Here is a 57,384-nt window from a genome sequence, read left to right on the forward strand (position 1 = left end):
CTCACCGAGGGCGAGGCCGTCGAGGTGACGGCCGTCCACTCGGTGGCCGGGGTGTTCGACCCGGGAGCCGGTCTCGTGCGTCGTCCGCCGTACGAGGACCCCCACCACACGGCCACGCCGGCGGCGATCGTCGGGGGCGGCAGCGGCCTGCCCCGGCCGGGTGCCGCGTCGCGCGCCCACCGCGGGGTCCTCTTCCTGGACGAGGCCCCCGAGTTCGGGGCGCGCGTGCTGCAGACCCTGCGCCAGCCGCTCGAGCACGGTGAGCTCGTGATCCACCGAGCCGGCGGGACGGCACGCTATCCCGCGCGCTTCCAGCTCGTCCTCGCAGCGAACCCGTGCCCGTGCGGCAAGGGCGTCGGCAAGGGGCTCGAGTGCACGTGCTCGCCCGTCGCGCAGCGCCGCTACTTCGGCCGGCTGTCCGGTCCGCTCCTCGACCGGGTCGACGTCCAGGTCGAGGTCCGTCCCGTCACCCGGGTCGAGCGCGCGAGCATCGCGCGGCCGGAGTCGAGCGCGGCGGTCGCCCGACGGGTGGCCGCCGCGCGGGAGACGGCGTCCGCGCGCCTGGCGGGGACACCATGGCGGACGAACGCCGAGGTGCCCGGTACCTGGTTGCGCGACCGGCTCGGGCCCGACCCCGGCCTGCTGACCGACGTCGACACCGCGCTCGACCGCGGCACGCTGAGCCTGCGCGGCGCGGACCGCGTGCTGCGCCTCGCCTGGACGGTCGCCGACCTCGCCGGGCACGCCGCACCCACGCGCGCCGACGTCGGCGTGGGGCTCGCGCTCCGGACCCGGGGCTACCGTGGCTGAGCGCCGGGCGAGCCCGTCGACGCCCGTGCGCCCGGCGTTCGACGTCACCGACGACCGGCTCGCCCGAGCGGCGTGGTCGCGTCTGGCCGAGCCGGGGGACGAGGTCGCGGTCGCGCTCGTCGAGCAGCTCGGGGCCTCGGCCGCGCTCGCCTGGCTCGTCGAGGCGGTGAACGACCCGGCCGGGGCCCGCCGCGAGCTCGTCGGGCTCGCCGCGGGTGACGGTGACGACCGGGAGGGGCTGAACGGGCTGCTCGGGGTCGCCGGGGTCGGCGCGGGGACGCCGACCGACGACCCGTGCGCGCGCGGTCGCGACCCGCGGAGCGGGCCCGTCGCGCGGCTCCTGCGCGCCGTCGCGCGGTGGGCGCCGCGGCTCGACGGGCTCGACCCGCGCCGCGAGCTCCGCGTGCTGGACCGTCTCGACGGCTCGCTCGTGGTCCCGGGCGACCCGGGGTGGCCGACGGTCCTCGACGACCTCGGGGCAGTCCGTCCGCTCGCGCTGTGGGTCCGCGGGTCGGACCGCCTGGCATCTCTGGCCGCGCGCTCGGTGGCCGTGGTCGGAGCGCGGGCGTGCACGGACTACGGACGCCACGTGACGGGCGAGATCGCGTCGGGACTCGTGACGCGCGGGTTCACCGTCGTCTCAGGCGGCGCGTACGGCATCGACGCCGCGGCGCACCGTGCCGCGCTCGTCTCCGGCGGTCCGACCGTCGCTTTCCTCGCCGGCGGGGTGGACCGGCTCTACCCGGTCGGCAACACGGAGCTGCTCCGGGCCGTCGTGGGGTCTGGTGGGGCCGTGGTGTCGGAGGTGCCGCCGGGCTCCGTGCCCAGCCGGGTCCGGTTCCTGCTGCGCAACCGGCTCATCGCGGCGTTCGCGGGCGCGACCGTGGTCGTGGAGGCGGCCTGGCGCTCCGGGTCGCTGAGCACGGCGGTCCGCGCCGCCGAGCTCTCGCGACCGGTCGGCGCCGTCCCCGGGCCCGTGACGTCCATGGCGTCGACCGGCTGCCACCGGCTCCTGCGCGACGGCGCCGCCGTGTGCGTCACCGACGCCGACGAGGTGGCAGAGCTGGCCGGCGCGCTGGCCCGCGACGCGGCACCGGCGGCCCCGGCCGCGGGGACGCGCAGGACACCCCGCGACGCCGTGTACGACGGTCTCGACGCCGTCGAGACCCGGGCGTGGGACGCGCTGCCGCTCCGGTCGGGTGCACCGACGGACGCGGTCGCCCGGACGGCGGGGCTCGCGGTCCCGGAGGCCGTCGGTGCCCTCGGTCGGCTCGAGATCCGCGGCCTGGCCGAGCGGACGCCGGGCGGCTGGCGGCGCGTGCGCGCGGGGTGAGGAGGCCTGCCGGGCGGGGTCACGGTGCCGGCGGAGACGACGAGGACCCGCCGGGGAGGAGCCCGGAGGAGCGCGCGAGGAGCCGTCGCGTCGCGTGGAGCAGGGGTGGCGACGAGTCGGCGCGGAGGAGGGGCCGTGCAGGCCGCCGGGCGGAGACGCGGAGCGCCTCCCGCGGACGTGCGGTGCCGCGCGCGAGACTGGGGGAGTGACCCGCTCGACCCGTCCCGACGACGCCGGCGCACCCGACGAGCGCCAGGCCGGCGCCCTGCCGCCCGCACCCGACGAGCGCCGGTCCGGCGCCCTGCCGCCCGCGCTCGACGCGGCGCTCGCGGACTTCGGGACGTATCTCGAGGTCGCTCAGGGCTCGTCCGCCCACACGGTGCGCGCGTACACGGGCGACGTCGAGTCGCTCCTGGGCCACGCCGTGCGGAACGGGGCGTCGTCGCCGGAGGACGTCGACCTCGCGGCCCTGCGCGCGTGGCTGACCGAGCAGTCCGAGCGCGGGCTCGCCCGGGCGACGCTCGCGCGCCGAGGTGCGGCCGCGCGGGCGTTCTTCGACTGGGCGCGGCGGACCGGGCGCGTGGTAGCGGACCCGGCGGCCCGGCTCGCGAGCCCGCGCGTCCCGCGCACCCTGCCGACCGTGCTCACGGCCGACGCGGCGGGCAGGTTGCTCGACGCCGCGCGGGAGGCGGCGGCCGCGGGCGACCCGGCCCGGTTGCGCGAGTGGGCCGCCGCCGAGCTGCTGTACGGGGCCGGGATCCGCGTGGGCGAGCTCGCGGGTATCGACGTGGACGACGTGGACCTGTCGCAGCGGGTCGTCCGGGTGCTCGGCAAGGGGGACAAGGAGCGCGTCGTGCCGTTCGGCGTCCCGGCGGCACGGGCCGTGACGCGCTGGCTGGACTCGGGGCGGCCGGCGCTCGTGACGGAGCGGTCGGGCGCGGCGCTCCTCGTCGGGGACCGGGGCGGTCGGTGGGGGCAGCGGCAGGTGCGCGACGTCGTGCACCGGCTCGCGCTCGCGGCCGGGGTCGACGACGTCGCCCCGCACGACCTGCGGCACAGCGCCGCGACGCACCTCCTCGCCGGCGGCTCCGACCTGCGCAGCGTGCAGGAGATCCTCGGGCACTCCTCGCTCGCGACGACGCAGCGCTACACCCACGTGACGGCAGAGCGGCTCCGCAGCTCGTTCGAGCAGGCCTTCCCGCGGGCCTGAGGCTCCGGGCGCGGGCCCTCCGGTCACGGCTCCCCGAGCGGGAGGAGCACGATCGGCGGTCGCTCGCCGAGCAGCGCGAGCGGGTCGACGTACCGCTCGCCCCGCCGCACGCCCCAGTGCACGCAGGTGCCCGCGCAGTGGCTCGCGACGGCCCCGCCGTCCGCGGGCCCTTGCACGGTCCCGACGACGCTCCCCGCGGCGACGCGCGTCCCCCGCGGCGCCACGGCGGTGACCGGCTCGAGCGACGTGCGCAGGCCGTCGTCGTGCGTGACGACCACCACGTCGCGGCCCGCGACGGGGCCGGCGAACGTGACGACTCCCGGTGCCGGGGCCAGGACGTTCTCCCCGGTGCCCGCGGCGAGGTCGACGCCCCGGTGGCCGGGCAGCCAGTCGTGCAGCGGCGGGTCGAACGGTGCGAGCACGCCGAGCGCGTCGGGCGCGCGGTCGAGCGGCGGCACCCAGCCGGGGGAGGTGCCAGAGGGGGCGTCCAGGGGCCCGCCCGGCGCGGCGGGCGCCGCCGGGGCCAGGACGAGCAGGAGCGCGGACAGCGCGAGGGCGACCGCACGGCGTCGGGTGGTCACAGGAGCACGGTCGAGAGCCATCGCGCCAGGGTGCCCGACGCGGTCCGCGGCCGAGCGGCGGGAGTCGGTGGCCTGTGGACGACGGGTCTCGGCCGCACCGGGGACCGGCGGCTGTGGTCGGCCCTGCCGTCGGGTAGACTTGCCGCTGCGACCGGCGCGTTCGCCGTGCCCGGCCCGAGGTGCTCACCTCGGCCGAGGACGGAGCCGGTCGACTTCGCGCGTCACGTCCTCGCCCATCCTCCCGGCTCCGCCGGACGGGCGGGGCCGCGTCCGGCGTCGGTCCTGCTCGCACCGCTCGAACGGTGCGTCGCAGGCGTCGGCACGGGTGACGCCAGGGGTGCGACCACCAGGGTCGTCACCGACAACCGCACCGCGGCCCGTCCTCCGGGAGGGCCGCCAGAAGCGTGCGCGCACCGGGTGGATCCCGGGCCGCACGGCGAAAGGACGTGTCATGGCCGTCGTGACCATGCGCCAGCTCCTCGAGAGCGGTGTCCACTTCGGGCACCAGACCCGCCGTTGGAACCCGAAGATGAAGCGTTTCATCTTCACGGAGCGCAACGGCATCTACATCGTCGACCTCCAGCAGTCGCTGTCGTACATCGACCGCGCCTACGAGTTCGTCAAGGAGACCGTCGCGCACGGCGGCTCCATCCTCTTCGTCGGCACCAAGAAGCAGGCCCAGGAGCCCGTGGCCGAGCAGGCCGCGCGCGTCGGGATGCCCTACGTGAACCACCGCTGGCTCGGCGGCATGCTCACCAACTTCACCACGGTGCACAAGCGTCTCCAGCGCCTCAAGGAGCTCGAGGAGATCGACTTCGACGACGTCGCCGGCTCGTCGCTCACCAAGAAGGAGCTCCTCGTCCTGCGTCGCGAGAAGGACAAGCTCGCCCGCACGCTCGGCGGCATCCGCGACATGGCGAAGGTCCCCTCCGCCGTGTGGATCGTCGACACGAACAAGGAGCACCTCGCGGTCGACGAGGCGCGCAAGCTCCACATCCCGATCGTCGCGATCCTGGACACCAACTGCGACCCCGACGTCGTGGACTACAAGATCCCGGGCAACGACGACGCGATCCGCTCGGTGACGCTGCTCACGCGGGTCATCGCGGACGCCGTCGCCGAGGGTCTGCTCCAGCGCCACTCCGGCCGTTCGGGCGCCGAGGCCGAGGCGGGCGCCGAGGCCGAGCCGCTGGCCGAGTGGGAGCGCGAGCTCCTCGCCGGTGCCGAGAAGCAGCTCGAGGCCGACGAGACCGCCGCCGAGGCGAACGTCGAGGCCGCCGCGGCCGAGGAGGTCGCCGAGGCTGCTGCCGAGGTCGCCGCCGAGGAGCCGGGCGACGCTGCCGCCGAGGTCGTGGCCGAGGCTGCCGCCGAGGTCGCCGTGGTCGCCGACGCGGAGGCCGTGGTCGCCGACGCCGAGGCCGACGAGACCAAGTGACGTCCCGGGGTGCGCGGCGGGCGACCGCCGCGCACCCCGTGCCGTCCCACCGGCGCACCGCGCACCGGCACGGTGCCCCCAGCACGTACCCGTGACGAAGAACCCGTGACGAACCACGAGTGAGGAACCACCATGGCGAACTACACCGCCGCTGACATCAAGGCGCTGCGCGAGCGCACCGGCGCCGGCATGCTCGACGTCAAGAAGGCTCTGGACGAGGCGGACGGCGACGCGGAGAAGGCGCTCGAGATCATCCGCGTCAAGGGTCTGAAGGGCGTCGCCAAGCGCGAGGGCCGCTCGACCTCCGAGGGCCTCGTCGCCGTCGACATCCGCGACACCGAGGGTGGCCAGGTCGCGACGCTCATCGAGCTCAACTCCGAGACGGACTTCGTCGCCAAGAACGACACGTTCATCTCCCTCGCGGACCGCGTCCTCAAGGCAGCGGCCGAGGCCGGCGCGCGCGACGCCGACGCCGCGCTCGCCGCGGACGCCGACGGCGAGACCGTCCAGCAGGTCATCGACAACCAGGCCGCCACGCTCGGCGAGAAGATCGTCCTGCGCCGCGTGACCCGCGTCGCGGGCGAGCGCGTCACCGCGTACCTGCACCGCACCGCGCGCGACCTGCCGCCGTCGATCGGCGTCGTCGTCGCCACGGACGCCGCGGGCGAGGCCGTCGCGAAGGACGTCGCGCAGCACGTCGCCGCGATGTCCCCGACGTACCTGTCGCGCGACGAGGTCCCGGCCGACACGGTCGAGAACGAGCGCCGCATCGCCGAGGAGACCTCGCGCAACGAGGGCAAGCCCGAGGCCGCGCTGCCGAAGATCATCGAGGGTCGCCTGAACGGCTTCTTCAAGGACGTCGTCCTCGTCGACCAGCCGCTCGCGAAGGACCCGAAGAAGACGGTCGGCCAGGTCGTCTCCGAGGCCGGTGGCACCATCACCGAGTTCGTGCGGTACCGCGTCGGCGCCTGACGCCCCCGTCGGCCCGGTCCCGTCGCCCCCGAGGCGACGGGCCCGGGCCGACCGCGCACCCGGCTCCGGGCGCGCGACGACCGGCGTCGTGCCGCACCATCGGGTGGGACGACGGCGGAGCAGGACCACCCCGCCCCACCGGGCCAGGACGAAGGACAGGTGTCGACAGTGACGGCAGGCGAGCAGACCACGCCCCGCGAGGGGACCGAGCACCGGCGGGTGCTCCTCAAGCTGTCGGGCGAGACGTTCGGCGGCGGGCAGATCGGTCTGGCGCCCGACGTCGTCCAGCGTGTCGCCCAGGAGATCGCGGACGCGGTCGCCCAGGGCGTGCAGGTCGCCATCGTCGTCGGCGGCGGGAACTTCTTCCGCGGCGCCGAGCTCTCGCAGCGCGGGCTCGACCGTGCGCGCGCCGACTACATGGGCATGCTCGGGACCGTCATGAACTGCCTCGCGCTCCAGGACTTCCTCGAGCAGGCGGGGGTGAAGACGCGCGTGCAGACCGCCATCACCATGGGCCAGGTCGCCGAGCCGTACATCCCGCTGCGGGCGATCCGCCACCTCGAGAAGGGCCGCGTCGTCATCTTCGGCGCCGGCGCGGGCATGCCGTACTTCTCCACCGACACGGTCTCCGTGCAGCGCGCCCTCGAGACGCACTGCCAGGAGGTCCTCATGGGCAAGAACGGCGTGGACGGCGTCTACACGGCCGACCCGCGCAAGGACCCGTCGGCGACGAAGCTCGACCACCTCACGTACACCGACGCGCTCGTCAACGACCTCGGGGTCATGGACGCGACGGCGCTGAGCCTGTGCCGGGACAACGACGTGCGGATGCGCGTGTTCGGCATGAGCGAGCCGGGGAACGTCACGCGTGCCCTGGTCGGCGAGAATATTGGCACACTGGTCACGACCGACTGACGCCGGCGCCGTCACACACCGGCGGTTCACGACGGCTCGTGCCGGACACGTACGACCCCACCGACGAACGACGAAGGAGCACTGGTGATCGACGAGACCCTCCTCGAGGCCGAGGAGAAGATGGACAAGGCCGTCGAGGTGGCCAAGGAGGACTTCGCCGCGATCCGCACGGGCCGTGCGAACGCCGCGATGTTCAACAAGATCACGGTCGACTACTACGGTGCGCCGACCCCGCTGCAGCAGCTCGCGTCGTTCACGGTGACCGAGGCGCGCACGATCCTCGTCTCCCCGTTCGACAAGAGCTCGATCACCGCGGTCGAGAAGTCGCTGCGCGACTCCGACCTCGGCGTGAACCCCTCGAACGACGGCAACGTCGTCCGCGTCGTGCTGCCCGCCCTCACGGAGGAGCGTCGCCGCGACTTCGTGAAGCTCGCGAAGTCGAAGGCCGAGGACTCGCGCGTCTCGATCCGCAACGTGCGTCGTCGTGCCAAGGAGGAGCTGGACCGCATCGCGCGTGACGGCGAGGCCGGCGAGGACGAGGTCGGGCGCGCCGAGAAGGAGCTCGAGGCCCTCACCAAGGCGCACGTGGACCAGGTCGACGCGCTGCTCGCGGGCAAGGAGAGCGAGCTGCTCGAGGTCTGAGCACCTCGTCCGGCGAGCTCCGCCACGCACCGATGACCGACACCTCCTCGACGGCCGCCGGCGACAGCACCTCCGCGGCGCGCGCCCCCAAGGCGGGCCGCAACCTCCCCGCGGCGATCGCGGTGGGCCTCGGCCTGCTCGCGCTCGTCGCGGCGAGCCTCGCCTTCCGGCCCGAGTTCTTCGTGCTGCTCGCGACCGTCGCGGTGGGCGCCGCGCTGTGGGAGCTCGCCCAGGCGTTCAAGCGCCGCGAGCTGCACCTCCCGCTCCTCCCGCTCCTCGTGGGCACGGTGGGCATCCTCGTGTCCTCGTACTACTCGGGTCCCGAGGCGCTGCTCGTCTCCTTCATGCTCACGGTCGCGGGCACGGTCGTGTGGCGGGTCATCGACGGGTCCGGGACCGCGGCGGTGCGCGACGCCGCGGCGGCGACGTTCGCGGCGGCCTACCTGCCGTTCATGGCGGGCTTCGTCATGCTCATGCTCGCCGCCCCTGACGGGCGCATCCGGGTCCTGATCTTCATCCTGCTCGCCGTCGCGAACGACGTGGGCGGGTACGTCGCAGGTGTCCTGTTCGGGCGCCACCCGCTGGCTCCCTCCGTGAGCCCCAAGAAGTCCTGGGAAGGGCTCGCGGGCTCGTTCGTGCTCGCGACGGCGATCGGCGTGGTCGGGGCCGTGGTGGGCCTCGGAGCGAGCCCCCTTGTGGGCGTCGCGCTGGGCGTCCTCGCCCCGCTCACGGCCACGATCGGCGACCTCGCCGAGTCGATGATCAAGCGCGACCTAGAATTGAAGGACATGGGGTCGCTGCTGCCCGGTCACGGAGGCATCCTGGACCGGCTCGACTCCATGCTCCTCACCGCCCCGTTCGTGTACGTGCTCCTCGCGCTGGCCGTCTGACAGCCGTCCGACAGCCCGCTCGCACCGCGGTGCGAACCGTCCGCACGACCCCCCACGCTTGGACCTCCTCATGACCGTCCGTTCCGTCCGCCCCTCCGCGGAGTCGAAGCCGCTCCCGCTCGTCATGACCGCGCCGCGGCGCGGCAAGCCGCCGCGCCACTTCGCCGACCTCGCACCCGAGGAGGTGCGCGACGTCGTCGTCGAGCTGGGGGAGAAGCCGTTCCGGGCCAAGCAGCTCGCGACGCACTACTACGCGCACCTCACGCGCGACCCCGAGGCGATGACGGACCTGCCGAAGGCGACGCGCGACGTGCTCACGGACGCGCTGTTCCCGCCGCTGCTCACCGCGGCGCGCCGCATGGAGGCCGACGGCGGGACGACCGTCAAGACGCTCTGGCACCTCTTCGACGGCGCCAAGGTCGAGTCGGTGCTCATGCGGTACCCGCAGCGCTCGACGTTGTGCGTGTCGAGCCAGGCGGGCTGCGGCATGGCGTGCCCGTTCTGCGCGACCGGACAGCTGGGCCTCACGCGCAACCTGTCCGTCGCGGAGATCGTCGAGCAGGTGCGTTCCGCGGCCCGGTCGCTCGCCGACGGGGAGATCCCCGGCGGCCCGACGCGGCTCAACAACCTCGTGTTCATGGGCATGGGCGAGCCGCTCGCCAACTACAAGGCCGTCATGGGCACCGTGCGCCGCCTCGTCGCGCCGGCCCCGGACGGGCTCGGCATGTCGGCGCGCAACATCACGGTGTCGACGGTCGGTCTCGTCCCGGCGATGCGCAAGCTCGCCGACGAGGGGATCCCGGTGACGCTCGCGCTGTCGCTGCACGCCCCCGACGACGACCTGCGCAGCGAGCTCGTGCCGATCAACACGCGGTGGAGCGTCGACGAGACGCTCGACGCGGCGCGGCACTACTTCGAGGTCACCGGCCGGCGCGTGAGCATCGAGTACGCGCTCATCAAGGACATGAACGACCACGCGTGGCGCGCCGACCTGCTCGGCGAGAAGCTCAACGCGCGGGGCCGCGGCTGGGTGCACGTCAACCCGATCCCGCTCAACCCGACGCCGGGGTCGATCTGGACGGCCAGCGACCCTGCCGTCGAGGCGGAGTTCGTGGCACGATTGCGCGGGCACGGGATCCCGACGACGATCCGTGACACCCGCGGCAGCGACATCGACGGTGCCTGCGGGCAGCTCGCTGCAGAGGAGGACGAGTGAGTTCGCTGTTCACCACGGTCGGCAAGACCCGGAACGGGTACGACCCCGAGGAGGTCGACGACTTCTTCGAGCACGCCCGCGACGTGTACGAGGGCCGGGTGCAGGAGCGGCTGACCAGCACCGAGATCCAGGCCTCGGTCTTCGACCTGGTCCGTGGTGGGTACGACACGCACGAGGTCGACGCCGCGCTGGACCGCCTCGAGGGCGCCTTCATCGCGCGCCAGCGTGCGGAGTACGTCGCGGCGCACGGCCAGCAGGCCTGGATGAACGCGCTCGCGGAGCGCGCCCGGTCGCTCTACGGCCGCCTGGGCCGCCCGGACGGCGAGAAGTTCGCGCTCGCGGAGCGTGGCAAGCCCGCGTACGACGTCGACGACGTGGACGACCTGTGCGACCGCCTCGTCGCCTACTTCGACCGTCAGGTGCCGATCACCGCGGCGGAGATCCGCTCCGCGACCTTCGGCCGTGCGCGCGGGCGCGACGGTTACGCGGAGGGCCCGGTCGACGCGTTCTTCGCCCGTGCCATCGAGGTCCTGCTCGGCGTCGAGTGACGACGCGCCGCACGTCCCGACGCGCGTGAGCCTCGATCCGCGGACGTCCTCGAACCCGCTGGTCCGGGCGACGGCGTCGTGGCTGAGCGACGTCAACGCCCGGCACCCCTGGAACCACAACGAGCACTACCACGGCTGGGTGGGGCGGCGCGTGCCTCGCGACGCCCGGGTCGTGCTCGACGTGGGCTGCGGTGCGGGCGTCCTCGTCGACAGGCTCCGTCGTCGGGCGGGCGAGGTCCACGGGATCGACGCCGACGCGGGCATGGTCGCCCAGGCTCGCGCGCGGCACGCCGCGGACCCCGCCGTGACCGTGCGGCTGCTGAGGTTCGACGACGTCCGTACGCCCGACGACGTCCGCACACCGGACCGCGTCCGTGCGCCCGACGAGTCCGGCCCTCGGCGACGGCCGGAGGGTCTGGACGGCGCAGAAGGCGGCTACGACGCGGTGACGATGGTCGCGGTGCTGCACCACCTGGACCTCGACGAGGCGCTCCGGCACGCCCGTGGCCTGCTCGCCCCGGGCGGGCGTCTGCTCGTCGTCGGCCTCGCGCGCGTGGGTTCGGCGCGCGACCTCGCCGTCGACGTCGCGTCCGCCCTCCTCAACCCGCTCGTGGGCCTGGTCAAGCACCCGCGACGTGCGCGGCCCGGCGAGGCCGGGCCCGACGCGCCGGGCATGCCCGTGCGGGACCCGCAGCACTCCGTCGACGAGGTCGCGCGCGCGGTCCGGGCGCACCTGCCCGGCGCGCGCGTCCGCCGTCGGCTCTTCTTCCGGTACACGCTCGAGTGGACCGCCCCGCGATGACGGGGCCACGACCGCTCCGGTGCCCGCGCACCGTCCGCGGCCTGGGAGGATGGGAGCCATGCTCGACAGTCCCGCACGCGCCCCCCGTACCGTGACGATCCTCGGCTCGACCGGGTCGATCGGCACGCAGGCGATCGACGTCGTCCGGACCCATCCGGACCGGTTCCGCGTCGCGGCGCTCTCGGCGGGCGGCGGCGACGTCGACCTGCTCGCGCGCCAGGCCGCAGATCTCGAGGTGCGCGCCGTCGGGATCGCGGACGAGAGCCGTGCGGCGGCGCTGACCGCGGCGCTGGCGGGGGCTTTCGCGGGCCGGGAGGACGCCCCCGAGGTGCTCGTCGGTCCCGACGCGGCGGCCGAGCTCGCCGGCCGGGGGAGCGACGTCGTCCTCAACGGCGTCACGGGCTCCGTCGGGCTCGGACCGACGCTCGCCGCGCTGCGCGCGGGGTCCACGCTCGCGCTCGCGAACAAGGAGTCGCTCGTCGCGGGGGGTGCGCTCGTGCGCGCTGCCCAGCAGCGCCCCGACCAGATCGTCCCGGTGGACTCCGAGCACTCGGCGATCGCGCAGTGCCTGCGCTCCGGGTCGCGCGCCGAGGTGCGTCGCCTGATCCTCACCGCCTCGGGCGGTCCCTTCCGCGGTTGGGAGGCCGACGCGGTCAAGGCGGCGACGGTCGAGCAGGCGCTCGCGCACCCCACCTGGGCGATGGGCCCGGTCGTCACGGTGAACTCCGCGAGCCTCATGAACAAGGGGCTCGAGCTCATCGAGGCGCACCTGCTGTTCGAGGTCCCGGCCGACGACATCACGGTCGTCGTGCACCCGCAGTCCGTGGTGCACTCGATGGTCGAGTTCGTCGACGGCTCGACGATCGCCCAGGCCTCGCCCCCGGACATGCGGCTGCCGATCGCGCTCGGGCTGTCCTGGCCGGAGCGGCTCGACCCCGTGACGCCGCCGTGCGACTGGACGACCGCGACGTCGTGGACGTTCGAGCCGCTCGACGACGCCGCGTTCCCCGCGGTGAGCCTCGCGCGCGCCGCCGTCGCGGCGAGCGCGACCCACCCGGCCGTGTACAACGCGGCCAACGAGGAGGCCGTCGCGGCCTTCCTCAGCGGACGCGCAGGTTTCGGTGACATCGTGGCGACCGTCGAGCGCGTGCTCGCGGCGCACGACGGAACCCCCGCGGACGCCGTGACGTTGGACGACGTGGCAGCAGCCGAGACCTGGGCGCGCGCCCGCGCGCGCGAGATCCTGGACCGCCGGTGACGAGCAACCGCTCGGGCGCGTCGAGCGCCCGGACCGAGAAGGAGCAGAGGGACAGATGGCGACGCTGATCGGCATCCTCGTGATCGTGGTCGGGATCGTCGTCTCGATCGCACTGCACGAGGTCGGGCACATGGTGCCCGCGAAGAAGTTCGGCGTCCGGGTGAGCCAGTACATGGTCGGGTTCGGCCCGACCTTGTGGTCGCGCACGAAGGGCGAGACCGAGTACGGGTTCAAGGCGATCCCGCTCGGCGGCTACGTCCGCCTCGTCGGCATGTACCCGCCCGCGCCCGCCGGTGCCCGGCCCCGGGGCAACGGGTTCTTCTCGCAGGTCGTCGCCGACGCGCGCGACGCGAGCACCGAGGAGATCCGCCCCGGGGAGGAGCACCGGGCCTTCTACAACCTCTCCGCGCCCAAGAAGGTCGTCGTCATGCTCGGCGGCCCGTTCATGAACCTCCTCATCGCCTTCGTGCTCATGGCGATCGTGTGCGTCGGCATCGGCCTGCCCGCGGTCACGACGACGGTCGGCTCCGTCTCCGCGTGCGTCCCGTCGGTCGTCGCGACCGAGCAGGAGGAGTGCGCCGCCACCGCCGACCCGTCGCCCGCGGCCGCGGCGGGGCTGGAGCCGGGCGACACGGTCGTGTCGTTCGACGGCGAGGAGGTCACCTCCTGGGACCAGCTCTCCGGCATGATCCGCGGTGCCGCCGGCCAGGCGACGCCCGTCGTCGTCGAGCGCGCCGGCCAGCAGGTCGACCTCACCATCACGCCGGTCGACGTGGAGCGCCAGGTCGTCGCCGAGGACGGGACACCCGTCGTGGACGACTCCGGTGACCCGGTGACCGAGCCCGCCGGGTTCGTCGGCTTCACCCCGACGGTGGAGCGGCAGCCCACCGGCATCGGCGTCGCCGCCGAGGCCACGTGGCAGCAGGTGAGCGGCACGGCGGGGATCATCGTCACGCTCCCGGTCAAGGTCTACGAGGCCGCCCAGGCCGCGTTCACCGACGCGCCGCGCGGTCAGGACTCCGTGATGAGCGTCGTCGGGGTGGGCCGCGTCGCCGTGGACGTGGCCGGGGCGGAGAGCCCGGTCCTCGACCGCGTCGTCACGATGCTGATGCTCCTCGCCGCGCTCAACGTGGCCCTGTTCGTCTTCAACCTCATCCCGCTGCTGCCGCTCGACGGCGGGCACGTCGTCAACGCCCTCTACGAGGGGGCCAAGCGCACGGTCGCGCGGGTCCGCGGCCTCCCGCGCCCCGGCCCGGCGGACCTCGCCCGCATGATGCCCGTCGCGTACGTCATGTTCGTCGTCCTCGTCGGCGTGGGCGCGCTCCTCATCCTCGCCGACATCATCGACCCCGTCCGCCTCACGTAGCCCGCCGCGCCGCCCGTGAGGCAGGTCTGCGTGGAGGGGGCGCGAAGATGTGCTGGACCGAGCGGGAAGGTGACGACCCGGACAGGTCCGACGTGCGGCGTGGGACGGCGGGCGGGGGATACTAGGGGCGTGAGCGTACCCATCAGTCTCGGAATGCCTGCCGCCCCGCCGCCGGTCCTCGCGCCGCGACGCAAGAGTCGCAAGATCAAGGTCGGCAAGGTGGACGTCGGCGGAGACGCCCCGATCAGCGTCCAGTCGATGACGACGACGCCGACGACGGACATCAACGCGACGCTCCAGCAGATCGCGGAGCTCACGGCGTCGGGCTGCGACATCGTGCGCGTCGCGGTGCCGAGCGCGGACGACGCGCTCGCGCTGCCGGCGATCGCGAAGAAGTCGCAGATCCCGGTGATCGCAGACATCCACTTCCAGCCCAAGTACGTGTTCGCCGCGATCGACGCGGGCTGCGCCGCGGTGCGCGTGAACCCGGGCAACATCCGCAAGTTCGACGATCAGGTCAAGGAGATCGCGAAGGCGGCGTCGGACGCGGGCGTGTCGCTGCGCATCGGCGTCAACGCCGGCTCGCTGGACCCGCGCCTGCTCGCCAAGTACGGCAAGGCGACGCCCGAGGCGCTGGTCGAGTCGGCCGTGTGGGAGGCGTCGCTGTTCGAGGAGCACGGCTTCCACGACTTCAAGATCTCCGTGAAGCACAACGACCCCGTCGTCATGGTGCGGGCGTACGAGCTGCTCGCGGAGGCGGGGGACTGGCCGCTGCACCTCGGCGTGACCGAGGCCGGCCCGGCGTTCCAGGGCACGATCAAGTCGGCCACGGCGTTCGGCGCGCTGCTGAGCAAGGGCATCGGCGACACGATCCGCGTCTCGCTGTCCGCGCCTCCGGTCGAGGAGGTCAAGGTCGGCAACCAGATCCTCCAGGCGCTCAACCTGCGCCCGCGCAAGCTCGAGATCGTCTCCTGCCCCTCGTGCGGTCGCGCCCAGGTGGACGTGTACACGCTCGCGGAGAAGGTCACGGCCGGGCTCGAGGGCATGGAGGTGCCGCTCCGCGTCGCGGTCATGGGCTGCGTCGTCAACGGCCCGGGCGAGGCGCGCGAGGCGGACCTCGGGGTCGCATCGGGCAACGGCAAGGGCCAGATCTTCGTCAAGGGCGAAGTGGTCAAGACGGTGCCCGAGTCGCTCATCGTCGAGACGCTCATCGAGGAGGCGCTGCGCATCGCGGAGACCATGACGCCGGAGAACGACGCGCAGGCCGGCCCGCCGGTCGTCACGGTCGGCTGACGGTCCGGTGGCCCGCTGGCGTCCGTCCGTCCCGGCCCTGAGGCCGCGGTCGCGCGGGGAGGCTGGTGACGGCGAGCACGCCCGGGCGCGCGTCCTGGTCGACGCGGACGTCCCGGACGCGCTCGCGGTCTGCGCGGGCGACCCGGTCGCGTCGACGCTCGCCGCGGCGCGGCTCGCGGTCGCCCAGCACGCGAGCCTGCACGCGGCGGGCGGTCAGGCGTGGGGGTTCCCGGCCGTCGGGCCGCTCGAGGCGGTGTGCTGGGCGGGGGCGAACCTCGTGCCGGTCGTCCCGGCGTCGCTCGAGCCCGACCGGGCCCGCGCGGCGGTCGCGGCGTTCGCGGTGCTCGCGCGGCACGCGGGGCGGCGGTCGTCGTCGGTCGTGGGCGAGCGCGACGCGGTCCTGGCGCTGTGGGAGCTGCTCGCGCCGCACTGGCCGTCGCCGCGCGAGATCCGGGCGAACCAGCCGTCGCTCGCGATCGACCGCGAGCCCGACGTCGAGCCGGACCCGGGCGTGCGCCGCTCCGTCCCGGCGGAGGTGCCCGTCGTCCTGCCCGCGTGCGTGCGCATGTTCACCGAGGAGGTGGGCTACTCGCCGGTCGAGGGCGGCGGGCGCGCCTACGAGGAGCGGGTGCGGTCGCTCGTGCTCGCGGGACGGTCGTTCGTCCGGCTCGCGGCGAGCGACGGCGCGCCGCACGTCGTCTTCAAGGCGGAGCTCGGGGCGGTCACGCCGCTCGTCGCGCAGGTCCAGGGCGTGTGGGTCGACCCGCGGTACCGCGGGCAGGGCCTGGCCGCGCCGGGGATGGCCGCCGTCGTGCACCTCGCCCGCCAGGGCACCCCGGCCGAGGCCGCGCGCCGGGTCGCTCCACCGGTCGTCTCGCTGTACGTCAACGACTACAACACCCGCGCGCTCGCGACGTACCGTCGCGTCGGGTTCGAGCAGGTCGGCACCTACGCCACGGTGCTCTTCTGAGGGCTCGCGACCGACGCGCTACTTGAGCAGGCGCGACATCCGGCGGTCGGCGAGCACCTGACCGCCCGTCTGGCACGTGGCGCAGTACTGGAGGCTGCGGTCGGCGAAGCTCACCTCGCGCACGGTGTCCCCGCACACGGGGCACGGCAGCCCGGTGCGCCCGTGCACGCGCATCCCCGCGCGCTTGGCGTCCTTGAGCTCGGCGGCCGGCTTGCCCGACGACGCCGCGACGGCCTCGGCGAGGACCTCGCCCACGGCGGCGTGCACCCGGGCGACCTCGTCCGGCGTGAACGAGCGCGTGAGCTTGAACGGGCTCGTGCGGGCAGCGTGGAGGATGTCGTCGGAGTAGGCGTTGCCGATCCCGGCGATCGACGACTGGTCGCGCAGCAGCCCCTTGACCTGCTGGTTGCGCGCGGCCATGAGCGCACCGAGGGCCTCGGGGGTGAAGCCCGGGTCGAACGGCTCGATCCCGAGCGTCTCGACCGCCCGGACCTCCTCGGGATGCCGGACGACGTGCACCGCGAGCCGCTTGCGCGTCCCGGCCTCCGTGAGGTCGAACCCCGAGCCGTCGTCGAAGCGCACGCGGAGCGCGAGCACCGCGGCCTTCCCGCCGCCGCTGCCGCCGAGCCGGGGGCGCACGGGCGTCGTCGGCGCCTTCTCCGACCACCGCAGCCACCCGGCCCGGGCGAGGTGGAAGACGAGGTGGACCTCGTCGTCGGGCCCGGGCGCGGGCGGGCCGCCCGTGGGCTGCGCGAGGACGAGGTCGAGCCACTTGCCGTGCCGCCGGGCACCGGTCACGACGCGCCCGACGAGCGCGCCGACGGGCGGGTCGAACGTCTTGAGCGCGGCGATCTGCGCGACGTCGGCGGCGACGACGGTGCGGCCGGTCGCGCGGTCGTCGAGAAACCTGACCAGGGCCTCGACCTCGGGCAGCTCGGGCATGGGGACATCCTCCCCGCCGGTAGGGTGGGGCGCATGTCTTCCGTCACGTCCGGCGCGCCCGCCGCGGCCTCCACCCGCGTCCGGGGCGCCGACCTCCTGCGCCTGTCCACCCTGTTCGTCCGGACGCTGCGCGAGGACCCGGCCGACGCCGAGGTCGCGAGCCACAAGCTCCTCGTGCGTGCGGGCTACATCCGCCGTGCCGCTCCCGGCATCTACACCTGGCTCCCGCTCGGCCTGCGCGTGCTGCGCAAGGTCGAGGAGGTGGTCCGCGAGGAGATGGCCGCGGCAGGCGCGCAGGAGGTGCACTTCCCGGCGCTGCTGCCCAAGGAGCCGTACGAGGCGACGGGCCGCTGGACGGAGTACGGGCCCAACATCTTCCGGCTCAAGGACCGCAAGGAGGGTGACTACCTCCTCGCGCCGACGCACGAGGAGATGTTCACGCTCCTCGTCAAGGACCTGTACTCGTCGTACAAGGACCTGCCGCTGACGATCTACCAGATCCAGACCAAGTACCGCGACGAGGCCCGTCCCCGTGCGGGCCTCATCCGCGGCCGCGAGTTCGTCATGAAGGACGCCTACTCGTTCGACACGACGGACGAGGGCCTCGAGCGCTCCTACGAGGCGCAGCGCGCGGCGTACCGGCGCATCTTCGACCGGCTCGGGCTCGAGTACGTCATCGTGGCCGCGACGTCGGGCGCGATGGGCGGCTCGCGCTCCGAGGAGTTCCTCACGCCGACGCCGATCGGCGAGGACACGTTCGTGCGCTCGCCCGGCGGGTACGCGGCGAACGTCGAGGCGGTCGTCACCCCCGTCCCGGAGGACGTCGACTACGCCGACGCGCCTGCCGCGCACGTCGAGGACACCCCGGACACCCCGACGATCGACTCGCTCGTCGCCCTCTCGAACGACCGCTTCCCGCGCCCCGACCGCGCGTGGACGGCGGCGGACACGCTGAAGAACGTCGTGCTCGCCCTCACGCACCCCGACGGCCGTCGCGAGGTCGTCGTCGTCGGGCTGCCCGGCGACCGCGAGGTCGACCTGAAGCGCGTCGGCGCGGCGTTCGAGCCGGCCGAGGTCGAGCCCGCGACGGACGCGGACTTCGCCGCGCACCCCGAGCTCGTCAAGGGCTACATCGGTCCGCAGGTGCTCGGCCCGAACGTCCGCCGGGACGCCCCTGCGGACGTCGCCGAGGGCGAGGTGCCCGAACGGCACTCCGTGCGCTACCTGCTCGACCCGCGCGTCGTCGCGGGCACGCGCTGGATCACCGGCGCGAACCAGCCGGGGCGGCACGTGTTCGACCTCGTCGCCGAGCGGGACTTCTCCGCCGACGGCACGGTCGAGGCCGCCGAGGTGCGCGCGGGCGACCTCGCCCCCGACGGCTCGGGTCCGCTCGAGCTGGCCCGCGGCATCGAGATCGGCCACATCTTCGCGCTCGGCCGCAAGTACGCCCAGGCGCTCGGCCTCACCGTGCTCGACGAGAACGGCAAGCAGGTCGTCGTGACCATGGGGTCGTACGGCATCGGCGTGACCCGTGTCCTCGCGGCGCTCGCGGAGGCCAACCACGACGACGCCGGGCTCGCGTGGCCCGCGCACGTCGCCCCCGCGCACGTGCACGTCGTCGCGACGGGCAAGGACGCGAGCGTGTTCGACGAGGCCGAGCGCCTCGCGACCGAGCTCGCCGCCCGGGGCGTCGAGGTGGTCTACGACGACCGCCCCAAGGTCTCTCCCGGTGTGAAGTTCAAGGACGCCGAGCTCCTCGGCGTGCCGCTGCTGCTCGTCGTGGGCCGCGGTCTGGCCGACGGCGTCGTCGAGGTCCGCCCCCGCGCGGGCGAGGCGGTGCAGGTGTCCGTCGCGGACGCCGTCGAGCACGTCGCGGCGCAGGTGGCCGAGCTCCTCGGCTGACACGTCGCAGCGTCGGGGCGCCCCCGGTCCGGGATCACGGGCCGGGGGCGCCTCCGTCGTCCCGGGGGAGCGGCGGGGGGAGCGACGGTCCGGCACGGGTCGCGTGCCGGCCCCGGGACGGCATACGGGTGGTGCCCGTCCGGCGGCGGGGCGCGGGACGGGCTCAGCTCAGCCCGCGGCCTGCTCCGGGAGGCCGGGGAAGGCGACGGGCGCCTCGCCCCACGCGACGGCGCTCGCCCAGGAGTCGACGAGGAGGGCCGTCGGCTCGGCCCGGGACGTGGGCGCGGCGGTGGCCACGAGGCTCGCGTACGACTGCGCGAGGCCGGACTCGACCTGACGCGCCAGGGTGGCGAGGTCGGCGTCGTCCGGCAGCACGTAGGCGACGCGGCGCGGGTCCTGGGTGGTGCCGTCCGTCCCGGCCGCGAGGGCCCACGCCTGGCCGCGCGCCCGGTGCTCGGCCGCGCGTGCGACCGCCGCCGTGCGCGCGTCGCCCTCGGACTGCGCCGCGCGCACCTCGAACGCGTACCCCGCGGCGTCCTCGGACTCGACGAGCGTGGCGAGGTCGGCGGCGCCGACCCCGGCGGGGGCCTCCTCGACGGGCGGTGCCGTCGTCACGAGCCCGTCGGCCGCGGTCGACCCGGTGAGCGCGGCGAGGCGCCGCGCCGAGACGTGCTCCGACGTGGCGACGGACGCGAGGAGCCGGGCGAGCCCGGCGTCCGTCGACGCGTCGGCCGAGGCGCCCGTACGCTGCGCCGCCTCCACGAGGGCGACGACGACGTCGTCGGTCGTGGACGCACCCGCGACGGGGGCGTCCGTGGCGCCGCTCTCGGCCCGCTCGCCGCTCGGGTCGTCCTCGGCCTGCTCGCCGGCGGCGTCGTCCGCCGGAGCGCTCGCCGTGAGGTCGTCCTCGGGGAGGTCGAGGTCGCCCAGTCCCGAGTCGTAGACGCCGCCGAGGGCGTCCGCGTGCTGCTCCGCGAACGCCGCGACCTCCGCGAGGGCCGCGAGCGTGGCCGGATCGGTCACGCCCGGAGTGACGTCCGCCACGAGGTCGGCCACCGCGAGGGCGTCGTCCACCGCGTCCGCCCGCAGCACCTCGACGGCGTCGGGCGAGGGCTCGGTGGGGGGCGGGGTCTCCAGCCGCACGCCGCACCCGGCCGCCAGGACGGCCGCCGTCAGCACCGTCAGGGCCGCGAGCACCCGGCCGCCTGGCCGGGGCGTCCGGCGCGGGCGGGGACGGGTCGCGGCGGGCGCCGCGGTCGCGTGGGGACTCATCGGGGGCGATGATGTCACGTCCGGGGCCCGCGAGTCGTTAGGCTGGTCCCCGGTCGAACGTCCCGACGGCCAGACCGTCGGGAGATTCCCGAGACAACAACACACCGGTCGTCTTCCGTACCCGGCGTGGGACACGGACAGGAGCTGAGTCATGGCAGGGCAGGCGGGCGGTCAGCCCGGCAAGGCACCCGGGGGCGACGCGGCGACGCACGCGCTCCGCGAGAGCGTGCGCGCGGCGATCGAGCCCGCGGTCCAGGACGCGGGACTCCACCTCGAGGACGTCACGGTGTCGCGTGCCGGAGCCCGGTCCGTGGTGCGCGTCGTGCTCGACCTCCCGGACGACGTCGAGGGGAACCTCGACCTCGACACCGTGGCCGAGGCGACGCGCCCGATCTCGACGGCGCTGGACGCGGTGGACCCGCTCCACGGCGCCTACACGCTCGAGGTCTCGACGCCCGGCACCGACCGTCCGCTCACCGAGCCCCGCCACTTCCGGCGGGCCCGCGGCCGCCTCGTGCGCCTCGTGCTCGCCGACGGCGGCACGGTCGAGGGACGCCTGCGGACCGGGTCCGAGGTCGACCCCGAGCTGGTCCTGGACGTGCCGGGCAAGCGCGGTGTCGTGACGGAGCGGGTCGTGCCCCTGGCCGACGTGGTCCGCGGGCAGGTGCAGGTGGAGCTCAAGCGCGCCCTCGAGGCCGACCTGCCCGAGCTCGACGAGACCGACGGCTCGACCGACGAGACGACCGCCCACGACGAGGAGGCCTGACGATGGACGTGGACATGAGCGCGCTGCGCCTGCTGGAGCGCGAGAGGGACATCAGCCTCGACGTCCTGGTCGCCGCGATCGAGCAGGCGCTGCTCTCGGCGTACCACCGCACCCCGGACGCGTACACCCGTGCGCGGGTCGAGCTCGACCGCAAGACCGGGCACGTCACGGTGTGGGCGCGCGAGGAGCTGCCCGCGCCGGAGACCGACGACGAGGACGACGCCCCGCGGGGCCCGGTCGAGCACGGCCCGGAGTTCGACCACACGCCTGCCGACTTCGGCCGGATCGCGACGTCGACCGCGCGGCAGGTCATCGTCCAGCGCCTGCGCGACGCGGAGGACGACCAGATCCTCGGCACGTTCCGCGGCAAGGAGGGCGAGGTCCTCGCGGGCGTCATCCAGCAGGGTCGCGACCCGCGGGTCGTCCTGGTCGACGTCGGCGGCACGGAGGCGGTCCTCCCGCCGCACGAGCAGGTCCCGACGGAGGAGTACGTGCACGGCGAGCGCCTGCGCGCGTACGTGCTCGAGGTCGCCCGGGGAATGAAGGGCGCGCAGATCACGTTGAGCCGGACGCACCCGAACCTCGTGCGCAAGCTGTTCGAGCTCGAGGTCCCCGAGGTCGCCGACGGGTCGGTGGAGATCACCGCCATCGCGCGCGAGGCCGGGCACCGGACCAAGGTCGCGGTGCGTTCCCGGGTCCCGGGGCTCGGGGCCAAGGGCGCGTGCATCGGGCCGATGGGCTCGCGCGTGCGGGCCGTCATGGCGGAGCTGCACGGCGAGAAGATCGACATCGTCGACCACAGCGACGACCCGGCGCAGTTCGTGGCGAACGCGCTGTCGCCGGCTCGTGTGTCGTCCGTCACGGTCGTCGACGAGGTGGCCCGCGCCGCGCGCGTCGTGGTCCCGGACTTCCAGCTCTCCCTCGCGATCGGCAAGGAGGGGCAGAACGCCCGGCTCGCCGCGAAGCTCACGGGGTGGCGCATCGACATCCGCTCGGACGAGGGCGGCGCCCCGACCGAGCGGTCCGACGGCGACGCTCCCGCAGGTCCTCGCGCCGGAGACCGGTAGTCGCCGGGAGTGGACGGTCACGGATGACGGGACGGCGCGGTAGACTGTCCTCGACCGGGCCGCGCGCCCGCACCTCGACCATGCCCCAGGACACCACGACCCGCCCCGTACCCACGGGCCCGGGTCCTGTCCGCACGTGCGTCGGATGCCGGGAGCGCGACCTGCGGTCAGCTCTTCTCCGTCTGGTCCTCGACCGGTCCGGTGCGAGCGCCGACGAGCCTCGGCTCGTGGTGGACGCCGGACGGTCGCTACCGGGTCGCGGTGCGTGGCTCCACGCGTCGACCCGGTGCCTCGAGACGGCGGAACGCCGGCGGGCCGTCCCGCGGGCCCTGCGCTTCTCCGGGCCCCTCGACCTCGCCGCGGTCCGCACCGCGATCGAGGCACGGTCGGGAGAGCACGGCTGAGCCAATGCACCACGGCCCCACCCGGGGTCGCACTGCACGACACGTCGACAAGGAAGCGGGTTAGAAGCCGATGGGCACCCGATGAGTACCCAGCGATGAGCACCCAGCACTAACGACGGTCCTCCCTGTCCGGGGCGGACCGAGACAGGAGAGTTGTGGCAAAGGTCCGCGTCTACGAGCTCGCGAAGGAGCTCGGGGTGGAGAGCAAGACCATCATGACCAAGCTGACGGAGCTCGGTGAGTTCGTCCGCTCGGCATCCTCGACCATCGAGCCACCGGTGGTCCGCAAGCTGCGCGACGCCTTCCCCGCCGGGGGCGGCGGCGCGAGCAAGCCCGCGGCGGCACCCGCCCCCGCGCGTCCGGCCGCGCCCAAGCCGGCCCCGAAGCCCGAGGTGAAGGCCGAGCCGGCCGCACCGCAGGCGAAGGCGCCCGCGCCCCAGCCGGTGGCACCGGCCCCGGCGAAGGCCGAGCCCGCGAAGGAGTCCCAGGCTCCGGCGCCCGCCGCGCCGGCGCCGAAGGCCCCGGCGCCCCAGGCCCCCGCGGCCGAGCGCCCCGCGCCCGCCCAGAAGCCCACCGCCTCGCCGAAGCCGGGTGGCGGCACCAACGCACCCCGTCCCGGTGGCACGGGCGCGCGCCCCGGCGCCCCGCGTCCGGGCAACAACCCGTTCGCCCCCAGCCAGGGCATGCCCCGGCAGGGTGGCGGGCCTCGTCCGGGTGCCCCGCGTCCGGGCAACAACCCGTTCGCGCCGAGCCAGGGCATGCCCCGGCCCGGCTCGCGCCCGGAGCGCACCGAGGGTGCTGCGGCGGCGTCCGGCGAGCGTCCGGGCGGTCCCCGTCCGGGCGGCCCCCGTCCCGCTCCGCGTCCTGGCGGCCCGCGCCCGAACCCGGGCATGATGCCCGGTCGCACCTCGATCGGCCGCCCCGGTGAGCGACCCGCTCCCGGCGGTCGTCCCGGTGGGGGCGGCGGCGGTCGTGGCGGCGGTGGCGGCTTCGCCGGCCGCCCCGGTGGCGGCGGTGCTCCCGGTGGTGGCGGCGGTTTCGCCGGTCGCCCCGGTGGCGGCGGCCGCGGTGGCGCGGGTCGTGGCTCCACGCAGGGTGCCTTCGGGCGCGCCGGCGGCCGTCCGGTCCGTGGGCGCAAGTCGAAGCGCGCGAAGCGCCAGGAGTTCGAGCAGATGCAGGCGCCGTCGCTCGGCGGCGTGCAGGTTCCTCGCGGCAACGGCAAGACCGTCGTCCGCCTGCGTCACGGCTCGTCCCTGAACGACTTCGCCGACAAGATCGACGCGAACCCCGCGAGCCTGGTCACGGTCCTCTTCCACCTCGGTGAGATGGCGACCGCGACCCAGTCGCTCGACGAGGACACGTTCGGCACGCTCGCGGCCGAGCTCGGCTACGTCATCGAGATGGTCTCGGCCGAGGAGGAGGACCGCGAGCTGCTCGGTTCCTTCGACATCGACCTGGACGCGGAGCTCGAGGCCGAGGGCGACGACGAGCTGACGGCTCGTCCGCCGGTCGTCACCGTCATGGGCCACGTCGACCACGGAAAGACCAAGCTCCTCGACGCGATCCGCCAGACGGACGTCGTCGCGGGCGAGGCCGGCGGCATCACCCAGCACATCGGTGCCTACCAGGTGCGCCACGAGCACGAGGGCAACGACCGGGCCATCACCTTCATCGACACCCCGGGCCACGAGGCGTTCACCGCCATGCGTGCTCGTGGTGCCCAGGTGACGGACATCGCGATCCTCGTCGTGGCCGCGGACGACGGCGTGATGCCGCAGACCATCGAGGCGCTCAACCACGCCCAGGCGGCGAACGTCCCGATCGTCGTCGCGGTGAACAAGGTGGACAAGGAGGGGGCCAACCCCGCCAAGATCCGCCAGCAGCTCACCGAGTACAACCTGGTGGCCGAGGAGTACGGCGGCGACACCATGTTCGTCGACGTGTCCGCCAAGCAGAACATGGGCATCGACGACCTCCTCGAGGCCGTCCTGCTCACGGCCGACGCCTCGCTCGACCTGCGCGCGAACCCGGACAAGGACGCGCGCGGTGTCGCCATCGAGGCGAACCTGGACAAGGGCCGCGGCGCCGTCGCGACCGTCCTGGTCCAGTCCGGCACGCTGCGCGTCGGCGACGCGATCGTCGCCGGCACGGCCCACGGCCGCGTCCGCGCGATGTTCGACGAGCACGGCAACGCCGTGACCGAGGCGGGCCCCGCCCGTCCGGTCCTCGTGCTGGGTCTCGCGTCCGTGCCGAGCGCGGGCGACACGTTCCTCGTGGCGCCCGACGAGCGCACGGCACGCCAGATCGCCGAGAAGCGCGAGGCCGCCGAGCGCGCGGCCCTCCTGGCCAAGCGCCGCAAGCGCATCAGCCTCGAGGACTTCACGCAGGCGCTCCAGCAGGGCAAGGTCGAGACCCTCAACCTCGTCCTCAAGGGCGACGTGTCGGGTGCCGTCGAGGCGCTCGAGGACGCGCTGCTCAAGATCGACGTGGGCGACGAGGTCGAGCTGCGCGTCATCCACCGCGGTGTCGGTGCGATCACGCAGAACGACGTCAACCTCGCGACGGTCGACAACGCGATCATCATCGGCTTCAACGTGAAGTACGGCGAGCGCGTCGAGGACCTGGCCGAGCGCGAGGGCGTCGACGTCCGCTTCTACTCGATCATCTACCAGGCGATCGAGGACGTGGAGGCCGCGCTCAAGGGCATGCTCAAGCCGGAGTACGAGGAGGCCCAGCTGGGCACGGCGGAGATCCGCGAGATCTTCCGCTCCTCGAAGTTCGGCAACATCGCCGGTTCGATCGTCCGCTCGGGCGAGATCCGTCGCAACGCCAAGGCGCGCGTCCTGCGCGACGGCAAGGTCGTGGGGGACAACCTCACGGTCGAGTCGCTCAAGCGGTTCAAGGACGACGCCACCGAGGTCCGCGAGGGCTTCGAGTGCGGTATCGGACTCGGCTCGTTCAACGACCTCCAGGTCGGCGACACGATCGAGACGTTCGAGATGCGGGAGAAGCCGCGTTCCTGACGCTCGTCACGCCCGGGGGCGGTCACGGTTCGTGGCCGCCCCCGGGCGTTCGTCTCCCGTCCCGCTCGGCCGACGGGGTCCGTTCGGCGTACGGTCGTCGGGACCGTAGCCGGAACGCTCGGCACGAAAGGAAGAAGCCATGGTCGATCACCCTCGGGCGAGGAAGCTCGCCGACCGCATCAAGGAGATCGTCGCGCAGATGCTCGACACGCGGATCAAGGACCCGCGCCTCGGGTTCGTCACGGTGACGGACGTCCGCGTCACCGGTGACCTGCAGAACGCGTCCGTGTTCTACACCGTGTACGGCACGGACGAGGAGCGGGCCGGGACGGCCGCGGCGCTGGAGAGCGCGAAGGGCCTCATCCGGTCCGAGGTCGGCAAGCAGACGGGGATCCGCCTGACGCCGACGATCGAGTTCCACCTCGACTCCGTCCCCGAGACGGCGGCGCACCTCGACGCCGCGCTCGTGGAGGCGCGCCGTCGCGACGCCGAGCTCGCGGCCCTGCGCGAGGGCAAGGCCTTCGCCGGGGACGCGGACCCGTACCGCACGGCCGAGGAGGAGGGGGAGTCGGCCGAGCGCTGACCTCCGACCCCGCACCGCGCCGAGGGCCGGTGGCGACACGCGACGCGTGCCGCCACCGGCCCTCGGTCGTTCCCACGGACCGGGCGACGGAGGGTCCTCGCCCGGGGGCGTGGTCAGCGGCCCGTGCCCCGGGGGAGGAAGAGCGCGGCCGCGGTGGCGACCGCGAGCACGGCGGCGCCGACGGCGAGGGCCGGTACCAGCCCGGTCGCGAAGGCGGCCGGTGTCAGCGCCCCGCCCACGGCGAGGAAGACGGCGGTCAGCACCGCGACCCCGAGCGCGACGCCGATCTCCCGCAGCGTCGCGTTGACGCTGCTCGCCGTCGCGTGGTCGGCGTCCGCGACCCCGGCGAGCACCGCCGTCGCGACGGGCGCGAAGGTGAGACCCATGCCGACGCCGGCGAGCACGAACGCCGGCACGAGAGCGCCGTACACGGTCGGGTCCGCGTCCACGAGGGAGGCCATCCAGCCGAGCGCGACGGTCTGGAGGGCGAGGCCGGTGACGACGAGGGGGCGCACGCCGACGCGGGACGCGAGCGCACCGGCGAGGGGCGCGACGACCATGGGCGCGGCCGTCCACGGCAGGGTCCGGACGCCCGCCTCGAGGGGGGAGTAGCCCTGGCCCACCTGGAGGAACTGCGTGAGCAGGAAGACCGCGCCGAACATCCCGACGGCAAACGCGAGGCTGGCGACGTTGGCCGCGCTGAAGCTCCGCGAGCGGAACAGGCGCAGCGGGACGAGCGGGTGCGCGGTGCGGGCCTCCCGGACGACGAAGAGGACCAGCAGGGCGGTCGCCGCGGCGAGGGTCGCGATCGTCGCCGCCGACCCCCACCCGCGCCGCTCGGCGTCGACGATGCCCCACACGGCGAGCAGGACGCCGCCGCCCGCGAGGAGCAGCCCCGGGACGTCGAACGGCTGCCGGCGCCCGAACGACTCGCGCAGCGCCGCGAGGACGAGCGGCACGGCGACGACGGCGACCGGCACGTTGAGCCAGAAGATCGCCTGCCAGCTCAGGCCCTCGACGACGGCGCCGCCGACGAGCGGGCCGAGCGCGATCCCGAGGCCGGAGACGCCGCCCCAGACGCCGATCGCGAGCGCGCGACGGGCGGCCGGGACCGCGCCGACGAGCAGCGTGAGCGACAGCGGGAAGATCGCCGCGGCGCCGGCACCCTGGACGGCACGGGCCGCGACGAGCGCGCCGGGGGTGTCCGCGAGGGCGGCGGCCGCCGACGCGAGCGTGAAGAGCGCGATCCCGCCGACGAACACCCGGCGGCGGCCGAGGCGGTCGCCGAGCGCGGCCGCGGGCAGCATGAGCGTCGCGAACGCGAGCGTGTACGCGTTGACGAACCACTGGAGCTGCTCGACGGTGGGCCGGAGCGCCTCCGAGATCACGGGGAGCGCCCCGGTGACGACGAGGTTGTCGAGCGTCGCCATGAACATGGGCAGCGACGCGGCGACGAGCGCGAGGGCGACGGGCCGCGCACGGCGCGCCGTGGGCTCCGCGGAGGGGCGGGGCGCCCGTGCGGTGGGCGGGCGGCGCTCCGGCGCGTCCGCGACGGTCGTGCGCGCGGGGAGCGCGTCGTCGGGCGGGTCGTCGAGCAGGGCGTCGGGCAGGTGGTCGGACGAGGCGGGAGCCGACGGTTCGGTCGAGGGGAGTGTCATGGTCGTACCTCCGAGACGGGAGTAAGCATTGATTGATTACTACCTAGGGAACGCTAGTAATCGACTGATAACCTGTCAACCATGAGTTCCGACGCACCGGCACGGCGCATGACGCGCGACGAGCGCCGCGAGCAGATCCTCGACGCCGCCACCGCGGCGTTCGCCGAGGGCGGCTACGCGGGCACCAGCACGGACCAGGTCGCACGGGCCGCGAACGTGTCCCAGCCCTACGTCGTGCGGCTCTTCGGGACCAAGGAGGAGCTGTTCCGCGAGGTGTTCGACCGCGTCGCGGGCGAGATCGTCGCGCGGTTCGAGGCCGTCCCGCCCGGCCCGGACGCCAAGGCGGCGATGGGGGAGGCGTACACGCGGCTCATCGCCGACCCGGACCAGCTCCGCGTCCTCATGCACGGGTTCGTGCTCGGCGCCGACCCGGTGCTCGGCACCCGGGCGCGCGCGGTGCTGGCGCAGGCGTTCGACCTCTACCGCACGCGCGCCGGGGCGAGCGACGAGGAGGCGCGCGACTTCGTGGCGCGCGGGATGCTGCTCAACACGCTGTTCGCCGTCGAGGCCCCGTCCCATGCCGACGACGACCCGGCGCTCGCGGTGCTCGTCCGGTGCACGGTCGACCCGACGGACCTCCCCGCCCGCGCGGCGACGGAAGGGAACCGATGACCGCCGCACGCACCGAGCGCACGCGCGACCAGGTGCCACGCCGCCCGACGGCGCCCGACGGCCTGGTCGTCGTCGACAAGCCGGGCGGCTGGACGAGCCACGACGTGGTCGGCCGTGGACGCCGGCTCGCCGGTACGCGCAAGGTCGGCCACGCCGGCACCCTCGACCCCATGGCGACGGGCGTGCTCGTGCTCGGGGTCGGCCGGGCGACGAAGCTCCTCACCTACGTCGTCGGCGCGGACAAGGACTACGACGCGACGATCCGGCTCGGCGCGAGCACGACGACCGACGACGCCGAGGGTGAGCTCGTCGCGTCCGCGGACGCGTCCGGCGTCGGGCGCGCCGACCTCCACCGCGCGATCGCCGACCTCACGGGCGAGATCCTCCAGGTGCCGAGCACGGTGAGCGCGATCAAGGTCGACGGGAAGCGCGCCTACGCCCGCGCCCGCGCGGGCGAGGACGTCGCGCTCGCGGCGCGCCCCGTCGTCGTCTCGCGGTTCGAGGTCCTCGACGTGCGCCCGGTGGGGGCGGGGGAGGCGGCCGACGGCGCGCCTCCCGCCCTGGACGTGGACGTCGCCGTGACCGTGTCGTCCGGCACGTACGTCCGGGCGCTCGCGCGCGACCTCGGCGCGGCGCTCGGCGTGGGCGGTCACCTCACGGCACTGCGGCGCACGCGCGTCGGCGGGTACGGGCTCGACGTCGCCTCGACGCTCGAGGAGCTCGAGGCGCAGGCCGACCGCGACGGCGTGCTCGCGACGTTGCCGCTCGCCGAGGCCGCACGCGCGACGTTCCCGGTGCGCGACCTCACGGCGCAGGAGGCCACGGCGCTGTCGTACGGGCAGTGGATCCCCGGGACGGGGACGCCGGGCACGACGGCGGCGATCTCGCCGGCCGGCGAGCTCGTCGCGCTCGTCGAGGACACGCGCCGCGGCGGCGCCGACCTCGCGAGACCCGTGCTCGTCCTGGCGCCCGCCTGACGTCCTCGGTTCGGCGTCGGGGCCGGGGCGTGGCAGTCTTGTCCAGCGGCGCCGACGACTCCCTGCCGGCGCGACCGACCCACCCCCTCACCGGAGGAGTTCTCGCGTGCACCTGTGGACGGACCTGAGCCAGGTTCCCCCGGGTTTCGGCCCGTCGGTCGTGACGATCGGCAACTTCGACGGCGTCCACCGCGGCCACGCCCAGGTGCTCGGGCGGATCGTCGACCTCGCCCGCTCGCGCGACGCGCGGGCGGTCGCCGTGACGTTCCACCCGCACCCGGCGGTCGTGCACCGCCCCGAGAGCGCACCGGAGCTCATCACGGGGATCGCCGACCGGGTCGAGCTGCTCGCGGCGACGGGCCTGGACGCCGTCCTCCTCGTGGAGTACACGCTCGAGTTCGCGCGCCAGACCCCGGAGGAGTTCGTGCGCACGTACCTCGTCGACGGGCTCCGGGTCGGGACCGTCGTCGTGGGGCACGACGTGCGCTTCGGCCGCGACAACGCCGGGACGATCGAGACCATGGTCGAGCTCGGGTCGCGGTTCGGCTTCGAGGTGGTGGCGATCGACGACGTGGGGCAGCACCAGGGCGTGCCCGTCACGGACGAGGCCGCGCCGGGGGACTCGCAGGTGCGCTGGTCCTCCACGGGCGTGCGGGCCCTGCTCGCGGCGGGTGACGTGCGCGAGGCGGCGCGCATCCTCGGCCGGCCGCACCGCGTGCGCGGCACGGTCGTGCACGGCGACGCCCGGGGTCGTGAGCTCGGCTTCCCGACGGCGAACCTCGGCGCCATCAGCGGCATGGTCCCGGCCGACGGCGTGTACGCGGGGTGGCTCGGGCGCCCGCAGCTCGCGGGCGCCGACCCCGAGCATGCCGACGTCCGCCTCCCGGCCGCGATCTCGATCGGCACCAACCCGACGTTCGACGGCGTCGAGCGCCGCGTCGAGGCGTACGTCCTCGACCGCGCCGACCTGGACCTGTACGACGAGGACGTCGTCCTCGAGCTGGTCGAGCGGCTGCGCCCGACGTTGCGCTTCGACGGCATCGAGCCGCTCGTCGCGCAGATGCACGACGACGTCGCCCGCGCCCGCGAGATCCTCGCCGGCGCGGACGGGGAGCCGGTCGCGACGACCCCGGGGTCCTGACCGTGGCGGTCCCGGTCCCGGCCCCCGTGCTCGAGGCGCGCGCGCTCCGTGTCGGCTACGCCGACGTGGCCGTGTGCGCGCCCGTCGACCTGACCGTGCACCCCGGCGAGCTGGTCGTCGTCATCGGCGCGAACGGCAGCGGGAAGTCGACGCTCCTGCGCACGGTGCTCGGCCTGCAGCCCCCGCTCGGCGGTGCGGTGCGGGCCTTCGGCCGCGCGGTCGACGAGCGCGAGCGGGACTTCCGCGCGCGCGTCGCAGGCGTGCTCGACGACGACGCGTTCTTCCCCGCGCTCACGGTGCGCGAGCACCTCGTCCTCGTCGCGCGCGGGCACGGCGTGGTCGGCGCGGGGGCGGCCGTGGACGCGCTCCTGGACCGGTTCGGGATCGCGGAGCAGGCGGCGTCGCTGCCGTCGGCGCTCTCGTCGGGCCAGCGGCGCCGCTTCCTCCTCGCGTCGGGCCTCGTCCGGCCGCGCGAGCTGCTGGTGCTCGACGAGCCCGAGCAGCGCCTCGACCCCGGGATGCGCGAGCGGCTCGCGGGGCTGCTCGTGGACGACGCGCGCGGCGGCGTCGCGGTCGTCCTCGCCACGCACGACCCGGACCTCGTCGCGCGGACCGGCGCGCGCGGCCTCCTGGTCGGCGACGACGCGTGCGTCGCGCTCGACCCGGCAGACGCCCACGACGCGCTCCTGGCGGTGCGCTGACGGTGGTGGACGCGCACCCCGCCGGGCCTCCCGGGGAGACGCACCCCGTGGGCCCGGGAGCCGTCGGCGCGGCCCGCGCCCTGCGTACGGACCCCGACGAGCTGCTCGGCGGACGCGAGCTGCGCCGCCTCACGGCGCGCGCCGCCGCGGCGCGTGCCGACGCGGGCCCGGGGGAGATCGTCGTGGACGTCGCCTACGCGGTGGTGTCCGTCGCGCTCGCGACCGGCTGGGTGATCGGGCTCGCCTCGATGCTGCGTTCGACGCTCGATCCCGGCTCGTCGACCGGGACGTCGGTGCTCGGACCGGGCGCGATCCAGACGCTCGGGACCGCCGCGCTGCTCGCGCTCCTCACCGGCACGGCCGTGCGCCTCGGCCCCGTGGGCGCGGGCAGCGGGGGCGTGCGCTGGTGGGTGCCCACCCCGGCGGACCGGCGCGGGCTCGTGTCGCCGTCGTTCGTCCGGGCGGTGCTCCTGGGCGGCGTGCTGGGCTCCGTCGGGACGCTCACCGTGTCGGTCGCCGCCGGGCTCGACGCCGGCCCCGCGCTCCGCGCGGCGCTGACGGGGGGCGCGCTCGGACTCCTGCTCGTGTCCGTCGCCGGCCTCGTCCAGCCGTCCGCGCGCGCGGCCGGCGCCCTGGCCCGCGCGAGCGACGTCGCCGTCGCGGCCGTCCCGGTCGCGGGCCTCGTGCTCGTCGCCGCAGGCCGACCCGGGCTGCCCGCGCTCGCCGCACCGCCCCTCGTCGCGCTCGGCCTCCTCGCGGTCGGGGCCGTGCTCGTGCTGCGCTGGTGGCGCGGGCTGGAGTCGCTCGGCGCGACCGTCCTGCGCGCGCAGAGCTCGGTCGCGGACCAGGTGGGCGGAGCCGTGCTCTCGTTCGACACCCGGGACCTCGGCCGCGCCCTGCGTCGAGCCGGGGCGGCCCGCGTGCGCGTCCGGCGCCCGCACCGGTTCGCCGCCGTGCGCGGCGCCTTCGCCGCGGTGGTGGCGGCCGACCTCGTGCTCCTCGGGCGCAGCCCGTCCGCCCTCGCCCAGCTCGTCGGACTCGGCGCGCTGACCGTCGTCGCCCAGCAGGTCCCCGGACTCGGCTCGGGGTTCGGCCTCTTCGCGGTGCTGGTCGTGGCGGGCCTCGGCGCGGCCGTGCTCGGCGCCGAGGGGGCGCGTACCGCGGAGATGGCGCCCGTCGTCGACGCCCTCGTGCCGCTCGCCGCGCGCTGGACCCGGCTCGCGCGCACCCTCGTCCCCGTCCTCACGGCCGCCGTGTGCCTCCTCGCGGGGTCGGTCCCGCTGGTGGTCGCGACGGGAGACGCGCGGTGGGTCGCGCTCGGCGCGCTCACGGCGGTGGTCCAGGGCGCCGCCGCCGTGCGGAGCGCCTACCGCGAACCGCCGAACTGGGGCGGCCCGCTGCTCGCGACACCCGCGGGAGGGGTGCCCACGGGCGCCGCCGCGGTGCTGCGCAAGGGGCCGGACGTCGCGGTCCTCGGCGCCGTGCCCCTCGGGGTGGCTCTCCTCGTGGGCGTCCCCGGCTGGGGCGCGGTCGTCGCCCAGGCGGTCGCGGGGGTGCTGGCACTCGCGGTCGCGACGCACGTGCGCGCGGCACGCTGACCCCGACCTGCGCCGCCGGGAGGGTCGTCAGGCGACGACCGGTGCCTCGACGACCCGGCCGTCTGCCAGGTGCACGCGGGCGTCGACCGGGTCGAGGGTCGCCTCGTCGTGCGTGACGAGCAGGGTCGCGGCGTCGAGCTCGCGGGCGAGACGCACCACGAGCTCCACGACCTGCACGCCGCGTTCGTGGTCGAGCGCCGAGGTCGGCTCGTCGACGAGGAGCACCTGGGGGTCGTTCATGAGCGCGCGGGCGATCGCGACCCGCTGGCGCTGACCGCCCGAGAGGTGCTCCGGACGACGGTCCGCGCGATCGGCGACGCCCACCGCGTCGAGCAGGGCGAGCGCGTGCGCACGGCGCGACGCGGCGGGTCGGCCACGCAGGTGGCTCATGAGCTCGAGCTGCTCCAGCACGGTGAGCGACGCCACGAGCTGCGGCTGCTGGAACACGATCCCGATGCGCTCGCGGCGCAGGGCGGCCGCCCGGTCCGCGGCACGTCGCGCCCGACGGCGGGACCCGCGACCGGTTCCCGGAGTGCTCCGCGGGTCCCCCGGTCCGTCGAGCGGCGCGCTGACGACGTCCTTCCCGACCCGTACGACGCCGGACGTGGGCGGCGTGAGGGTGGCGGCGACGGCCAGCAGGCTGGACTTGCCCGCGCCCGAGGGGCCGAGCAGCGCCGTGGTCGTGCCGGACGGCACGGTGAGCGTGACGTCGTCCACGGCGACGAGGACGCCGTCTCCGTCGGGGTAGGCGAGGCGGATGTGGTCGAGCGTGAGGTCCACGGGAGCTCCTGGTTGTCGGGGGCGGACGGCTGGGCGGGTGCCTGATTGCGGGACGGGACGGTGTGCAGCGCGGGGGTGGCCGGTCAGCGCGCGGCGAGCGCCGCGTGCGGGTCGACGCGCGCGACGCGCGTCACGGCGAGCACCGCGCCGAGCCCACCGAGGGCGACGAGCACGACGGCGGGGACGAGCGTCGTCGAGAGTTCGACGACGACGGGCATGACGCGCGCCGCGAGCAGGCCGGCCCCGGCCGCTAGCGCCGTGCCGAGCCCGACGCCGACGCCGAGCACGACGGCGGCCTGGCCGATCGCGTCGCGCAGGAGATAGCGCGTCGAGGCGCCCAGGGCCCGCAGCACGGCGACGTCTCCGGCGCGCTGGATGGTCCAGACCGTGAAGAACGCGCCGACGACGAGCGCGGAGATGGCGAGGAGGAAGACCTGCATGAGCGTCAGCGAGAGGTTCTCGGCGGTGAACGAGGAGATGGCCGAGCGCGCCTCTCGCGGCGTCGCCGTGACCGTCCCGAGCTCCGCGTCGGCCGCGGCGAGGGCGTCCGCCGACGGCGGGTCGTCCCCGAACCGGAGCGCGACGACGGTCGCCGTCGGGCCGGCCTGCGCACCGTCCTCGGCGGCGCCGCCGCCGCGCGCGCCGACCGCCTGCCAGTCGTCGAGGGAGACCCACACGACGGGCGTGTGGGAGAAGTCGGCCTCGACGTCCTCGACCGCGGCGACGCGCAGGTCGAGCGGTCCGGCTCCGACCTGGTCGCCGACGTCCGCACCCAGCGCGTCGGCGGCGCCGCGCGAGAGCACGACCGTCCCGGCGGAGACGTCGGCGCCCCCGTCGCCCGCTCCTGGCACCAGGCCCGAGCCCGGCCGGACGCCGAACGCAGTGACCGCGGCCGTGCTCTCGCCCGACGCGCGCACGGTCGCGACGCCCAGCGGCTCCGCGGTCCGGACACCGGGGACGTCGGCCCACGCCTCCTGCTGGGCGGACGTGACCTCGGACTCGGTGAAGGTCGGCGAGGCGCCCTCGGCCGGTGGCGCGAAGGCGAGGCGGTCGACGGGCAGCTCCGTCACGGCCGACGTGCTCGCGCGGCCGAGCCCGGCGGTGAGCGCCGCGAGGAACGCGACGAGGAACGTGATGAGCGCGACGACCGTGATCATGAGCGCGAAGCGCCCGCGGGCGTGGCGCAGGTCGCGCAGGGCGAGGAACACGCGGAAGACCTCCTGGGTCGGTGGGGTGGCGGGCGGCGGCGCGGCAAGCGCGATCCGTCCGCGCGCCGTGGGTGTCCCGACGTCCCGTCCACGGTCTCGCGGCACGGCTCGCCCCGGATCGCCGAGGCGGTCGGTCCTGCGTCGCCGCGGGGTGGAGCCGCGCATCGACCGTTCGGACGATGCCGGGCCGGGGCGGCGTGGCTAGGGTGTCGCCGTGATGCCGACCGCGCCCTCGACCCCCGCTGCCGCGCCCGGCGGGCACGGAGGGCACGGCGCGCGCGTCGTGCCGGCGGCCACCCGGTGGCTGCGCCGCGGCCTGGACGTCCTCCTCGTCGGTCTGCTCGCGCTGTCGCTCGCCGGTGCCCTCGCCACGGCGGGCACGGCGCGGGGTGTCGTGGCCGTCGTGCTGTGCGCCGCGCTGCTCGCGCTCTACGTGCTGGGCCGGCGCCGCCTGCCGCTCCCGGACGACGTCGGAGCGCCCCGGGGCGCCTGGTGGCCCGCGGGCGCGTGGGTGACCGGGCTCGTCGTGCTGTGGGTCGCGCTGTGCCTCACCTCGGTCACGGCGGTGTGGGTCGCGTTCCCGCTGATGTTCGTCGCGATGCACGTGCTCGGCCCGCGCCGGGGCCCGGTCGCCGTCGGCGCGATCGTGCTCCTCGTGGTCGCGGTCATGGTGGCGTACACGGCGAACCTCGCGCTGCCGTTCGTGCTGGGCCCGGCCATCGGCGGGGCCGTCGCGGTCGTCGTCGTGCTCGCGCTCGAGGCGGTCGTGCGCGAGTCGCAGGAGCGCCAGCGCACGCTCGACGAGCTCGTCCGCGCGCGCGACGAGCTCGCCACGGCCGAGCGCGAGCGCGCCGTCGCGGGCGAGCGGGAACGGCTCGCGCGCGAGATCCACGACACGCTCGCCCAGGGCTTCTCCTCGGCCGAGCTGCTCCTGCGCGCCGCGCAGACCGCGCTCGACGCCGGCGACGTGGCCACCGCGCGCGGGTACGTCGAGCAGACGCGGGACGTCGCGCGGCACAACCTCGCCGAGGCGCGCCGCGTGGTCCGTGCGCTCGCGCCCGCCGACCTCGCGTCGTCGAACCTCGTCGACGCGCTGCGCCGCACCTCGGCGCGCACGGCGTCCCGCATCGCGGCGCACGGGGACGGAGGCCCTGACGTCGTCGTGCAGGTGAGCGGCGACCCCGTGGCGCTGCCGACCGACGTCGAGGCGGCGCTGCTGCGCGTCGCCCAGTCCGCGCTCGCCAACGTCGAGCAGCACGCGGACGCGTCGCGCGTCGCGGTCACGCTGAGCTTCCTGGCCGGTGTCGCGCCGGGGGAGGAGGCCGTCGCCCTCGACGTGGTCGACGACGGGCGCGGCTTCGACCCCGACGGCCTCCCCGGCCGCTCCGAGGACGGGCCGGGGCCGTCGGGAGGGTTCGGCCTCGTAGCGATGCGTGCGCGGCTCGCCGAGCTCGGTGGCACGCTGTCCGTGGAGTCCGCGCCGGGCACAGGGACCGCGGTCGCGGCCTGGGTGCCGCTCGCACCCGCCGAGGACGAGGAGGCGCGATGACCGGTCCGGCCGTCGTCGAGGTCGTGCTGGCGGACGACCACCCGGTCGTCCGCACGGGCCTGCGCGCCGTCCTCGAGGCGGAGCCGGACGTGCGCGTCGTCGCCGAGGTCGGCTCGGCCGAGGAGCTCCTCGCCGGTCTGCGCGCGGGGCTGCGGGCCGACGTGGTGCTCCTCGACCTCCAGTTCGGGCCCGGGCGGCTCGGGGGAGTCGACGCGGTCCGCGAGATCGTCGCGGCCGACGGACCGGCCGTGCTCGTCGTGACGACCTACGACGCGGACGCCGACATCCTCGCGGCCGTCGAGGCGGGCGCGCGCGGCTACCTGCTCAAGGACGCGCCGACGCAGGAGCTCGTCGCCGCCGTGCGCGCCGCGGCGGCGGGCGAGGTCGCGCTCGGTCCGGCCGTCCAGCGGCGCCTGCTCGGGCGCCTGCGCAGCCCGGGCACGGCGCTCACCGCGCGCGAGCTGGAGGTGCTCTCGCTCGTCGCCGAGGGGCGCACCAACGACCAGATCGCGCGCGAGCTGTTCCTCTCGCGCGCGACCGTGAAGACCCACCTCGTGCACGTCTACGACAAGCTCGGCGCGCCCTCGCGCACCGCCGCCGTCGCCGAGGCACGTCGCCGCGGCCTCCTGCGGGGGTAGGCGCGGGTACGTCTTCGCCCGCGTCGCGCCCCCGCGTGTCACGGGACCGCGCGCGGCACCCTCCCTCCGGGTGAGCGGCGCCGTCGTGCACGGCGTCCGTCGCGGCCGCGTGATCCCCGGGCCGCAGTCCAGGGGGCGGTCGCACACGCCCCTGCGCGAGCGCTCGCCGCCGGCGGGGGCGCACGGCGGCCCGCCGCGCGGGCCGCACGACGACCTCCCACAGAGAGGCAGAGCCATGGAGGCTCAGCAGCACGCGGCGCCACCCGGCGCAGGCACCATCGCCGAGACGGTGGTCGACGACGTCGCCCCCGACGCGGTCGACCAGGCGTCCACCCCGGTCGGCCGGACCGTCCGGAGCGTCGGTCACGGCTCGGCCGTCGCGCCCGACGACGCCGTGCCCGATCAGGACGCGCACGCGGACGTGGACCCCGCGGAGTCGAACGCCCCGCTCCTGCCCGCGGCGGAGGCCGCGGTCGCGCGGGACCACGCGCTCCACCGCTACGACTCCACGACCGCGTTCGACTACCTGTTCCCGGAGCTCGCGGAGAGCTTTCCCGCCTTCCACCTGCCGGTGGGCGACGGGGCGACGACGTCCACGGTCGAGGCGCTGAAAGCGCTCGGCGCATCGATGGTCGCCCGGCCGGTCGCGGTGCCCGGACAGCCACCACGGGACCTCAACTCCCACGTCCCGGCGGTGTACACGTACTGGGGCCAGTTCATCGACCACGACATCACGCTCAACACGAACGGCCCGGACACGGCGTCCGGCCGCGACGGCGACCAGGCCCTCGGCGACGTCGACGCCGTCCCGTTCCAGGTCTTCGCGCCGCGGGTCGTCGTCCGTTCGCTCCACAACGGGCGGCACCCCGCGCTCAACCTCGACTCGTTGTACGGCAGCGGCCCGGTGTTCGCGGGGGAGCGCGGCTACCGGACCACCCGCAGCGAGGCGTCCTACGTCCCGGGGTCCGCCAAGCTCCGGCTCGGGCGCATCTCCACCGAGCCGCTCGTGATCCCGGGCGGGCCGTCCTTCTCGCTCGTCGAGCCCGGCGGCGACGCCCAGCGCGACCTGCCGCGCGACGCGCAGGGGGCACCGCTCGTCCCGGACGGGCGCAACGACGAGAACCTCGTCGTGGCCCAGCTCCACCTCGCGATGATCCGCTTCCACAACGCCGTCGTGGACTGGGTGGACGACGTCGAGCCGTGGACGCGGCTCACGGGCGGGGAGCGCGGCGTCTTCGAGCGCGCGAGCCAGCTCGTGCGCTGGCACTACCAGTGGCTCGTGGTCAACGACTACCTGCGCACCCTCACCAAGCCGGGGGTGCTCGACGCGACGCTCCTGCGCGACACGTCGTTCTTCCGTCCCCGCTACCCGATCTCGATGCCCCTCGAGTTCGCCGTCGCGGCGTTCCGGTTCGGGCACTCGATGATCCGCGACTCGTACGACTACAACGTCAACTTCACCGGGCCGCCGCCCCGGAACGCGAGCCTGGTCCAGCTCTTCCAGTTCACGGGCAGCGGCGGCAGCCTGCGTGCCGGGCCGGCGGGCGACCCCGCGCTGCCGTCCAACTGGCCGATCGAGTGGGCCCGCTTCGTGGACAAGGGCGACCCCTCGCCCTTCCGGGCCGCGGAGAAGATCGACACGTTCCTCGCGCCGAGCCTCGGCGACCTCGTCAAGGAGGGGAACCTGCCGCCCGAGCCGCCCGCGCACACGCCGGCCCAGCTCGTGGCCAGCGCGCTGCAGAAGCAGCTCGCGCAGCGCAACCTGCTGCGCGGCTACATGCTCGCGCTGCCCACGGGCGAGGCCGTCGCCACGGCGCTCGGCGTCACCCCGCTCACCCCGGTCCAGCTCGAGGACCGGGCGGGCGACGACGTGAAGCAGGCGCTCGCGGCCCTGCGCGACGGCGACCACGGCGGCACCCCGCTGTGGTACTACGTCCTCAAGGAGGCCGAGCTCCAGGGCAACGGGAGCTTCCTCGGCGAGGTCGGCAGCCGCGTGCTCGCGGAGACGTTCGTGTACCTGCTGCGCCAGGACGACACGTCCTACGTCCGGGCGAGCAACCACTGGACGCCGGCGCAGGGCGTGCACTTCGAGGACGGGTCCCTCGTCCTCACCCTGCCGGACCTGCTCCGGTTCGCCGGCGTGCTGCCCGACGCGGCGGGCAGGTTCCGCGGCGACGGGACGGCGGGACACGACGGCGCCGCCTGACGCGCGGCCGCCGTGAGCCCACGGGATCCGCGGCGGGAGCGGCACGAGAGCCACGCCGGGGTCACGTGGGGATCACGCGGACCGCGACCGGGACGAGGCGGCGCGTCCACCTGGTAAGATGGATGCGCCGTCTGACCGGCCGCGGATCCAGAGAGCCCCGGGAGAACCGTCCCGGCGCACCGCGCAACGAACCCGAAGGAGAACCGTGCCGCTCGACACTGCCACGAAGCAGCGCATCATGACCGAGTACGCGACGAGCGAGGGCGACACCGGTTCGCCCGAGGTCCAGGTCGCGCTCCTCACGCAGCGCATCAAGGACCTCACCGAGCACCTCAAGGAGCACAAGCACGACCACCACAGCCGTCGTGGTCTGCTCCTCCTCGTCGGCCAGCGCCGTCGCCTCCTCGGCTACCTGCAGAAGGTCGACATCAACCGCTACCGCAGCCTCATCGAGCGCCTCGGTCTGCGTCGCTGACACGACTCCGCCAGCCCGGTCCCTGCGGGGACCGGGCTGGTCTGGTGTGATGTACCCGTCACACCTCGGCTGAGCACCACCCAGCCGCACACCACCCACCGCGCCGCCGGCCTCTCGTTCGGTCCTCGGTAGTGGCTCACGGACCCCCGCGGTCTCGTCTCCGGACGTGATCGCGCGGGAACCGCCGTGGACCTCGATCGAAGACCGCCGAGCGTCGAGTGCGACCGGAGCCCCCGCGCCACGCGCGCCGGGGCGCGGACCGGAACCCTCGACAGGGGCTACCCGGGCGGCGCTTCGAGAAAGGGAGGGCACCCGTGGAGGGTCCCGAGATCCAGTTCGCCGAGGCCACGATCGACAACGGTCGCTTCGGCACCCGCACCGTCCGGTTCGAGACCGGGCGCCTCGCCCGTCAGGCCGCCGGCTCCGTCGCCGCGTACCTCGACGACGAGACCATGCTCCTGTCGGCCACGACGGCCGGCAAGCACCCCAAGGACCAGTTCGACTTCTTCCCGCTGACGGTGGACGTCGAGGAGCGCATGTACGCCGCGGGCCGTATCCCCGGCTCGTTCTTCCGCCGCGAGGGCCGCCCCTCGACGGACGCGATCCTCGCGTGCCGCCTCATCGACCGCCCGCTGCGCCCGCTGTTCGTCAAGGGCCTGCGCAACGAGGTCCAGGTCGTCATCACGGTCCTCGCGCTCCACCCGGACGACGCGTACGACACGCTCGCGATCAACGCCGCCTCGGCGTCGACGCAGATCTCCGGCCTGCCGTTCTCCGGCCCGGTCGGCGCGGTCCGCATCGCGCTGGTCGACGGCCAGTGGGTCGCGTTCCCCAAGTACTCCGACAAGGAGCGCGCGGTCTTCGACATGGTCGTGGCCGGCCGTGTCGTCGGCGACGACGTGGCGATCGCGATGATCGAGGCCGAGGCCACCGACGGTGCCTGGGGCCTCGTCAAGGACGAGGGCGTCGGCGCGCCGACCGAGGAGGTCGTCGCCGAGGGCATCGAGGCGGCCAAGCCGTTCATCAAGGCCCTGTGCGACGCGCAGTCGGCGCTCGCGGCCCAGGCTGCGAAGCCGGTCAAGGAGTACCCGGTCTTCCTGGACTACCAGGACGACGCGTTCGCCGCGGTCGAGGCCGAGGTCTCCACGGACCTGCGCGCCGCGCTCGCCATCGCGGACAAGCAGGACCGCGAGAACCGTCTCGACGAGATCAAGAACGAGATGGTCGGCAAGCTCCAGGCCGGGTTCGACGGCCGCGAGAAGGAGCTCTCCGCCGCGTACCGCTCGCTCCAGAAGAAGCTCGTGCGCCAGCGCGTGCTCACCGAGGGCGTGCGCATCGACGGCCGTGGGCTCGCGGACATCCGCACCCTCTCGGCCGAGGTCGAGGTGCTCCCGCGCGTGCACGGCTCCGCGCTCTTCGAGCGTGGCGAGACCCAGATCATGGGCGTCACCACGCTGAACATGCTCCGCATGGAGCAGCAGATCGACTCGCTCGGTCCGGAGACGCGCAAGCGCTACATGCACAACTACAACTTCCCGCCCTACTCGACCGGCGAGACCGGCCGCGTGGGCAGCCCGAAGCGCCGCGAGATCGGCCACGGTGCGCTCGCCGAGCGTGCCCTCGTGCCGGTGCTCCCGAGCCGCGAGGAGTTCCCGTACGCGATCCGCCAGGTGTCCGAGGCCCTCGGCTCCAACGGCTCGACGTCGATGGGCTCCGTGTGCGCCTCGACGCTCTCGCTCCTCAACGCGGGCGTGCCGCTGCGCGCCCCCGTCGCGGGCATCGCGATGGGCCTCATCTCCGACACGGTGGACGGTGAGACCCGCTACGCGGCGCTCACCGACATCCTCGGGGCCGAGGACGCGTTCGGCGACATGGACTTCAAGGTCGCCGGCACGCGCGAGTTCGTCACGGCCATCCAGCTCGACACCAAGCTCGACGGCATCCCCGCCTCGGTGCTCGCCGGTGCGCTGACCCAGGCGCGCGACGCGCGCCTGACGATCCTCGACGTCCTCGCCGAGGCCATCGACGTGCCCGACGAGATGTCCCCGAACGCCCCGCGCGTCATCTCCGTGAAGGTGCCGGTCGACAAGATCGGCGAGGTCATCGGCCCCAAGGGCAAGATGATCAACCAGATCCAGGAGGAGACGGGCGCGGACATCTCCATCGAGGACGACGGCACCGTGTACATCGGTGCCACCGACGGCCCGTCGGCCGAGGCCGCCCGCGCGGCGATCAACGCGATCGCCAACCCGCACGTCCCGGAGATCGGCGAGCGCTTCGTCGGCACGGTCGTCAAGACGACGTCGTTCGGCGCGTTCATCTCGCTCTCCCCGGGCAAGGACGGTCTGCTGCACATCAGCCAGATCCGCAAGCTCGTGGGTGGCAAGCGCGTCGAGAACGTCGAGGACGTGCTGTCCATCGGCCAGAAGGTCCAGGTCGAGATCGGCGAGATCGACCCGCGCGGCAAGCTCTCGCTGCACGCCGTGGTCGAGGAGGAGGCTCCGGCCGACGCTCCCGCGACCGAGGGCGCGGACGCCTGACGTGCCCTGGGACCTCCCGCTCGTCCCGGCGGGTGACGCCGGGGCCGAGCTGACCGCCGGGCAGGACGGCGCGACGATCCGTCGCTCCGTCCTGCCCGGCGGGGTCCGCGTGCTCACCGAGTCCATGCCGGGCCTGCGCTCGGCGACGATGGGCGCGTGGGTCGGCGTCGGCTCGCGCGACGAGACCGACGGCCACTTCGGCTCGACGCACTTCCTCGAGCACCTGCTGTTCAAGGGCACCGCGCGCCGGTCGGCGATGGACATCGCCGAGGCCTTCGACGCCGTCGGCGGCGAGGCCAACGCCGCGACCGGCAAGGAGCACACGTGCTACTACGCGCGCGTGCTCGACGCCGACCTGCCCATGGCGGTCGACGTCATCGCCGACATGGTGACGTCCGCGCGCCTGGACCCCGACGAGCTCGAGACCGAGCGCGGCGTGATCCTCGAAGAGCTCGCGATGAACGACGACGACCCGTCGGACGTCGTGCACGAGGAGTTCGCCGCCGCGGTCCTCGGGGGCCACGCCCTCGGCCGGCCCATCGGCGGCACCCCGGACACGATCAACGCGGTCCCGCGCGACGCCGTCTGGGAGCACTACCGCTGGCACTACCGCCCCGAGACGCTCGTCGTCGCGGCGGCGGGCGGGGTCGACCACGACACGCTGGTCGCCCAGGTGGGTCAGGCGCTGCTCGACGGCGGCTGGCCGCTCGACGCGGCCGCCGCGCCGCGCGCCCGACGCGACCCGGCCGATCCCGCCCTGGCGGGCGTCGGGGCGGCGGGCGTCGAGCTGTCGGTCCACCGGGCCGTCGAGCAGGCGAACGTCGTCATCGGCGGCACCGGCCTGTCGGCGACGGACGACCGCCGCTTCACGCTCTCCGTGCTGAGCGCGGTGCTGGGCGGCGGCATGAGCTCGCGCCTGTTCCAGGAGATCCGCGAGAAGCGCGGTCTCGCGTACTCGACGTACTCGTTCGCCTCCGGTCACGGCGGCATCGGCACGTTCGGTCTCTACGCCGGGTGCGCGCCGTCGAAGGTCGACGAGGTCACGGCCCTGCTCCACTCCGAGCTCGACCGGCTCGCGGACGGCGGCATCACCGGCGCGGAGCTCGACCGCAGCATCGGCCAGCTCTCCGGCGGCATGGTGCTCGGCCTCGAGGACTCCGGCTCGCGCATGAGCAGGCTCGGCAAGGCCGAGCTCGTCTACGGCGAGCTCCTGAGCGTCGAGGAGTCGCTCGACGCGGTCCGCTCGGTCACGGCCGACGACGTGCAGAAGCTGGCCGGCGAGCTCGCCTCGCGGCCGCGGTCCGTCGTGCGCGTCGGACCGTTCGGCGGCTGACCCTCGCCTGCCACGGCGTCTCGCGACGGCCGTCCTCCTGCGCGGAGGGCGGCCGCCGTCGTGCTGTGGGCAGGCCCACTGCCCGGCGAGGCGGACGCGGCGCCGGTCCGCCCGCGCACCGGCGATAGGGTGACGGGCGTGAGCGACCAGAGCATCCCCGCGCCCGATCCCGCCCCGACCGCCCCCGGCAAGGAGCCCGGTCGCCCGCTGCGGGTCGCCGTCCTCGGTGCCGCCGGGCGGATGGGCGCGACCGTCTGCGCGGCCGTCGAGGGCGCGGCGGACCTCGAGCTCGTCGCACGCCTCGACGCGGGCGACGAGGTCGCGGCCGCGACGCTCGGCGGCGCGGACGTCGCCGTCGACTTCACCGTCCCGTCCGCGACCGAGGCGAACGTCCACGCGCTGATCGACGCGGGCGTGCACGCCGTCGTCGGGACGACGGGCTGGACGGAGGAGAGCCGCGGGCGCGTCGTCGCGCACCTCGGGCGCGCCGCCGCGGCCGGTGCACCGGGACTCGGCGTGCTCATCGCACCGAACTTCGGCCTGTCGGCCGTCCTCGCGATGACGTTCGCTGCCAAGGCCGCGCGGTACTTCGAGTCGGCCGAGGTGATCGAGCTCCACCACCCGGACAAGGTCGACGCGCCGTCGGGCACCGCCCGGCACACCGCCGCGGCGATCGCTGCGGCGCGCGCCGACGCGGGCGTCGCGGCGAGCCCTGACGCGACGGAGGCGGGCTGGGAGGCGCGCGGTGCCGACGTCGACGGCGTGCGCGTGCACGCCGTGCGCCTGCGCGGCCTCGTCGCGCACGAGGAGATCTTGTTCGGCAACGCGGGCGAGCAGCTCGTCATCCGGCAGGACTCGTTCGACCGCGTCTCCTTCATGCCCGGCGTCCTGCTCGCCGTCCGCGAGGTCGGCGGCCGACCAGGCCTGACCGTCGGGCTCGAGAACGTGCTGGACCTGGCGTGAGCGCGCCCGGCGGTCCGGTCGGTCCTGACGCCGACGGCGGCAGCGACGACGGCCGTCCGGAGGGGACGACCGGACGGTCGCGCGCCGCCCGGCCCTGGAAGGCGATCGTCGGCGCGGGGCTCGTGACGCTCCTGCTCGCGCTCTACGTGTGGCAGGTGGCGGGGCGTGCCGCGGCGCTGATCGGCACGGGCGAGCCCGTCGCGATGGTGATCGGTGCGGGTGTGCTCGTCCTGCCGCTGCTCGTGGTCGGGCTCGTGGGTCGCGAGTTCCTGCTCGCCGGGACCGTGCAGCGCATGGCGGACGATCTTGCCGCCCGAGGCCGCCTGCCGGTCGACGACCTGCCCCGCTCGCCGGGCGGCCGGATCGACCGGGAGGCCGCGGACGCGGCGTTCGGGCCCTACCGCGACGCGGTCGACGCCGATCCGCAGAGCTGGGAGGCGTGGTACCACCTGGCGTTCGCCTATGACGCGGCGCGCGACCGCCGTCGGGCGCGCGAGGCGCTGCGCAAGGCCGCGGCGCTCTACCGTGCCCGTCGCTGACCGGGGCGGTCCACCACGCACGAGGTAGCCCGCCTGCTGGAGCGCCTCACGCCTGGTGGAGCGCGTCGGCGGGTCAGAGGCTGGTCCAGCAGTAGAGCCGGTGGCCCGCGTCGTCCGCCTGGACGCACAGCCTCGCGAGCCGGCGCAGGGCGTCGGCCAGGTCGGCGGGGTCGGAGCCTTCCAGCTCCTCGGTCGCGGCCCAGCGCACGGCGACGGCGTCGAGGTCGGTCGGGGTCGCCGCGGCGAGCACCGTGACGAGCTCCGCGGTGACCGCGACGACCCACGGGCCCTCGTCTCCCGCGCTCGCGACGAGCTCCCCGTGCCGGAGGTCGCTCTTCGCCTCGGCGTACGGTCGGTCCGTGAGGAGGCCTGCGAGCGTGCCCAGCACGACGAACGGGTCGATGCCCTTGAGCTCGACCGTGGGGAACACCGGCTGGTTCGTCAGCGGGTCGGGGCTGCTGGGGCCCGTACGTGCCGCGCTCCCGGCCTGCGCGTCGTCGGGTGCGGAGAAGTAGTCGGTGAGGATGCCCATGGCGGTCGATCCTCGCAGGTCACGCACCCGAACGGGTCACGGCGGTGTCACGGGTGCGTGACGAACCGTCGCGCCACCCCTCAGATCTCGGCGGCCCAGCGGCGCTCGACGACGTCCCGCACCCCGGTCGCGAGGGTGCGCGTCCGCCCGTCGGGACCGAGCCCGGCTCCGGCGAGGAAGGTCTCGCGCGCGGTGTCGCCGTCGAGCACCCACGTGACGACCTCCTCCGCGCCGTCGCGGCGCAGCCGGTCGACCGCCGCGGCGAGCAGGCGCGACCCGTGCCCGCCGCGCTGGTGGCGCGGCTCGACCTCGAGCGCGAGGACCTGGCCGGGGGCCACGGCGGCGAACCCGACGACGTCGGCCCCGGCGCACGCGACGAGCACGCCGAAGCCCGGGCCGGGGGGCGAGGAGATCGCGGCGGCCCACTGCTCGCGCATCCGCACGGTGTCGAGGGCGTCGAGCACGTCCTCGCCGAGGACCTCGTCGTGCGACGAGCGCCACGCGCCCACCTGGATCGCGGTCATCGCGACGTCGTCGCCGGGGACGGCAGGGCGGACCGAGACGTCGGCTGTCTCGCGGAAGAGGCTCACGGGTTCACCCTACGAGACCTCGGGGGTCCCTCCAGCCGGGATCATCCCCAGCCGAGGGCACGCAGACCCGCGGCCGTGGCGGCGGCGAGGACCACGACGACGATGAACGGCGCGCGCAGCGCGAGCGCGACGGCGGCCACGCCGAGCGCGGGCAGGCGCGCGTCCACGACCAGTGCCTGCCCGTCGCCGACCGTCTGCACCGCGACGAGCGCGGCGAGGAGCGCGGCGGTCACGAGCGCCGCCGTGCGCGCGACGCGCTCGTCGGCGAGCCAGTGCTCGGGCACGAGGTGCCCGGCGAGCTTGAGCGCGAAGCACACGGCGGACGCCACCAGCACGACGACCCAGACGGTCGCTGACGTCATGACGACTCCTTCCCGGGGCGCCCGTCGGCAGGCGGTACCGACGACCCGCCCGACGGGCCGCGCCGGCGCCGCGCGTCCACCTGCCCGATGACGATCGCGACGGCGGCGGCTGCGAGCACCGGCACGCCGCCCGGCGCGACCGGGATGAGCAGGACCGCGACGAGGACGGCCGCCGCCGCGGCCAGCTGCATCGCGCGCGCCGCGAGGCGGGGCCACAGGAGAGCCAGGAACGCGGCGGCCGCGGCCGCGTCGAGGCCCCACGCGCGCGGGTCGCCGAGCGCGTCGCCCGCGAGCGCCCCGACGAGCGTCATGGCGTTCCAGAGCACGAAGATCCCGACGCCCGTCCACCAGAACCCGGCCCGGACGGCGCGGCGCGAGCGCTGGGCGGTCGCGACCGCGGTCGACTCGTCGATCGTGAACTGCGCCGCGACCACCTTGTGCCACGAGCGCAGCGCGAGCAGGGGGCCGAGCTGCGCCCCGTAGAGGGCGTTGCGGACCCCGAGGAAGCCCGCGGTGGCGATCGCGGCACCCGGGGCGCCGCCCGCGCCGACCACGCCGATGAGCGCGAACTGCGACCCGCCCGAGAACATGAGCAGGCTCAGCGCCATGGTCTGCGCGACGTCGAGGCCCGCGACCACGGACAGCGCCCCGAACGAGATGCCGTACAGACCCGTGGCGACGGACACCGACACGGCCTGGCGGACCGCGGCGCGGACCTCGTCCTCGACGGCGTGCTCGACGGCGTCCGTCACCTCGGCGTCGAGCGACGCCGGGGCGTCGGGCTCGGCGCCGGGGCGCGGGACGTCGTCGGGCCGGCTCATGCGTGCGGGTCGGCCGGGCCCTCGCCCGCCGCGGCGGCGTTGGCGGCGCGCTGGTGCGCGGTGAGGGACATGCGGTCGATGGCCGCGAGCGCGAGCGCCGAGACGACGAACGCGAGGTGGATGATCGTCTGCCACAGCATGGTCTCGGACGTGATGCGGTTGCTCGACGACTCGATGAACGTGCGCAGCAGGTGGATCGAGGAGATGCCGATGATCGACATCGCGAGCTTGGTCTTGAGCACGTTCGCGTTGACGTGGCTCAGCCACTCCGGCTGGTCGGGGTGGTTGTCGAGCCGGATGCGCGACACGAACGTCTCGTAGCCGCCGACGATCACCATGATGAGCAGGTTCGAGATCATGACGACGTCGACGAGGCCGAGGACGGCCAGCATGATCTCCTCAGCACCGTACGTGTGCGTCTCGAGCTGGTGCGTGTCCGCGTTCATCGCCGACACCTCGCCCGTGAAACCGCCGACGATGAGGTGCCAGAGCTCCTTGAGGAACTGCCAGACGTAGACGACCTGGGCGACGATGAGGCCGAAGTAGAGCGGGGCCTGGAGCCAACGGGACGCGAAGATCATGTAGCCGACGGCCGTGACGCGGGCGTTCGGGGCAGGGGTGTTCGGGCTGGTGGTCAGCGCGGGCGACGAGGGCACGGGCGTGGGCTCTCCGGGAGTCGGTGGCGGGGGAGCGTCAGGCTACCAACGCGGGGTGTCGGCACGTCGTCGGGCATCACGCCAACCGCGCGTGCCGTCGCGCACGTCGCGGCTCAGAGCGCGACGTACACGGTCTCGAGGTACTCCTCGAGACCCGCCTCGCCGCCCTCGCGGCCCAGGCCCGACTGCTTGACCCCGCCGAACGGCGCGCTCGCGTCGGAGACCAGGCCGCGGTTGATGCCGATCATCCCGGCCTCGACCTCCTCGGACACGCGCACGGCGCGGTCGAGCGAGGACGTGTACGCGTAGGCGGCGAGGCCGTACTCGGTGGCGTTCGCGAGCGCGAGGCCCTCGTCGTCGTCGCCGAACGCGACGACCGGTGCCACGGGCCCGAAGATCTCCTCGGTGACGACGCGCGCGTCCGGGTCGACGCCGGACAGGACGGTCGGGGCGTAGAAGTACCCCGTGGACCGCGGCCGGTCGGCGCCCGTGAGGACCTGGGCGCCGCCGTCGGACGCGGCGTCGACGAGCTCGGCGACCTTGTCCACGGCCTTCGCCTCGATGAGCGGGCCGACCTGCGTCCCGTCCTGCGCGCCCGGGCCGACGCGCAGGCGCTCGAACGCGGTGGCGAGCCGCTGGGCGAACTCGCGCGCGACGGCGTCGTGCACGAGGAACCGGTTGGCCGCGACGCACGACTGGCCCGCGTTGCGCAGCTTCGCGACGAGCGCGCCCTCGACCGCGGCGTCGAGGTCCGCGTCGGCGAACACGAGGAACGGCGCGTTGCCGCCGAGCTCCATCGAGGTCCGGAGCACCTGGGGCGCCGCCTTCTCGAGCAGCGTGCGACCGACGGCCGTGGAGCCCGTGAACGACAGCTTGCGCAGGCGCTCGTCGGCGAGGAGCGGCTCGGTGACGTCCGCGGCGCGCGACGACGGGACGACGTTGACGACGCCGGTCGGCAGCCCGCGGTCCGCGAGCTCGGACCGGATGACCTCGGCGACGAGCGCCGTCGTCAGCGGCGTGAGCCGGGCAGGTTTGATCACGACGGTGCAGCCCGCGGCGAGCGCCGGCCCGATCTTGCGCGTCGCCATCGCGATGGGGAAGTTCCACGGGGTGACGAGCAGCGCCGGACCCACGGGCCGGCGGAAGACGAGCTGCCGGTTGCCCCCGGCCGGGGCCGTGCGGGCGAGGCCCTCGGCCCGCACCGCCTGCTCGGCGTACCAGCGCAGGAAGTCGGCGCCGTAGAGCACCTCGGCGCGCGCCTCGGCGAGCGGCTTGCCGCACTCGGCCGTGATGAGCGCGGCGACGTCGTCGGCGCGCGCGACGACCCGGTCGTAGACGGCGCGCAGCACCTCGCCCCGCTCGCGCGGGGGCGTGGCGCGCCACGCGGGCGCGGCCCGGTGCGCGGCGTCGAGGGCGCGCAGCGCGTCGGCGGGGCTCGCGTCGGCGACGTCGAAGAGGGACTCCTCCGTGGCCGGGTCCTCGACCTCGAACGTCCGGCCGCCCTCGGCCGGTCCCCAGTGCCCGTCGACGAGCAGCCCCGTGGGCACGTGCGCGACGAGCGCGGGGGAGAGGTTCGACGTCGAGGCAGGGCGGGACATGCTCCGAGTATCGCCCTCGGGGTCGCGGGGACGCACCCGGGCGGTGGTCGCGCGGGGCGCCCCCGCGCCTGGACGGGCGCGGTGCGGGGACCCGCCGCACGGTAGTTTGTGCACATGGTCCTTCCCGCCACCCCCGCGCGCCCGTTCGGTGCCGTCCTCACGGCCATGGTCACCCCGATGACGCCGGACGGCGCCGTCGACCTCGCGGCGGCGGCCCGGCTCGCGAAGCGCCTGGTGGACGACGGGAACGACGGCCTGGTGCTGAGCGGCACGACGGGCGAGTCGCCCACCACGCACGCGCCGGAGAAGCAGGACCTCGTGCGCGTCGTCGTCGATGCGGTCGGCGACCGCGCGGCGGTCGTCGCCGGTGCCGGCTCCAACGACACCGACCACGCGCTGCGCATGGCGGAGCAGGCGGCCGAGGCAGGGGCCGACGGGCTCCTCGTCGTCTCGCCCTACTACTCGCGCCCCAGCCAGGAGGGCGTGTACCGGCACGTGACGGCGATCGCCGACGCGACCGACCTGCCCGTCATGCTCTACGACGTCCCCGGACGCACGGGCGTGCGGATCGCGCCCGCGACGTACGCGCGGCTCGCGGCGCACGACCGGGTCGTCGCGAGCAAGGACGCGACGGGCGACGTGTACGCCGCCGCCAAGCTCGCCGCCGCGACCGGGCTCGCGTTCTACAGCGGCGACGACGGCCTGCTGCTCCCGTTCCTCGCGCACGGCGCGGCCGGCATCGTCTCCGTCTCCGGGCACGCGGTGGCCGGGCCGTTCGCCGAGGTCGTGCGCCGCTTCGACGCGGGCGACCACGCGGGCGCGCTCGACGTCTTCCTCACCACCACGCCCGTCATCGACGCGCTCAACGGCGCGGGATTCCAGGCCGTCATGGCCAAGGCCGCCGTCGAGCTGCTCGGCCTCACCGACAACCGGTTCCTGCGCCTGCCGAACGTCGCGGCGACCGAGGACGACGTCGCGCTCGTGCGCGACGCCCTCGCCGCCGCGGGCGTGCTCGCCGGCGCGACCACCGCGGCAGGCGCTGCCGCACCCACGAACTAGCGAGGGCAGGAGCCCTCGAAACCCCCGGCTCAGCCACGACAGGAGGCCCCGTGAGCCATCCCCACCCCGAACTCTCCCTGCCTCCCGAGCTCCCCACCGGAGGGCTGCGCATCGTCGCCCTCGGCGGGCTCGGGGAGGTCGGCCGCAACATGGCCGTCCTCGAGTACGACGGGCGCCTGCTCGTCATCGACTGCGGCGTCCTCTTCCCCGAGGACAACCAGCCCGGCGTCGACCTCATCCTCCCGGACTTCGACTACATCGCGGACCGGCTGGACGACATCGAGGCGATCGTCCTCACGCACGGCCACGAGGACCACATCGGCGCCGTCCCGTACCTGCTGCGCCTGCGCCGCGACATCCCGCTCGTCGGGTCGCAGCTCACGCTCGCGTTCGTCGAGGCGAAGCTCAAGGAGCACCGCATCTCGCCCGTGACCCTCGCGGTCAAGGAGGGCCAGGTCGAGCAGCTCGGCGTGTTCCGCTGCGAGTTCGTCGCCGTCAACCACTCGATCCCCGACGCGCTCGCGGTCGCGGTGACGACCGGTGCCGGGACCGTGCTGCACACGGGCGACTTCAAGATGGACCAGCTCCCGCTCGACGGGCGCATCACGGACCTGCGCGCGTTCGCGCGGCTCGGCGAGCAGGGCGTCGACCTGTTCATGGTCGACTCGACCAACGCCGAGGTCCCCGGGTTCGTCACGCCCGAGGTCGAGATCGGCCCGGTGCTCGACAACGTCTTCGCCGCGTCGGAGAAGCGCATCATCGTCGCGTCGTTCTCCTCGCACGTGCACCGCGTGCAGCAGGTCCTCAACGCCGCGCACCACCACGGGCGCCGCGTCGCGCTCGTCGGGCGCTCGATGGTCCGCAACATGACGATCGCGGCCGAGCTCGGGTACCTCCACGTGCCCGAGGGCGTGCTCATCGACCTCAAGAAGGTCGACTCCCTGCGCGACGACGAGATCGTGCTCATGTGCACCGGTTCCCAGGGCGAGCCCATGGCGGCGCTGTCGCGCATGGCCAACGGCGACCACAAGGTCCAGGTCGGCCACGGCGACACGGTGATCCTCGCGTCGTCGCTCATCCCGGGCAACGAGAACGCCGTGTTCCGCATCATCAACGGGCTCACGCGCCTCGGCGCGCGCGTCGTGCACGGCGGCAACGCCAAGGTGCACGTGTCCGGGCACGCGAGCGCGGGCGAGCTCCTCTACTGCTACAACGTGCTCAAGCCCAAGAACGTCATGCCGGTGCACGGCGAGGTCCGCCACCTCGTCGCCAACGGGGCGCTCGCGGTCCGCACGGGCGTGCCCGCCGACCGGGTCGTGCTGGCGGAGGACGGCGTCGTCGTCGACCTCGTCGACGGCAAGGCGTCGGTCGTCGGCGCGGTCCCGTGCGGGTACGTGTACGTCGACGGGTCGAGCGTCGGCGAGATCACCGACGCCGAGCTCAAGGACCGGCGCATCCTCGGCGAGGAGGGCTTCGTGTCCGTCTTCGCGGTCGTGGACTCCGCGACCGGCAAGGTGCTCGCCGGGCCGCAGATCCTCGCGCGCGGGTTCGCCGAGGACGACAAGGTCTTCCAGGACATCCAGCCGGAGGTCGTCAAGGCGCTCGAGGACGCGATCGCCGGCGGCGCGACCGACACGCACCAGCTCCAGCAGGTCATGCGCCGCGTGATCGGGCGGTGGGTCTCCAACCGCCTGCGGCGCCGCCCGATGATCGTCCCGGTGGTCGTCGAGGCCTGACCGACGACGTCCGCGCCGGCGGACCCCTCAGGGGGATCCGCCGGCTCGAGAAGCGAGAAGTGGCCCCTGCCGCCGGTCTGGCGGGGGCCACTTCTCACGTCTCGGGAAGGGCCCGTGCGACCGGGCGGGCGGCCGTCACGTCCCGGTGCGACGGACCAGCCCGGGGCCGACGGCGGCGAGGGTCGCGCCGTAGCGTGCGGTGCGCTCCGTGTCGTCGCCCGGGACGAGGCCGGCGAGCTCGAGCGAGACCAGGCCGTGCACGAGGCCCCACAGCCCGAGGGCGACGTCGTCGGCGGCTGCCGCGTCGGGCACGAGGCGCGCGACGGCGTCGCGCAGCACGAGGAAGGTCGCCTCCTCGACGGCGCGGGGGCGCTCCGCGCCGGGCCGCACGCCGCGGGCGAACATGACCGCGTAGAAGTGCGGGTCCGCGAGCGCGAAGGCACGGTACGCGCCGCCGAGGGCGGCGAGGTCCGCGCCCGGGTCGTCTGTGCGGACGACGGCCGCGAGGTGGGCGCCGAAGCGCCGGAAGCCCTCGGCTGACACGGCGGCGACGAGGTCGTCGCGGCTGCCGAAGAGCGCGTACACCGCGGACGGGCTCGTACCCGCCGCCGTCGCGACCGACCGCACCGTCACCGCGCTCTCGCCGTGCTCGGAGATGGCGCGCGACGCCACGTCGAGGAGGCGGTCGCGCAGGGCGTCGTCGTGCAGTCGGGGCCGTGCCACGCATCGAGTCTAGAGGGCTTGACACCGGTTTGCGAACGCTGTTCTATAACAGTGTTCGTAAACCGCGGCGTGCCGTGCGCCGAGCGTCCCGCCAGCCCAGGAGGTCCCGTGCTCGAGCTCACCGACGCCGCCCGCATCGCCGCGGGCGTCGTCCTCCTCACGGTCGTCGGCATCGAGTCCGGCGGCGCGTTCCTCGTCAAGGTCGTCACACGGCGCGTGCCGGCGACGGGCTTCCAGACGTCGTTCTTCCGCGCCGGGCACGCGCACGCGGGCGTTCTCGTCATCCTGGGGCTCGTGTGCCTGCTGCTCGCGGAGGCCACCGACCTCACGGGCTTCTGGCGGTGGCTCGCGGCCACCGGGGTCCTCGTCGCCGCCATCCTCCTGCCCGCCGGGTTCTTCCTCTCCGCGGTGGGCTCGGGGCGCGAGGCGCCGAACCGGGCGGTCGTGCTGCTCCCCGCCGGCGGCGTGGTCCTCGCCGCGGGCGTCGTGACGCTCGCGTTCGGGCTCTTCCTCGGGTGACGCGGCGGTCCGGGCTCGCCTGGTGCGCCGGGCGCGCTCCGGACGTGCTCTGAGCGTGCGCCGCGGCGTCGTGGGTGGTCGCCGCTACGGTTCCCGCATGACGAACGCCGAGGACTTCGCCCCGCTCGACCCCGTCCGCCTCGTGACCCTGTCCCAGGGGTGGAGCATCATCTACTCGCCCGGCGGCCCGGAGTGGCACCAGCACAAGGGTGCCCTCGAGCGGCACGGCGTCGAGGGATCCGGGTACGACTTCTCCGGCGCGCTCCAGGCCACGCTGACCGACCACGAGCCGACCGTCCTCGACGCGGTCGGGTTCGACCCCGAGGGCGGCATGGTGAGCGTGTACGGGTCGGACCTCGACGCCCTGCACGCCGCGGCACGGCACCTGCACCGCCTGGTCACCGACGAGCAGGCGCTCGACGCCGCGCTCGCCCGGTCCGTGGAGCTCGGGCTCGACGACTGAGGCTCGGCGACCCTGCATCGGCGGCGCTCCGGGTCGGGGCTCGCACCGTCCGTGGGAGGGGCAGAGCGGCTTCAGCGCGAGCGCAGCGCCTCGAGCTGCTCGCCGTGCCACTCGGCGACGTAACCCGTGAGCCGGCGGTCGTCGGGCAGGGTGCCGCCGCGGAGAGCGGCGTCCAGCGCGTCGAGGTAGGCACGGTCGGCCGCGAACCGCGCGGAGACCGCGGCACGGCCGACGGCGGGACTCCCGTGACCCGGGACGAGCGCGTCCACGTCGCGCGCGGCGAGCTCGAGCGCGTCGAGCGCACCCCGGTAGACCCCGACGGGGTCGCGGGCATCGGTGTCGACGAGGGGCACCTCGACGTCGGAGAGCATGTCGCCCGCCACGAGCACGCGCCCGTCCGGCGTGCGCACCAGGAGCGCGGCGTGGCCCGGCGCGTGGGCGTCGTGCTCGACGACGGCGACCGTCCGTGGGCCGGTCGGCGCAGCGGCGGGCCAGGGGACCCGGCGTGCGCCGCGGGGGAGCGGGGCCAGCGTGCCCACGAGCGCAGGGTCGTGGCCGGGCGCTGCGGCCTCGGTCGACGCGAGGATCGCGACCCGCCGCCGCTGCGTCGCCTCGGCGGTGCGGGCTGTCGCCCAGCGGGGCGCGTCGCCGAGCGCGGGCGACCACAGCACGTGGTCCCAGTGCGGATGCGTCGCGAACCCGGCGGTCACGCGCCAGCCGCGCGCCCGAACGGCGGCGGCGAGCCCGCCGACCTCCGCGACCGTGACCGCCGGGTCGACCACCAGCGCCTCGCCGTCCGGCGTGGTGACGACGGTGGACGTCGTCGTCCAGATCTCGGCCGTCGCGACCCAGACCCCGGGGACCACCTCGACGAGGTCGCGCGTTCGCGGCGCGGTCGTCGCCCCGGGCGGCGTGGCGAGGCCCGGGTCGGCCGGGCCGCCGCTCGGTTCGTCGCGCTGCTCGGCGTGGGTGGGCTCGTGCACGGGTCCTCCGGTCCTCGTCGTTCACGGGTCGTCGTCCACGGGTCGTCGATCGCGGGGTCGCGGGCCGCCCCGCCCCAGCCCGCCCGGGACACGCGCCGCCGGGTCCGCGTCCGTGTCGTCCCCCGCAGGTAGGTTAGGACCACTATGGCGACCCGCACGTCCCCGCAGGCACGTCGGACCGCGAGCAACCGCACGCCAGCGCCCCGTACCTCGGCGCGCGGCGGTTCGTCCTCGGCCCGCGGCACGTCGCGCGCCGGTACGGGTCGCGGGCGGTCCACCTCCTCCGGCTCGCGCCGGCCCGCCCGGCGACCTGCTTCGGGGCCGCCGTGGCCCGTCCGCGCGGTGCGGGCGGTCTGGCTCGGCGCGGCGCACGGCGTGGGAGCGCTCGTGCGCACCATCGGAAAGGGAGCAAGAGAGCTGGACCCGGCACACCGGCGCGACGGCGTCGCGTTCTTCCTCATCGGCCTCGCGGTCGTCGTCGCGGCCCGCGAGTGGTGGGGCATCCAGGGCACGTTCGGCCTGGTCGTCCACGGCATCGTCGCGGGCACGTTCGGCCTCGCGGGCGTCGCCGTGCCCGTCCTGCTGCTCTGGCTCGCCGTGCGCATCATGCGCCACCCCGAGCGCGCCCAGGCGAACTCGCGGGTCGCGATCGGGCTGACCCTCATCGTCGTGTCGGTGTGCTCGCTCGTGCACATCTCCGAGGACCTTCCCGCCCCGCGCGACGGCTTCGAGGCCGTGCAGGACGCGGGCGGGATCGTCGGCTACCTCGCCGCGACGCCCGTGACGACGGGGCTGACGCCCTGGTTCGCGGTGCCCATCTTCCTGCTGCTCGGGTTCTTCGGGCTGCTGGTCGTCACCGCGACGCCGGTGCACCGGATCCCCAGCCGGCTGCGCGGCCTCTACGACGTGCTCACCGGTAACCACCGCACGGACGACGCGGAGCTGGACGCCGACGGTCTCGCGCTCGCGGAGGGCGTCTCGCGCCACGACGGCTCCGACGTCCCGGCCGGTCGTCGTCCCCGCAAGCCCCGGAAGACCAAGGCGCAGCGCGCCGCGGAGGCGGCCGAGATCGAGAAGCCCGAGGGCGGCTTCTCAGGCGACGAGGCGTTCGAGACCGCGGCGTTCCTCGACTACGAGGAGGACTCCCCGCGAGGGCGCGGCAGGAAGCGCCGCGGCGACGACCCGGCGCCCGGCACCGCGCCGACCGAGGCCGTCCCCGCCGTCGGGCAGGGCACCGCGCAGGACACCGCGGCGGCCGCGATGGGTGCCGTCGCGCCCGACCCCGCCGACGGCGTGGGCAGCGTCCCGCCGCCCCCGCCGAGCAGCCCGCTGCCGCGCGGGGTGCAGCCGATGCTCGAGGGCGACACCGTCTACCTCCTGCCCAACGAGGACTCCCTGGTCAAGGGGGCGCCGCACAAGGTCCGGTCGGCGGCGAACGACCGCGTCGTGGAGGCGCTCACCCAGACGTTCGAGCAGTTCGAGGTCGACGCGAAGGTCACCGGCTTCACGCGCGGCCCGACGGTCACGCGCTACGAGGTCGAGGTCGGACCCAAGGTCAAGGTCGAGCGCATCACGTCGCTCTCGAACAACATCGCCTACGCGGTCGCGAGCGCGGACGTGCGCATCCTCGCGCCGATCCCCGGCAAGTCGGCGATCGGCATCGAGATCCCCAACACCGACCGCGAGACGGTCGTGCTCGGCGACGTGCTGCGGTCGTCGGCGGCGCGCCGGACCGAGCACCCCATGGTCATGGGGGTGGGCAAGGACGTCGAGGGCGGCTACGTCGTCGCGAACCTCGCGAAGATGCCGCACATCCTCGTCGCGGGCGCGACGGGCGCCGGCAAGTCGAGCTTCATCAACTCCATGATCACGTCGATCCTCATGCGCTCGACGCCCGAGCAGGTGCGCCTCGTGCTCGTGGACCCGAAGCGCGTCGAGCTGACGATCTACGAGGGGATCCCGCACCTCATCACGCCCATCATCACGAACCCGAAGAAGGCCGCGGAGGCCCTCGACTGGGTCGTGCGGGAGATGGACGCGCGGTACGACGACCTCGCCGCGTTCGGGTACAAGCACATCGACGACTTCAACGCCGCCGTGCGCTCGGGCAAGGTCAAGCCGCTGCCGGGCTCGGAGCGCAAGATCGCGCCGTACCCGTACCTGC

Annotated in this window: 53 protein-coding genes (2 of these 53 running past the window's edge); 39 read left to right on the top strand and 14 right to left on the bottom strand. The window is 74.9% G+C overall.

The genetic code is table 11. From position 1 onward, the window contains the following. From NF338_RS14520 to NF338_RS14530, 3 genes are all read left to right on the top strand, one after another. Positions 1-810 carry the 3' portion of a YifB family Mg chelatase-like AAA ATPase gene (locus NF338_RS14520; RefSeq protein ID WP_264031447.1) on the top strand. The gene continues 729 nt to the left of window position 1, outside the view, so only the last 810 of its 1,539 coding nucleotides appear in the window; its start codon lies beyond the left edge, outside the window; the stop codon is at positions 808-810. After that, complete coding sequence (dprA, locus tag NF338_RS14525; protein WP_264031448.1) at positions 803-2,143, top strand: DNA-processing protein DprA; 1,341 nt, start codon at positions 803-805, stop codon at positions 2,141-2,143. The genes NF338_RS14520 and dprA overlap by 8 nt, the downstream gene beginning before the upstream one ends. A 265-nt stretch (positions 2,144-2,408) precedes the next feature. Continuing rightward, entirely contained in the window at positions 2,409-3,353 is a 945-nt protein-coding gene (locus tag NF338_RS14530) for a tyrosine recombinase XerC (RefSeq protein WP_412846984.1), read from the top strand. Between the two features lie 23 nt (positions 3,354-3,376). On the opposite strand, the gene NF338_RS14535 is transcribed toward NF338_RS14530, so the two are convergent. After that, positions 3,377-3,934, bottom strand: coding sequence for a M23 family metallopeptidase (locus tag NF338_RS14535; protein WP_264031449.1), 558 nt, complete (start codon positions 3,932-3,934; stop codon positions 3,377-3,379). Positions 3,935-4,385: 451 nt separating this feature from the next. Here NF338_RS14535 and rpsB point away from each other — a divergent pair, with 451 nt between their 5' ends. From rpsB to NF338_RS14595, 12 genes are all read left to right on the top strand, one after another. Next, positions 4,386-5,369 (top strand): 30S ribosomal protein S2, encoded by a 984-nt coding sequence (gene rpsB / locus NF338_RS14540; RefSeq protein ID WP_087471735.1) that lies wholly within the window; start codon positions 4,386-4,388, stop codon positions 5,367-5,369. A 132-nt stretch (positions 5,370-5,501) separates the two neighbouring features. Next, positions 5,502-6,341: a translation elongation factor Ts gene (gene tsf, locus NF338_RS14545; RefSeq protein WP_264031450.1), complete on the top strand. Its 840-nt coding sequence runs from the start codon at positions 5,502-5,504 to the stop codon at positions 6,339-6,341. Positions 6,342-6,500: 159 nt separating this feature from the next. Further along, positions 6,501-7,256 (top strand): UMP kinase, encoded by a 756-nt coding sequence (gene pyrH, locus NF338_RS14550; RefSeq protein WP_087471737.1) that lies wholly within the window; start codon positions 6,501-6,503, stop codon positions 7,254-7,256. An 84-nt stretch (positions 7,257-7,340) separates the two neighbouring features. Beyond that, a complete protein-coding gene (frr, locus tag NF338_RS14555; protein ID WP_087471738.1) occupies positions 7,341-7,898 on the top strand; it encodes a ribosome recycling factor in 558 nt (185 codons plus the stop codon). A 32-nt stretch (positions 7,899-7,930) separates the two neighbouring features. Further along, complete coding sequence (locus tag NF338_RS14560) at positions 7,931-8,788, top strand: phosphatidate cytidylyltransferase (RefSeq protein ID WP_264031451.1); 858 nt, start codon at positions 7,931-7,933, stop codon at positions 8,786-8,788. Between the two features lie 124 nt (positions 8,789-8,912). Next, on the top strand, positions 8,913-10,004 hold the full coding sequence (rlmN, locus tag NF338_RS14565; RefSeq protein ID WP_253051465.1) for a 23S rRNA (adenine(2503)-C(2))-methyltransferase RlmN: 1,092 nt from the start codon (positions 8,913-8,915) through the stop codon (positions 10,002-10,004). Further along, positions 10,001-10,552 (top strand): DivIVA domain-containing protein, encoded by a 552-nt coding sequence (locus NF338_RS14570; RefSeq protein ID WP_264031452.1) that lies wholly within the window; start codon positions 10,001-10,003, stop codon positions 10,550-10,552. Before rlmN ends, NF338_RS14570 begins: the two co-directional genes overlap by 4 nt. 25 nt (positions 10,553-10,577) lie before the next feature. Next, positions 10,578-11,354 (top strand): class I SAM-dependent methyltransferase, encoded by a 777-nt coding sequence (locus NF338_RS14575; protein WP_264031453.1) that lies wholly within the window; start codon positions 10,578-10,580, stop codon positions 11,352-11,354. A 58-nt stretch (positions 11,355-11,412) separates the two neighbouring features. Beyond that, positions 11,413-12,612 carry a 1-deoxy-D-xylulose-5-phosphate reductoisomerase gene (gene dxr / locus NF338_RS14580; protein WP_264031454.1) on the top strand — a complete coding sequence of 400 codons (1,200 nt, stop codon included), beginning with the start codon at positions 11,413-11,415 and terminating at the stop codon, positions 12,610-12,612. Positions 12,613-12,667: 55 nt separating this feature from the next. Next, on the top strand, positions 12,668-13,978 hold the full coding sequence (locus NF338_RS14585) for a M50 family metallopeptidase (RefSeq protein ID WP_264031455.1): 1,311 nt from the start codon (positions 12,668-12,670) through the stop codon (positions 13,976-13,978). A gap of 153 nt (positions 13,979-14,131) precedes the next feature. Further along, positions 14,132-15,271: a flavodoxin-dependent (E)-4-hydroxy-3-methylbut-2-enyl-diphosphate synthase gene (gene ispG, locus NF338_RS14590; protein ID WP_021482273.1), complete on the top strand. Its 1,140-nt coding sequence runs from the start codon at positions 14,132-14,134 to the stop codon at positions 15,269-15,271. Between the two features lie 7 nt (positions 15,272-15,278). Continuing rightward, positions 15,279-16,241, top strand: coding sequence for a DUF4081 domain-containing GNAT family N-acetyltransferase (locus NF338_RS14595; protein ID WP_264031456.1), 963 nt, complete (start codon positions 15,279-15,281; stop codon positions 16,239-16,241). Positions 16,242-16,259: 18 nt separating this feature from the next. On the opposite strand, the gene NF338_RS14600 is transcribed toward NF338_RS14595, so the two are convergent. Continuing rightward, a complete protein-coding gene (locus NF338_RS14600) occupies positions 16,260-17,183 on the bottom strand; it encodes an Fpg/Nei family DNA glycosylase (protein ID WP_264031457.1) in 924 nt (307 codons plus the stop codon). A 33-nt stretch (positions 17,184-17,216) separates the two neighbouring features. On the opposite strand from NF338_RS14600, the gene NF338_RS14605 reads away from it, so the two are divergent. Beyond that, positions 17,217-19,085 (top strand): proline--tRNA ligase, encoded by a 1,869-nt coding sequence (locus NF338_RS14605; protein WP_264031458.1) that lies wholly within the window; start codon positions 17,217-17,219, stop codon positions 19,083-19,085. Between the two features lie 168 nt (positions 19,086-19,253). On the opposite strand, the gene NF338_RS14610 is transcribed toward NF338_RS14605, so the two are convergent. Beyond that, positions 19,254-20,357 (bottom strand): ferritin-like domain-containing protein, encoded by a 1,104-nt coding sequence (locus NF338_RS14610; protein ID WP_264031459.1) that lies wholly within the window; start codon positions 20,355-20,357, stop codon positions 19,254-19,256. Positions 20,358-20,508: 151 nt separating this feature from the next. Between NF338_RS14610 and rimP the strand changes: the two genes are divergently transcribed. From rimP to rbfA, 5 genes are all read left to right on the top strand, one after another. After that, positions 20,509-21,123, top strand: coding sequence for a ribosome maturation factor RimP (gene rimP / locus NF338_RS14615; protein WP_087471748.1), 615 nt, complete (start codon positions 20,509-20,511; stop codon positions 21,121-21,123). 2 nt (positions 21,124-21,125) lie between these two features. Beyond that, entirely contained in the window at positions 21,126-22,190 is a 1,065-nt protein-coding gene (nusA, locus tag NF338_RS14620; protein ID WP_264031460.1) for a transcription termination factor NusA, read from the top strand. 80 nt (positions 22,191-22,270) lie between these two features. Further along, on the top strand, positions 22,271-22,594 hold the full coding sequence (locus tag NF338_RS14625; protein WP_264031461.1) for a YlxR family protein: 324 nt from the start codon (positions 22,271-22,273) through the stop codon (positions 22,592-22,594). A 155-nt stretch (positions 22,595-22,749) separates the two neighbouring features. After that, positions 22,750-25,617 carry a translation initiation factor IF-2 gene (infB, locus tag NF338_RS14630; protein WP_264031463.1) on the top strand — a complete coding sequence of 956 codons (2,868 nt, stop codon included), beginning with the start codon at positions 22,750-22,752 and terminating at the stop codon, positions 25,615-25,617. 139 nt (positions 25,618-25,756) lie between these two features. Further along, positions 25,757-26,200 (top strand): 30S ribosome-binding factor RbfA, encoded by a 444-nt coding sequence (rbfA, locus tag NF338_RS14635; protein WP_047232669.1) that lies wholly within the window; start codon positions 25,757-25,759, stop codon positions 26,198-26,200. A gap of 113 nt (positions 26,201-26,313) precedes the next feature. On the opposite strand, the gene NF338_RS14640 is transcribed toward rbfA, so the two are convergent. Further along, entirely contained in the window at positions 26,314-27,858 is a 1,545-nt protein-coding gene (locus tag NF338_RS14640) for an MFS transporter (RefSeq protein WP_264031464.1), read from the bottom strand. 81 nt (positions 27,859-27,939) lie between these two features. Between NF338_RS14640 and NF338_RS14645 the strand changes: the two genes are divergently transcribed. From NF338_RS14645 to NF338_RS14665, 5 genes are all read left to right on the top strand, one after another. Next, positions 27,940-28,530 (top strand): TetR/AcrR family transcriptional regulator, encoded by a 591-nt coding sequence (locus NF338_RS14645; RefSeq protein WP_264031465.1) that lies wholly within the window; start codon positions 27,940-27,942, stop codon positions 28,528-28,530. Next, entirely contained in the window at positions 28,527-29,507 is a 981-nt protein-coding gene (truB, locus tag NF338_RS14650) for a tRNA pseudouridine(55) synthase TruB (protein WP_264031466.1), read from the top strand. The genes NF338_RS14645 and truB overlap by 4 nt, the downstream gene beginning before the upstream one ends. A gap of 106 nt (positions 29,508-29,613) precedes the next feature. Beyond that, entirely contained in the window at positions 29,614-30,648 is a 1,035-nt protein-coding gene (locus NF338_RS14655) for a bifunctional riboflavin kinase/FAD synthetase (protein WP_264031467.1), read from the top strand. A 2-nt stretch (positions 30,649-30,650) separates the two neighbouring features. After that, positions 30,651-31,349 carry an ABC transporter ATP-binding protein gene (locus tag NF338_RS14660; protein ID WP_264031468.1) on the top strand — a complete coding sequence of 233 codons (699 nt, stop codon included), beginning with the start codon at positions 30,651-30,653 and terminating at the stop codon, positions 31,347-31,349. 5 nt (positions 31,350-31,354) lie between these two features. Beyond that, entirely contained in the window at positions 31,355-32,947 is a 1,593-nt protein-coding gene (locus tag NF338_RS14665; protein WP_264031469.1) for a DUF6297 family protein, read from the top strand. Positions 32,948-32,974: 27 nt separating this feature from the next. Here the strand turns inward: NF338_RS14665 and NF338_RS14670 are convergent, their stop codons facing one another. Beyond that, positions 32,975-33,727: an ABC transporter ATP-binding protein gene (locus tag NF338_RS14670; protein WP_264031470.1), complete on the bottom strand. Its 753-nt coding sequence runs from the start codon at positions 33,725-33,727 to the stop codon at positions 32,975-32,977. An 83-nt stretch (positions 33,728-33,810) separates the two neighbouring features. Further along, complete coding sequence (locus tag NF338_RS14675; protein ID WP_264031471.1) at positions 33,811-34,935, bottom strand: ABC transporter permease; 1,125 nt, start codon at positions 34,933-34,935, stop codon at positions 33,811-33,813. 217 nt (positions 34,936-35,152) lie between these two features. Between NF338_RS14675 and NF338_RS14680 the strand changes: the two genes are divergently transcribed. The 8 genes from NF338_RS14680 (at position 35,153) to NF338_RS14715 (ending at position 45,178) form a co-directional block, all read left to right on the top strand. Beyond that, the gene (locus NF338_RS14680; RefSeq protein ID WP_264031574.1) at positions 35,153-36,484 is read left to right on the top strand and encodes a sensor histidine kinase; all 1,332 of its coding nucleotides are present in this window, start codon (positions 35,153-35,155) and stop codon (positions 36,482-36,484) included. Next, positions 36,481-37,122, top strand: coding sequence for a LuxR C-terminal-related transcriptional regulator (locus tag NF338_RS14685; protein WP_264031472.1), 642 nt, complete (start codon positions 36,481-36,483; stop codon positions 37,120-37,122). The genes NF338_RS14680 and NF338_RS14685 overlap by 4 nt, the downstream gene beginning before the upstream one ends. Before the next feature lie 235 nt (positions 37,123-37,357). Further along, positions 37,358-39,328, top strand: a complete 1,971-nt coding sequence (locus tag NF338_RS14690) for a peroxidase family protein (RefSeq protein WP_264031473.1) — start codon at positions 37,358-37,360, stop codon at positions 39,326-39,328. 205 nt (positions 39,329-39,533) lie between these two features. After that, positions 39,534-39,803 (top strand): 30S ribosomal protein S15, encoded by a 270-nt coding sequence (rpsO, locus tag NF338_RS14695; protein ID WP_021479897.1) that lies wholly within the window; start codon positions 39,534-39,536, stop codon positions 39,801-39,803. Between the two features lie 314 nt (positions 39,804-40,117). After that, a complete protein-coding gene (locus tag NF338_RS14700) occupies positions 40,118-42,343 on the top strand; it encodes a polyribonucleotide nucleotidyltransferase (protein WP_053371618.1) in 2,226 nt (741 codons plus the stop codon). A 1-nt stretch (position 42,344) separates the two neighbouring features. Then, on the top strand, positions 42,345-43,676 hold the full coding sequence (locus NF338_RS14705) for a M16 family metallopeptidase (protein ID WP_264031474.1): 1,332 nt from the start codon (positions 42,345-42,347) through the stop codon (positions 43,674-43,676). Between the two features lie 207 nt (positions 43,677-43,883). Then, positions 43,884-44,639 carry a 4-hydroxy-tetrahydrodipicolinate reductase gene (gene dapB, locus NF338_RS14710; RefSeq protein WP_264031575.1) on the top strand — a complete coding sequence of 252 codons (756 nt, stop codon included), beginning with the start codon at positions 43,884-43,886 and terminating at the stop codon, positions 44,637-44,639. 104 nt (positions 44,640-44,743) lie between these two features. Then, positions 44,744-45,178, top strand: coding sequence for a hypothetical protein (locus NF338_RS14715; RefSeq protein ID WP_264031576.1), 435 nt, complete (start codon positions 44,744-44,746; stop codon positions 45,176-45,178). Positions 45,179-45,251: 73 nt separating this feature from the next. On the opposite strand, the gene NF338_RS14720 is transcribed toward NF338_RS14715, so the two are convergent. From NF338_RS14720 to NF338_RS14745, 6 genes are all read right to left on the bottom strand, one after another. After that, a complete protein-coding gene (locus NF338_RS14720; protein ID WP_264031475.1) occupies positions 45,252-45,710 on the bottom strand; it encodes a hypothetical protein in 459 nt (152 codons plus the stop codon). Positions 45,711-45,790: 80 nt separating this feature from the next. Beyond that, positions 45,791-46,300: a GNAT family N-acetyltransferase gene (locus NF338_RS14725; protein WP_264031476.1), complete on the bottom strand. Its 510-nt coding sequence runs from the start codon at positions 46,298-46,300 to the stop codon at positions 45,791-45,793. A 41-nt stretch (positions 46,301-46,341) separates the two neighbouring features. After that, a complete protein-coding gene (locus tag NF338_RS14730) occupies positions 46,342-46,662 on the bottom strand; it encodes an AzlD domain-containing protein (RefSeq protein WP_264031477.1) in 321 nt (106 codons plus the stop codon). Beyond that, complete coding sequence (locus tag NF338_RS14735) at positions 46,659-47,483, bottom strand: AzlC family ABC transporter permease (RefSeq protein WP_264031478.1); 825 nt, start codon at positions 47,481-47,483, stop codon at positions 46,659-46,661. The genes NF338_RS14730 and NF338_RS14735 overlap by 4 nt, the downstream gene beginning before the upstream one ends. Then, positions 47,480-48,139 carry a TIGR00645 family protein gene (locus NF338_RS14740; protein WP_264031479.1) on the bottom strand — a complete coding sequence of 220 codons (660 nt, stop codon included), beginning with the start codon at positions 48,137-48,139 and terminating at the stop codon, positions 47,480-47,482. Before NF338_RS14740 ends, NF338_RS14735 begins: the two co-directional genes overlap by 4 nt. Before the next feature lie 113 nt (positions 48,140-48,252). Further along, positions 48,253-49,737: an NAD-dependent succinate-semialdehyde dehydrogenase gene (locus NF338_RS14745; RefSeq protein WP_087471767.1), complete on the bottom strand. Its 1,485-nt coding sequence runs from the start codon at positions 49,735-49,737 to the stop codon at positions 48,253-48,255. Between the two features lie 114 nt (positions 49,738-49,851). Here NF338_RS14745 and dapA point away from each other — a divergent pair, with 114 nt between their 5' ends. Continuing rightward, on the top strand, positions 49,852-50,796 hold the full coding sequence (dapA, locus tag NF338_RS14750; protein WP_204541119.1) for a 4-hydroxy-tetrahydrodipicolinate synthase: 945 nt from the start codon (positions 49,852-49,854) through the stop codon (positions 50,794-50,796). 50 nt (positions 50,797-50,846) lie between these two features. After that, complete coding sequence (locus NF338_RS14755) at positions 50,847-52,532, top strand: ribonuclease J (protein WP_047234710.1); 1,686 nt, start codon at positions 50,847-50,849, stop codon at positions 52,530-52,532. 135 nt (positions 52,533-52,667) lie between these two features. Here NF338_RS14755 and NF338_RS14760 read toward each other — a convergent pair whose 3' ends face one another. Further along, the gene (locus tag NF338_RS14760) at positions 52,668-53,255 is read right to left on the bottom strand and encodes a TetR/AcrR family transcriptional regulator (protein ID WP_264031481.1); all 588 of its coding nucleotides are present in this window, start codon (positions 53,253-53,255) and stop codon (positions 52,668-52,670) included. Between the two features lie 108 nt (positions 53,256-53,363). On the opposite strand from NF338_RS14760, the gene NF338_RS14765 reads away from it, so the two are divergent. Together NF338_RS14765 and NF338_RS14770 are read left to right on the top strand one after the other, a co-directional pair. Continuing rightward, positions 53,364-53,774, top strand: coding sequence for a hypothetical protein (locus NF338_RS14765; protein WP_264031483.1), 411 nt, complete (start codon positions 53,364-53,366; stop codon positions 53,772-53,774). A gap of 97 nt (positions 53,775-53,871) precedes the next feature. Further along, the gene (locus NF338_RS14770; RefSeq protein ID WP_264031484.1) at positions 53,872-54,237 is read left to right on the top strand and encodes an immunity 51 family protein; all 366 of its coding nucleotides are present in this window, start codon (positions 53,872-53,874) and stop codon (positions 54,235-54,237) included. Between the two features lie 71 nt (positions 54,238-54,308). On the opposite strand, the gene NF338_RS14775 is transcribed toward NF338_RS14770, so the two are convergent. Further along, positions 54,309-55,220, bottom strand: a complete 912-nt coding sequence (locus NF338_RS14775) for an MBL fold metallo-hydrolase (RefSeq protein WP_264031485.1) — start codon at positions 55,218-55,220, stop codon at positions 54,309-54,311. A 144-nt stretch (positions 55,221-55,364) separates the two neighbouring features. On the opposite strand from NF338_RS14775, the gene NF338_RS14780 reads away from it, so the two are divergent. After that, positions 55,365-57,384, top strand: partial view of a DNA translocase FtsK gene (locus tag NF338_RS14780; RefSeq protein WP_264031486.1) — the 5' portion only. It continues 815 nt past the right edge of the window; 2,020 of the gene's 2,835 nt are visible here — the first part of the coding sequence; the start codon lies at positions 55,365-55,367; its stop codon lies beyond the right edge, outside the window.

The sequence above is a fragment of the Cellulosimicrobium sp. SH8 genome (assembly GCF_025818875.1).
GTDB lineage: Bacteria > Actinomycetota > Actinomycetes > Actinomycetales > Cellulomonadaceae > Cellulosimicrobium > Cellulosimicrobium cellulans_D.

Bases quoted from the DNA above. Each gene is read 5' to 3' on its own strand.
- rpsB (WP_087471735.1), top strand. From the start codon at position 4,386: ATGGCCGTCGTGACCATGCGCCAGCTCCTCGAGAGCGGTGTCCACTTC.
- truB (WP_264031466.1), top strand. From the start codon at position 28,527: ATGACCGCCGCACGCACCGAGCGCACGCGCGACCAGGTGCCACGCCGC.
- NF338_RS14680 (WP_264031574.1), top strand. From the start codon at position 35,153: ATGCCGACCGCGCCCTCGACCCCCGCTGCCGCGCCCGGCGGGCACGGA.
- NF338_RS14610 (WP_264031459.1), bottom strand. From the start codon at position 20,357: ATGAGTCCCCACGCGACCGCGGCGCCCGCCGCGACCCGTCCCCGCCCG.
- dxr (WP_264031454.1), top strand. From the start codon at position 11,413: ATGCTCGACAGTCCCGCACGCGCCCCCCGTACCGTGACGATCCTCGGC.
- NF338_RS14690 (WP_264031473.1), top strand. From the start codon at position 37,358: ATGGAGGCTCAGCAGCACGCGGCGCCACCCGGCGCAGGCACCATCGCC.
- NF338_RS14735 (WP_264031478.1), bottom strand. From the start codon at position 47,483: ATGAGCCGGCCCGACGACGTCCCGCGCCCCGGCGCCGAGCCCGACGCC.
- NF338_RS14640 (WP_264031464.1), bottom strand. From the start codon at position 27,858: ATGACACTCCCCTCGACCGAACCGTCGGCTCCCGCCTCGTCCGACCAC.
- NF338_RS14605 (WP_264031458.1), top strand. From the start codon at position 17,217: ATGTCTTCCGTCACGTCCGGCGCGCCCGCCGCGGCCTCCACCCGCGTC.
- rbfA (WP_047232669.1), top strand. From the start codon at position 25,757: ATGGTCGATCACCCTCGGGCGAGGAAGCTCGCCGACCGCATCAAGGAG.
- NF338_RS14770 (WP_264031484.1), top strand. From the start codon at position 53,872: ATGACGAACGCCGAGGACTTCGCCCCGCTCGACCCCGTCCGCCTCGTG.
- NF338_RS14685 (WP_264031472.1), top strand. From the start codon at position 36,481: ATGACCGGTCCGGCCGTCGTCGAGGTCGTGCTGGCGGACGACCACCCG.
- rlmN (WP_253051465.1), top strand. From the start codon at position 8,913: ATGACCGCGCCGCGGCGCGGCAAGCCGCCGCGCCACTTCGCCGACCTC.
- tsf (WP_264031450.1), top strand. From the start codon at position 5,502: ATGGCGAACTACACCGCCGCTGACATCAAGGCGCTGCGCGAGCGCACC.
- NF338_RS14560 (WP_264031451.1), top strand. From the start codon at position 7,931: ATGACCGACACCTCCTCGACGGCCGCCGGCGACAGCACCTCCGCGGCG.
- NF338_RS14645 (WP_264031465.1), top strand. From the start codon at position 27,940: ATGAGTTCCGACGCACCGGCACGGCGCATGACGCGCGACGAGCGCCGC.
- NF338_RS14600 (WP_264031457.1), bottom strand. From the start codon at position 17,183: ATGCCCGAGCTGCCCGAGGTCGAGGCCCTGGTCAGGTTTCTCGACGAC.
- NF338_RS14745 (WP_087471767.1), bottom strand. From the start codon at position 49,737: ATGTCCCGCCCTGCCTCGACGTCGAACCTCTCCCCCGCGCTCGTCGCG.
- NF338_RS14720 (WP_264031475.1), bottom strand. From the start codon at position 45,710: ATGGGCATCCTCACCGACTACTTCTCCGCACCCGACGACGCGCAGGCC.
- ispG (WP_021482273.1), top strand. From the start codon at position 14,132: ATGCCTGCCGCCCCGCCGCCGGTCCTCGCGCCGCGACGCAAGAGTCGC.
- dapA (WP_204541119.1), top strand. From the start codon at position 49,852: ATGGTCCTTCCCGCCACCCCCGCGCGCCCGTTCGGTGCCGTCCTCACG.
- NF338_RS14730 (WP_264031477.1), bottom strand. From the start codon at position 46,662: ATGACGTCAGCGACCGTCTGGGTCGTCGTGCTGGTGGCGTCCGCCGTG.
- NF338_RS14585 (WP_264031455.1), top strand. From the start codon at position 12,668: ATGGCGACGCTGATCGGCATCCTCGTGATCGTGGTCGGGATCGTCGTC.
- rimP (WP_087471748.1), top strand. From the start codon at position 20,509: ATGGCAGGGCAGGCGGGCGGTCAGCCCGGCAAGGCACCCGGGGGCGAC.
- nusA (WP_264031460.1), top strand. From the start codon at position 21,126: ATGGACGTGGACATGAGCGCGCTGCGCCTGCTGGAGCGCGAGAGGGAC.
- NF338_RS14625 (WP_264031461.1), top strand. From the start codon at position 22,271: ATGCCCCAGGACACCACGACCCGCCCCGTACCCACGGGCCCGGGTCCT.